The 56,192-nt window shown below is 72.0% G+C and carries 50 protein-coding genes and 3 pseudogenes (1 of these 53 only partly in view); 22 read left to right on the plus strand and 31 right to left on the minus strand.

The genetic code is table 11. From position 1 onward, the window contains the following. The 9 genes from ACFZDI_RS34630 to ACFZDI_RS34670 form a co-directional block, all read right to left on the minus strand. Positions 1-375: the start of an SRPBCC family protein gene (locus tag ACFZDI_RS34630; RefSeq protein ID WP_391256267.1), read on the minus strand. The gene continues 777 nt to the left of window position 1, outside the view; 375 of the gene's 1,152 nt are visible here — the first part of the coding sequence; it begins with the start codon at positions 373-375; its stop codon lies beyond the left edge, outside the window. Next, positions 372-1,031, minus strand: coding sequence for a DNA primase (locus ACFZDI_RS34635; protein ID WP_391256270.1), 660 nt, complete (start codon positions 1,029-1,031; stop codon positions 372-374). Before ACFZDI_RS34635 ends, ACFZDI_RS34630 begins: the two co-directional genes overlap by 4 nt. Next, entirely contained in the window at positions 1,028-1,291 is a 264-nt protein-coding gene (locus tag ACFZDI_RS34640; RefSeq protein WP_391256273.1) for a gas vesicle protein GvpG, read from the minus strand. Before ACFZDI_RS34640 ends, ACFZDI_RS34635 begins: the two co-directional genes overlap by 4 nt. A gap of 4 nt (positions 1,292-1,295) precedes the next feature. Further along, the gene (locus tag ACFZDI_RS34645) at positions 1,296-2,069 is read right to left on the minus strand and encodes a GvpL/GvpF family gas vesicle protein (protein ID WP_234850330.1); all 774 of its coding nucleotides are present in this window, start codon (positions 2,067-2,069) and stop codon (positions 1,296-1,298) included. Beyond that, a complete protein-coding gene (locus tag ACFZDI_RS34650; protein ID WP_234850331.1) occupies positions 2,066-2,491 on the minus strand; it encodes a gas vesicle structural protein GvpA in 426 nt (141 codons plus the stop codon). The genes ACFZDI_RS34645 and ACFZDI_RS34650 overlap by 4 nt, the downstream gene beginning before the upstream one ends. Before the next feature lie 46 nt (positions 2,492-2,537). Continuing rightward, positions 2,538-2,906 (minus strand): gas vesicle protein GvpO, encoded by a 369-nt coding sequence (locus ACFZDI_RS34655; RefSeq protein ID WP_391256277.1) that lies wholly within the window; start codon positions 2,904-2,906, stop codon positions 2,538-2,540. Between the two features lie 92 nt (positions 2,907-2,998). Beyond that, positions 2,999-3,958 carry a non-homologous end-joining DNA ligase gene (gene ligD, locus ACFZDI_RS34660; RefSeq protein WP_391256279.1) on the minus strand — a complete coding sequence of 320 codons (960 nt, stop codon included), beginning with the start codon at positions 3,956-3,958 and terminating at the stop codon, positions 2,999-3,001. Next, a complete protein-coding gene (locus ACFZDI_RS34665) occupies positions 3,955-5,802 on the minus strand; it encodes a transketolase (RefSeq protein ID WP_391256281.1) in 1,848 nt (615 codons plus the stop codon). The genes ligD and ACFZDI_RS34665 overlap by 4 nt, the downstream gene beginning before the upstream one ends. Continuing rightward, positions 5,799-7,781 (minus strand): FAD-dependent oxidoreductase, encoded by a 1,983-nt coding sequence (locus tag ACFZDI_RS34670; RefSeq protein WP_391256284.1) that lies wholly within the window; start codon positions 7,779-7,781, stop codon positions 5,799-5,801. Before ACFZDI_RS34670 ends, ACFZDI_RS34665 begins: the two co-directional genes overlap by 4 nt. A gap of 170 nt (positions 7,782-7,951) precedes the next feature. On the opposite strand from ACFZDI_RS34670, the gene ACFZDI_RS34675 reads away from it, so the two are divergent. Continuing rightward, the gene (locus tag ACFZDI_RS34675; protein WP_234846324.1) at positions 7,952-8,914 is read left to right on the plus strand and encodes a TIGR03557 family F420-dependent LLM class oxidoreductase; all 963 of its coding nucleotides are present in this window, start codon (positions 7,952-7,954) and stop codon (positions 8,912-8,914) included. A gap of 101 nt (positions 8,915-9,015) precedes the next feature. Here the strand turns inward: ACFZDI_RS34675 and ACFZDI_RS34680 are convergent, their stop codons facing one another. The 4 genes from ACFZDI_RS34680 to ACFZDI_RS34695 all read right to left on the minus strand — a co-directional run bounded on the left by ACFZDI_RS34680 (position 9,016) and on the right by ACFZDI_RS34695 (position 11,900). Further along, positions 9,016-9,351 (minus strand): hypothetical protein, encoded by a 336-nt coding sequence (locus tag ACFZDI_RS34680; protein WP_391256289.1) that lies wholly within the window; start codon positions 9,349-9,351, stop codon positions 9,016-9,018. Between the two features lie 552 nt (positions 9,352-9,903). Beyond that, on the minus strand, positions 9,904-10,224 hold the full coding sequence (locus tag ACFZDI_RS34685; protein WP_391256292.1) for a WhiB family transcriptional regulator: 321 nt from the start codon (positions 10,222-10,224) through the stop codon (positions 9,904-9,906). Positions 10,225-10,385: 161 nt separating this feature from the next. Continuing rightward, a complete protein-coding gene (locus tag ACFZDI_RS34690) occupies positions 10,386-11,414 on the minus strand; it encodes an SDR family oxidoreductase (RefSeq protein ID WP_391256294.1) in 1,029 nt (342 codons plus the stop codon). A gap of 6 nt (positions 11,415-11,420) precedes the next feature. Beyond that, positions 11,421-11,900, minus strand: coding sequence for a phage holin family protein (locus ACFZDI_RS34695; RefSeq protein WP_391256297.1), 480 nt, complete (start codon positions 11,898-11,900; stop codon positions 11,421-11,423). Positions 11,901-11,948: 48 nt separating this feature from the next. Between ACFZDI_RS34695 and ACFZDI_RS34700 the strand changes: the two genes are divergently transcribed. Continuing rightward, positions 11,949-12,296 (plus strand): VOC family protein, encoded by a 348-nt coding sequence (locus ACFZDI_RS34700; protein WP_391256300.1) that lies wholly within the window; start codon positions 11,949-11,951, stop codon positions 12,294-12,296. A gap of 13 nt (positions 12,297-12,309) precedes the next feature. Here ACFZDI_RS34700 and ACFZDI_RS34705 read toward each other — a convergent pair whose 3' ends face one another. The 11 genes and pseudogenes from ACFZDI_RS34705 to ACFZDI_RS34755 all read right to left on the minus strand — a co-directional run. Beyond that, positions 12,310-12,870, minus strand: coding sequence for a GNAT family N-acetyltransferase (locus ACFZDI_RS34705; RefSeq protein ID WP_391256303.1), 561 nt, complete (start codon positions 12,868-12,870; stop codon positions 12,310-12,312). A 44-nt stretch (positions 12,871-12,914) separates the two neighbouring features. Beyond that, a complete protein-coding gene (locus ACFZDI_RS34710; RefSeq protein ID WP_391256304.1) occupies positions 12,915-13,127 on the minus strand; it encodes a hypothetical protein in 213 nt (70 codons plus the stop codon). Between the two features lie 126 nt (positions 13,128-13,253). Beyond that, positions 13,254-14,186, minus strand: coding sequence for an LD-carboxypeptidase (locus tag ACFZDI_RS34715; protein WP_391256307.1), 933 nt, complete (start codon positions 14,184-14,186; stop codon positions 13,254-13,256). After that, entirely contained in the window at positions 14,183-16,147 is a 1,965-nt protein-coding gene (locus ACFZDI_RS34720) for a prolyl oligopeptidase family serine peptidase (protein WP_391256310.1), read from the minus strand. Before ACFZDI_RS34720 ends, ACFZDI_RS34715 begins: the two co-directional genes overlap by 4 nt. A gap of 4 nt (positions 16,148-16,151) precedes the next feature. Further along, a complete protein-coding gene (locus ACFZDI_RS34725) occupies positions 16,152-17,465 on the minus strand; it encodes a M20/M25/M40 family metallo-hydrolase (RefSeq protein WP_391256313.1) in 1,314 nt (437 codons plus the stop codon). Next, the gene (locus tag ACFZDI_RS34730) at positions 17,458-18,291 is read right to left on the minus strand and encodes a M55 family metallopeptidase (RefSeq protein WP_391256316.1); all 834 of its coding nucleotides are present in this window, start codon (positions 18,289-18,291) and stop codon (positions 17,458-17,460) included. The genes ACFZDI_RS34725 and ACFZDI_RS34730 overlap by 8 nt, the downstream gene beginning before the upstream one ends. Before the next feature lie 74 nt (positions 18,292-18,365). After that, the gene (locus tag ACFZDI_RS34735; protein ID WP_391256318.1) at positions 18,366-18,626 is read right to left on the minus strand and encodes a hypothetical protein; all 261 of its coding nucleotides are present in this window, start codon (positions 18,624-18,626) and stop codon (positions 18,366-18,368) included. Between the two features lie 174 nt (positions 18,627-18,800). Continuing rightward, positions 18,801-19,526, minus strand: a complete 726-nt coding sequence (locus tag ACFZDI_RS34740) for a class I SAM-dependent methyltransferase (protein ID WP_234846312.1) — start codon at positions 19,524-19,526, stop codon at positions 18,801-18,803. A 124-nt stretch (positions 19,527-19,650) separates the two neighbouring features. Further along, the gene (locus ACFZDI_RS34745; protein WP_391256321.1) at positions 19,651-22,104 is read right to left on the minus strand and encodes a SpoIIE family protein phosphatase; all 2,454 of its coding nucleotides are present in this window, start codon (positions 22,102-22,104) and stop codon (positions 19,651-19,653) included. A 163-nt stretch (positions 22,105-22,267) separates the two neighbouring features. Further along, positions 22,268-24,067: pseudogene (locus ACFZDI_RS34750) on the minus strand (MFS transporter); the annotation flags it as partial. 2 nt (positions 24,068-24,069) lie between these two features. Beyond that, positions 24,070-24,186 (minus strand): annotated as a pseudogene (locus ACFZDI_RS34755) (SRPBCC family protein); the annotation flags it as partial. Between the two features lie 170 nt (positions 24,187-24,356). On the opposite strand from ACFZDI_RS34755, the gene ACFZDI_RS34760 reads away from it, so the two are divergent. The 3 genes from ACFZDI_RS34760 to ACFZDI_RS34770 all read left to right on the plus strand — a co-directional run bounded on the left by ACFZDI_RS34760 (position 24,357) and on the right by ACFZDI_RS34770 (position 27,808). Continuing rightward, positions 24,357-25,397, plus strand: a complete 1,041-nt coding sequence (locus ACFZDI_RS34760; protein WP_234846308.1) for an Rv2578c family radical SAM protein — start codon at positions 24,357-24,359, stop codon at positions 25,395-25,397. A 171-nt stretch (positions 25,398-25,568) separates the two neighbouring features. Further along, positions 25,569-27,152, plus strand: coding sequence for an alpha/beta fold hydrolase (locus ACFZDI_RS34765; protein ID WP_391256325.1), 1,584 nt, complete (start codon positions 25,569-25,571; stop codon positions 27,150-27,152). 131 nt (positions 27,153-27,283) lie between these two features. Continuing rightward, a complete protein-coding gene (locus ACFZDI_RS34770) occupies positions 27,284-27,808 on the plus strand; it encodes a GNAT family N-acetyltransferase (protein ID WP_391256328.1) in 525 nt (174 codons plus the stop codon). A 2-nt stretch (positions 27,809-27,810) separates the two neighbouring features. On the opposite strand, the gene ACFZDI_RS34775 is transcribed toward ACFZDI_RS34770, so the two are convergent. Then, the gene (locus tag ACFZDI_RS34775) at positions 27,811-28,386 is read right to left on the minus strand and encodes an adenylosuccinate lyase (protein ID WP_234846305.1); all 576 of its coding nucleotides are present in this window, start codon (positions 28,384-28,386) and stop codon (positions 27,811-27,813) included. A 394-nt stretch (positions 28,387-28,780) separates the two neighbouring features. Between ACFZDI_RS34775 and ACFZDI_RS34780 the strand changes: the two genes are divergently transcribed. From ACFZDI_RS34780 to pssA, 9 genes are all read left to right on the plus strand, one after another. Next, on the plus strand, positions 28,781-30,586 hold the full coding sequence (locus ACFZDI_RS34780; protein WP_234846304.1) for a 3-hydroxyacyl-CoA dehydrogenase family protein: 1,806 nt from the start codon (positions 28,781-28,783) through the stop codon (positions 30,584-30,586). 142 nt (positions 30,587-30,728) lie between these two features. Next, positions 30,729-31,556, plus strand: a complete 828-nt coding sequence (locus ACFZDI_RS34785; protein ID WP_391256332.1) for a TetR family transcriptional regulator — start codon at positions 30,729-30,731, stop codon at positions 31,554-31,556. 381 nt (positions 31,557-31,937) lie between these two features. Beyond that, positions 31,938-33,281 carry a crotonyl-CoA carboxylase/reductase gene (gene ccrA, locus ACFZDI_RS34790; protein WP_391256336.1) on the plus strand — a complete coding sequence of 448 codons (1,344 nt, stop codon included), beginning with the start codon at positions 31,938-31,940 and terminating at the stop codon, positions 33,279-33,281. 10 nt (positions 33,282-33,291) lie between these two features. Further along, positions 33,292-35,340: a protein meaA gene (locus tag ACFZDI_RS34795; protein ID WP_234846301.1), complete on the plus strand. Its 2,049-nt coding sequence runs from the start codon at positions 33,292-33,294 to the stop codon at positions 35,338-35,340. Then, a complete protein-coding gene (locus tag ACFZDI_RS34800; protein ID WP_234846300.1) occupies positions 35,337-36,299 on the plus strand; it encodes a CoA ester lyase in 963 nt (320 codons plus the stop codon). Before ACFZDI_RS34795 ends, ACFZDI_RS34800 begins: the two co-directional genes overlap by 4 nt. Positions 36,300-36,304: 5 nt before the next feature. Next, positions 36,305-36,817: a MaoC family dehydratase gene (locus tag ACFZDI_RS34805; RefSeq protein ID WP_016431745.1), complete on the plus strand. Its 513-nt coding sequence runs from the start codon at positions 36,305-36,307 to the stop codon at positions 36,815-36,817. A gap of 2 nt (positions 36,818-36,819) precedes the next feature. Further along, on the plus strand, positions 36,820-38,025 hold the full coding sequence (locus tag ACFZDI_RS34810) for an acyl-CoA dehydrogenase family protein (RefSeq protein ID WP_103783615.1): 1,206 nt from the start codon (positions 36,820-36,822) through the stop codon (positions 38,023-38,025). Between the two features lie 170 nt (positions 38,026-38,195). After that, positions 38,196-38,852 carry a phosphatidylserine decarboxylase gene (locus ACFZDI_RS34815; RefSeq protein WP_003994082.1) on the plus strand — a complete coding sequence of 219 codons (657 nt, stop codon included), beginning with the start codon at positions 38,196-38,198 and terminating at the stop codon, positions 38,850-38,852. A gap of 58 nt (positions 38,853-38,910) precedes the next feature. Beyond that, positions 38,911-39,693, plus strand: a complete 783-nt coding sequence (pssA, locus tag ACFZDI_RS34820; protein WP_097223278.1) for a CDP-diacylglycerol--serine O-phosphatidyltransferase — start codon at positions 38,911-38,913, stop codon at positions 39,691-39,693. A 96-nt stretch (positions 39,694-39,789) separates the two neighbouring features. Here pssA and ACFZDI_RS34825 read toward each other — a convergent pair whose 3' ends face one another. Continuing rightward, positions 39,790-40,908, minus strand: coding sequence for a glycerate kinase (locus ACFZDI_RS34825; protein WP_391256421.1), 1,119 nt, complete (start codon positions 40,906-40,908; stop codon positions 39,790-39,792). A gap of 257 nt (positions 40,909-41,165) precedes the next feature. On the opposite strand from ACFZDI_RS34825, the gene ACFZDI_RS34830 reads away from it, so the two are divergent. The 4 genes from ACFZDI_RS34830 (at position 41,166) to ACFZDI_RS34845 (ending at position 44,323) form a co-directional block, all read left to right on the plus strand. Continuing rightward, entirely contained in the window at positions 41,166-42,239 is a 1,074-nt protein-coding gene (locus tag ACFZDI_RS34830) for an ADP-ribosylglycohydrolase family protein (RefSeq protein WP_361110464.1), read from the plus strand. A gap of 291 nt (positions 42,240-42,530) precedes the next feature. Continuing rightward, positions 42,531-42,986 carry a hypothetical protein gene (locus ACFZDI_RS34835; protein ID WP_391256344.1) on the plus strand — a complete coding sequence of 152 codons (456 nt, stop codon included), beginning with the start codon at positions 42,531-42,533 and terminating at the stop codon, positions 42,984-42,986. Positions 42,987-43,014: 28 nt separating this feature from the next. Then, on the plus strand, positions 43,015-43,509 hold the full coding sequence (locus ACFZDI_RS34840; RefSeq protein ID WP_391256345.1) for an NUDIX domain-containing protein: 495 nt from the start codon (positions 43,015-43,017) through the stop codon (positions 43,507-43,509). An 82-nt stretch (positions 43,510-43,591) separates the two neighbouring features. Further along, on the plus strand, positions 43,592-44,323 hold the full coding sequence (locus ACFZDI_RS34845) for a Sir2 family NAD-dependent protein deacetylase (protein ID WP_234846296.1): 732 nt from the start codon (positions 43,592-43,594) through the stop codon (positions 44,321-44,323). Between the two features lie 15 nt (positions 44,324-44,338). Here the strand turns inward: ACFZDI_RS34845 and ACFZDI_RS34850 are convergent, their stop codons facing one another. Continuing rightward, on the minus strand, positions 44,339-44,821 hold the full coding sequence (locus tag ACFZDI_RS34850) for a methylated-DNA--[protein]-cysteine S-methyltransferase (RefSeq protein WP_391256348.1): 483 nt from the start codon (positions 44,819-44,821) through the stop codon (positions 44,339-44,341). Positions 44,822-44,830: 9 nt separating this feature from the next. Continuing rightward, positions 44,831-46,300, minus strand: a complete 1,470-nt coding sequence (locus ACFZDI_RS34855) for an AlkA N-terminal domain-containing protein (RefSeq protein WP_391256424.1) — start codon at positions 46,298-46,300, stop codon at positions 44,831-44,833. A gap of 143 nt (positions 46,301-46,443) precedes the next feature. Between ACFZDI_RS34855 and ACFZDI_RS34860 the strand changes: the two genes are divergently transcribed. Beyond that, positions 46,444-46,806, plus strand: a complete 363-nt coding sequence (locus ACFZDI_RS34860; RefSeq protein WP_234846294.1) for a metalloregulator ArsR/SmtB family transcription factor — start codon at positions 46,444-46,446, stop codon at positions 46,804-46,806. A gap of 27 nt (positions 46,807-46,833) precedes the next feature. Here ACFZDI_RS34860 and ACFZDI_RS34865 read toward each other — a convergent pair whose 3' ends face one another. Both ACFZDI_RS34865 and ACFZDI_RS34870 read right to left on the minus strand, forming a co-directional pair. Further along, positions 46,834-50,727, minus strand: coding sequence for a glycoside hydrolase family 2 TIM barrel-domain containing protein (locus ACFZDI_RS34865; protein WP_391256351.1), 3,894 nt, complete (start codon positions 50,725-50,727; stop codon positions 46,834-46,836). Positions 50,728-51,051: 324 nt separating this feature from the next. Continuing rightward, positions 51,052-51,183 (minus strand): annotated as a pseudogene (locus ACFZDI_RS34870) (alpha/beta hydrolase); the annotation flags it as partial. A 250-nt stretch (positions 51,184-51,433) separates the two neighbouring features. On the opposite strand from ACFZDI_RS34870, the gene ACFZDI_RS34875 reads away from it, so the two are divergent. After that, the gene (locus ACFZDI_RS34875) at positions 51,434-53,479 is read left to right on the plus strand and encodes a SpoIIE family protein phosphatase (RefSeq protein WP_391256354.1); all 2,046 of its coding nucleotides are present in this window, start codon (positions 51,434-51,436) and stop codon (positions 53,477-53,479) included. Positions 53,480-53,491: 12 nt separating this feature from the next. On the opposite strand, the gene ACFZDI_RS34880 is transcribed toward ACFZDI_RS34875, so the two are convergent. Then, the gene (locus ACFZDI_RS34880) at positions 53,492-53,908 is read right to left on the minus strand and encodes a hypothetical protein (protein WP_391256357.1); all 417 of its coding nucleotides are present in this window, start codon (positions 53,906-53,908) and stop codon (positions 53,492-53,494) included. 306 nt (positions 53,909-54,214) lie between these two features. Between ACFZDI_RS34880 and ACFZDI_RS34885 the strand changes: the two genes are divergently transcribed. Together ACFZDI_RS34885 and ACFZDI_RS34890 are read left to right on the plus strand one after the other, a co-directional pair. Continuing rightward, on the plus strand, positions 54,215-54,778 hold the full coding sequence (locus ACFZDI_RS34885) for a potassium channel family protein (protein WP_234846290.1): 564 nt from the start codon (positions 54,215-54,217) through the stop codon (positions 54,776-54,778). A gap of 3 nt (positions 54,779-54,781) precedes the next feature. Continuing rightward, positions 54,782-56,191 (plus strand): DUF2252 family protein, encoded by a 1,410-nt coding sequence (locus tag ACFZDI_RS34890; RefSeq protein WP_391256360.1) that lies wholly within the window; start codon positions 54,782-54,784, stop codon positions 56,189-56,191. Position 56,192 lies beyond the last annotated feature (1 nt).

The following is a 56,192-nucleotide window of genomic DNA, read 5'->3' on the forward strand; positions in this document are numbered from 1 at the left end:
CGAACGGCCCTTGCCCTTTTTGCCCTTGCCGCCGCCCAGGCTCTTGAAGGCGCCGGTGACCTTGTCCTTGAGGCGCGAGCCGCCCAGCTCGACCGCCGAGCGCAGCGGACCCTTGCCCTCGGCTATCTTGCGACCGCCGTCGAGGGCGAGCTTGGCGAAGCCGGGGCTGTTGCCCTCGGCAATGTCGTTCAGCTTGCCGGTGGTCTCGCCGAGCTTGCGGCCGACCCCGGTCAGCATGCGGGTGGCCTGGGCGGCGAGGTACTCCTGCAACTCGGCCTTGAGCCGGTCTGCGGCCTCGCTGTGGGCCAGGTCGGTGAGCGGATTCTTTGCCGCTCCGTTGGCGGCGGACTTCGCCGAGCCGAGTGTCTCGCTCATCCCTCACCGCCTCCCTTCGGCATCCGGGAGCGGGCGCTGCCGCCCCTGCTTCCGGAGGTCGCCTTCTTGGCGGCCGTGGTCTTCTTCGCCGCAGTCTTCTTAGCGGGCGCCTTTTTCGCCGCGGCCTTCTTGGCAGGGGCCTTCTTGGCCGCCTTCGTCGCCGTCTTCTTCGCGGACGGCCTACTGGCCGGGGCCTTCTTCGCCTCCGGCTCCTGGTCCTCGTCCTCGTCCTGCTGCGGCCCGGAGTCCTCGGACTCGTCGTCCCGGGGCTCGTCGTCCTCCGGTCCCTCGTCCTCGTACTCGTCGTCCGCCTCGTCGTCGTCCCGGCCGCCGGGCACCGCGCCCGTCAGCTGGTCGCGCATCTGGGCGGTGCGGCCGTGCAGCCGGTCGGACAGGGCGTCCAGCTGCCGCTCGACCATGGCGCCGGAGGCCGCCTTGCCCACGCCGCGCAGGTCCTCACGCAACTGGTCCCCGATCTCCTTGAACTGCGGGTTGTTCCGCAGCTGCTGCTGGAGAAGCTCCGCGACCATGCGCGGACTGAGGTTCAGCTTCTTCCCGGCGACCAGGCCTCCGACGGCGACCGCCATCTTGAGCTTTTTGGTGCGTCCCAGTAGATATCCGGCCCCCACCGCGAGGCCCAGTCCCATTCGGTTCATTGTGTCGTCCCGTTGCTTGTTCCCGCGCTCCTGCGCGAAGCGATCTCCAGCCGGTCGAGGAGTTCGTCCTCGAGGCGGTCGAACTCTTCTTCCGTGATCTCTCCGGCCTCCAGCTGTTCTTCCAGCCGGCCCAGTTCGGCCCGTACCGTGGCGGGGTCGTAGTAGATCCGCTCGGCTTCCTGGACAACCTGCTTGATGGCCCAGGCGCTGCCGCGCGCCGGTGCGAACGGCAGCAGCAGCACCTCAGAGATCAGGCCCACGTCGTCACCCCGCTCCGGTGTCCGTGCCACTCACCGCGGTGCCCGCGGGCTCGGCGGGGCCGGGCTCGACGAAGCTGTACGGCGGCAGCGGTCCGTTGACCCGCACCTCCAGGTGCGGCATGTCCTTGCGGAGCTGCTCGACCGCGGCCAGGAAGGCGTCGGCCGACTCCCGGTCCACCAGGAACGACACATTCGCCAGCCAGCCGGTCGACTCGGGGCCCGTGCTCACGTCGTCGGCGGCCGGCTCCAGCGCGCGCTGCACGGCGGCGCCGTCGTCGGCCTCCTTGGCCTTGACCGCGGCCGCGACCATCTCGCCGAGCCGGATCTTGTCGTCGTAACTACCGCCGCCCGCCTGCCGGTTGGCCTCCGCGAGCCCGCGAATGTCGGGGCTCTCGGCCATCACCTGGTGCAGGACGGCCTCTTCGACGTGGTTGGCCTTGACGTTGTACTCGACCCGGTTGTCCAGGGCCTGCAGCCGCTCCTTGTAGTGCTCGGCGCGCTCGGCGAGCACCGCCGTGATCGAGTTGTCGTCCGGGGCGACGCTGCCGAACCGCATGGGCAGCACGCACCCGGCCGCGCCGGCCTCGCTGAGCACGTTCTGGTGGGCGAGCAGGTCCTTGCGCTTGGGCCGCAGCCCTTCGGGCGCGTCACTGACGACGGCCGCCAGGTCACCCTCCCGCAGAATGCGCACCTCGCGGGGCGGGTCGCCGACGCCGCCCATGCCCTCCGGCAGGGACGGGTGGGAACTCGCCGCGATGCCGTAGACGTAAGTGCTCACTCCTGCTCCTCCTTACGGCGGGACGACGTGCTCTTGCGGGCTCGCGGACGCGACTCGGTCTCGCCCTCGCTCCGGGCCTGCTTGAAGGCGTCGGAGATGGTCTCGGCGGCGCCGGACAGCGCCCCCTTGGACTTGCCGCGGGCACCGGACTCGGTCATCTCCCCGACGAGGTCGGGCAGGCCCGGGTCCTTGCGCGGCCCGGCCTCCAGATCGAGCCGGTTGCACGCCTCGGCGAAGCGCAGGTAGGTGTCGACGCTTGCGACGACGACGCGGACGTCGATCTTGAGGATCTCGATGCCGACCAGGGAGACACGGACGAATGCGTCGATGACGAGCCCCCTGTCCAGGACAAGCTCAAGCACGTCGTAGAGACCGCTGCTGCCGCCTCCGCCGCCGGACTGCTGTGCCGGTACGACAGTCATGCCGGATGTTCCTCCTCGTGTGTGGGTGCGGGTCCGCTCAGGGGGCCTAGCGGCCGCCTCTGCGCGCGTCGGACCGACCGCGTTCGTAGCGGCGGACGCGCCGGTAGCCCGTGAGCTGCCCCTCTGCGTCGAGCTCCACCTGGTAGCTCGCCATCAGGCTCATCGTGTCGGGCACGCGCTCGAGTTCGAGGACCTCGACCTCCAGCGCCCAGCCCTCCTCCGTCTGCTCGAAGGACGACACGGACTCGGCCTCCATGCCGGTGAGCTCCGCGAGCTGGCCGCGCGCCTGGCGCAGCACATCCATGGGACTCGGTCGGCTCTGGCTCTTCTGGTTGTCGTTCGTTCTGCTCGAATTCCGTGAGCCCTGGGGCTTCTGTGAACCCTGTGACTCATCAGTGTTTTTTGTGTTCGACATGGCCACCTCCCCCTCCGTGTGGCCGCAAGCGTGTTCGCCAAACCTCTCCGGACGCATGCATCTACCACCTGACCGGCCCCGGACGGGTTGCGTCAGCCGCCCAGGGCGTTCAGCCGCCGCCGGGCCGGTCCCAGCGCCCGGCCGCGGCCCGGCACGCCCGACCAGGGGTTCGTCCGGGCCTGCTCGACGGCGTCGGCGATGGTCCAGCGGCGGGCGTGCAGCTCCGGATCGTCCAGCTGCTCCCAGGTGATGGGGGTGGCCACCGGGGCGCCCGGCCGGGGCCGGACCGTATAGGGCACGACGGCCGTCTGGGCGTAGGCGTTGCGCTGGATGTCGAGGTAGAGCCGCTCACCGCGCTCCTTCTTGCGCGCCGCCGTGGTCAGCCGGTCGGGGTGCGCGCGGGCGAGGGTGTCGGCGACGTCCCGGGCGAACGCGCGCACGTCGTCGAAGTCGTGCCGTCCGTTCAGCGGCACGATCACGTGCAGCCCGCGCGAGCCGGTGGTCATCAGGGCCGAGGGCAGCTCCAGCTCGTCGAGCAGCTCCCCGAGCAGCCGGGCGGCCTCGCGCACGGCCTCGAAGTCGTCCCTGGGGGTCCCCCCACCCCCGTCAGGCACTGGGGAAGGGTCGAGGTCGAAGACCAGCCGGTCGGGGTGGTCCACGGCGTCGGCGCGGGACAGCCAGCGGTGCAGGGTGATGCTCGCCTGATCGACCAGATACAGCAGGGTGGCCGTGTCGTCACAGACGGAGTGGCGGACGGTACCGCCCTCCTTGGCCACCTCGACCCGGGGGATCCAGTCCGGGTAGTGGTCCGGGGTGTTCTTCTGCATGAACGTCGGGCCGTCGATACCGTCCGGGCGGCGCTCCAGCATCAGCGGGCGGCCGCGCAGGTGCGGCAGCATGAAGGGCGCGACGGCCCGGTGGTAGTCCACCAGGTCGCCCTTGGTGTACTCCTTGGCGTCGCCGCCGCCCGGGAAGAGCACCTTGTCCGGCCGGTGCACCTCCACCGTGCGGCGGCCCGCCCGCACCGTGCGCGTGCCGTCGGCGCCGCTCACCGCACGACCGCCTCCTCGACCAGCAGCCGTCCGGCCGCCGCGATGGAATCCGCGTCGATGCCCGAGGCGCGCAGCTGCTCCTCGGGGGACGCCGAACCCGGCATGGTCCGCACGCCGAGCCGGACCAGGCGCGGCACGGGCCGCCCGTCGGTGAAGGCGTCGAGGACCGCGTCCCCGATGCCGCCCTCGGGATGGTGGTCCTCGACGGTCACCAGGCAGCCGGTCTCCTCGGCGGCCCGGCGCAGGGTGGCCCGGTCGACGGGCTTCACGGAGTACAGGTCGATGACCCGCACGGCGATGGCCTCCTGCTGCAGGGCCTCGGCGGCCGCCAGCGCCTCGTGCACGGTGACGCCCGCCGCGACGAGGGTCAGCCGGTCCTGCCCGGAGGAGCGCAGCACCTTGCTGCCGCCGACCGGGAACTCCTCATCCGGGCCGTAGATCACCGGGCTCTCGCCGCGCGAGGTGCGCAGGTAGCGGACGCCCTCCAGGCCGGCCATCGCGCCGACGAGCCGGGCGGTCTGGTTGGCGTCGCACGGGTACAGCACGGTCGAACCGTGCACCGCCCGCATCATCGCCAGGTCTTCCAGGCCCATCTGGCTGGGGCCGTCCTGGCCGATGGCGACACCCGCGTGGGAGCCGACGAGGTTGATGCCGGAGCCGCTGACGGACGCCATCCGGATGAAGTCGTACGCCCGGGTCAGGAACGCCGCGAACGTGGCGGCGTACGGCACCCAGCCGCGGGAGGCGAGCCCGACGGCGGAGGCCACCAGCTGCTGTTCGGCGATGTAGCACTCGAAGTAGCGGTCGGGGTGTTCCTTGGCGAAGAACTCGGCGCGGGTGGAATCGCCGACCTCGCCGTCCAGGGCCACGATGTCGCCGCGGCCGGTGCCGAGGGCGGCGAGCGCCTCACCGAAGGCGTTGCGGGTGGCGACCTCCTCGCCCTTGTCCCACCTCGGGAGTTCGAAGTCACCGGTGTGCACGGAGTGCAGCACGCGGGCGGCGAGCGGTTCCTGCACCCGGACGCGGATGTCGCGCGGGCCGCCGAGTTCGCTGATCGCGTCCTCGGCCTCCGGGAGCGGCTTGCCGTGCAGGCCCTCGCGGTCCTGGACGCCCTCCACGCCCTTGCCCTTGAGGGTGCGGGCGAGGACGGCGGTGGGCTGGCCCTTGGTGGAGGCGGCCTCGGCATAGGCGCGGTCGACGGCGTCCACGTCGTGGCCGTCGACCTCGATGGTGTGCCAGTCGAAGGCCTGGAAACGCCGGGCGTAGGCGTCCAGGTCGTGGCCGTGCCGCGTGGGGCCGCGCTGGCCGAGCCGGTTGACGTCGACGATCACGGTGAGGTTGTCCAGGTGCTCGTACCCGGCGTGCTCGGCGGCCTCCCACACGGATCCCTCGGCCAGTTCGCTGTCACCGCACAGCACCCAGGTGCGGTAGCCGGTGCGGTCGAGCCGCTTGCCGGCCAGTGCGATGCCGACCCCGACGGGCAGGCCCTGCCCGAGCGATCCGGTGGCCGTCTCGACCCAGGGCAGACGCTGCGGGGTGGGGTGCCCTTCGAGGCGGCTGCCCAGCTTGCGGAAGGTGAGCAGTTCCTCGTCGTCGATGGCGCCGGCCGCCTTGTACGCGGAGTACAGCAGCGGGGAGGCGTGGCCCTTGGAGAGGACGAAGCGGTCGTTGCCGGGGTGGGCGGGGCGGTCGAAGTCGTAGCGGAGGTGGTGCGCGAGGAGGACGGCCATCAGGTCGGCCGCGGACATCGAGGACGTCGGGTGCCCGGAGCCCGCCGCGGCGGCGGCGCGGACACTGTCCACCCGCAGCTGCTTTCCGAGGTCGGTGAGTTCACCGGTGTTCATGAGTCTCCTTTCGTGGAGTCGTCGGGGTCGTCCGGGACCTCCGGGACGTCGGTTCGCTTGACGGGGCCGGGCGCGGGGTGGGGTGCCGGTGGCGGCTGCCCGAGGCCGGGCTGGTTCTTCGCGGGCTCACCGCCCGGCTGGTTCTTCGCGGGCTCACCGCCCGGCTGGTTCTTCGCGGGCTCACCGCCCGGCTGGTTCCTGGCGGGCTCACCGCCCGGCTGGTTCCTGGCGGGCTCACCGCCCGGCTGGTTCTTCGCGGACTCACCGCCCGGCTGGTTCCTGGCGGGCTCACCGCCCGGCTGGTTCCTGGCGGGCTCACCGCCCGGCTGGTTCTTCGCGGGCTCGTCGGCGGCCCGTGCGCCCTCCGCGGCCGGGCGGCCCTTCGCCGTCTCGGGCTCGGTGAGCGGCCGTGCGTACTCGGGTGCCGGGCCGTCCGCGGTCGGGCGGCCCTTGGCCGTCTCGGACTCGGAGCGCGGCTGGGCGCGCTCTCGCGCGGCCCCGGATCCGGGTCGCACCTGCGTCGTCCCGGATCCGGGCTGCCCCTTCGCGGGCTCATCGGAGGGCTCATCGCGGGGCCGGTACCGGCCCGGTCCGTCGCCCCGGTCGTCCGTGTCGGCCGCGAGCGCCGCCCCCGGCCCGGACCGGGCGCCCGCCTCCTGCCGTTGCCCGGGCCCGCCCGGCACCCGGGCCACCTCGGGCGACGACGTGTCCAGCGGCACCGACCAGGACCGTACGAGCCCCAATTGCACGGCCTGGCGCGGCAGTACGGCGTCCAGCAGCCAGTCGGCCGCGACCCGGACACGGTTGCCGGGCATCGCGGCGAGGTGGTAGCCCCGTGCCACCGCACCCGCCGGTACGCCGGACAGGGGCATGCCGAGCGGATTGGCGGCGGCCTTCGCCCCGCCCAGGTCGACGACGAAGCCGAGGTCGCGGTGGCGGTAGGGCTTTCGCGCACCGCCGAGGCCGAGCGACGCGGCGACGTTCTCCGCCGCGACCTTGCCGTGCCGCCAGGCGTGCTGCGCGGTCATCGGCGTGTAGCTCCCAGGGTTCTCCAGGTCGGGTACCGCGGCCACGTCACCGCACGCGAACAACTCCGGCCGCCCCGGCACCTGGAGGTGCGGGTCGACGAGCAGCCGCCCCTTCTCCATGGGCAGCCCGAGGGATTCGACCAGCGGGTCGGGCCGTACGCCCACGCACCACACCAGCGTCCGGGTCTCGACGAACTCGCCGTCGGTCAGCAGGACCCCGTCGTGCGTGGCCTCCTGCACGGAGGTTCCCATCCGCACGTCCACGCCCCGCTGCCGCAGCACCCGGTCGGCGGTCGCGGAGAGCCTCTCGTCCATCTCGGGCAGCACGCGGGGCGCCACGTCCAGCAGCATCCAGCGCGGTCGCATGCCCTGCCGCAGCGGGTGCCTGCGCACCTGCGCGTCGGTGAACACCTGGCCGTGCGCGGCGACCTCGGTGCCGGTGTACCCCGCTCCGACCACGACGAAGGTGCAGCGCGCGGCGCACGTCTTCGGGTCGTCGGAGGAAGCCGCGAGCTCCACCTGCCGGGTGACGTGGTCGCGCAGGTACAGCGCCTCGGGCAGTCCCCGGAAGCCGTGCGCGTGCTCGGCGACGCCGGGGATGGGGAGCAGCTTGTTGACGCTGCCCGCGGCGAGCACCAGCCGGTCGTACGCGAGGGTGCCGCCCTCCCCCTCGGGGCCGGTGTAGTGCAGCGTGCGGTCGTCGAGGTCGATGCGCTCGGCCTCGCCCAGCACCAGCCGTACGTCCGGCAGCGTGTCCGACAGGGAGACCGTGACCCGGCGCGGTTCCAGCACGCCGGCGGCGACCTGGGGCAGCAGGGGCAGGTACAGGAAGTAGTCGGTCGGGTTGAGCAGGGTGATGTGGGCCCGGCCCCGGGTGATCCGGGACAGGGTGCGGGCCGTGCGGTACCCGGCGAAGCCGGCTCCGACGACCAGGATGCGGGGTCGACTCACGGTCGCTCGCCTCCGGCGCTGTCGCGTAGCTCGGGAGCCTTCCGCGTCCCCCTGGCCAGGGCACCCAAACGTCGGCGGGGGCCCGCCCTCGCGGGCTGCGCCGGTTTCCGGCCCCCGGCACGGGTACCCGGCGCGGGACACGGACCGCCGACGTCGCGGAGGCACTCTCCATGGCCGAGTACGGATACTTCCTCTCGTGCGAGCAGTACGGGCCCGCCGAGCTTGTCGAGCAGGCGCGGATGGCCGAACAGGCCGGGTTCCAGGCGCTGTGGATCTCCGACCACTACCACCCCTGGAACGACGAGCAGGGCCAGAGCCCCTTCGTGTGGTCGGTGATCGGCGCGCTGTCCGAGGCGGTGTCCCTGCCGATCCAGACGGCGGTGACCTGCCCGACCGTGCGCATGCACCCGGCGGTGGTGGCACACGCCGCGGCGACCAGCGCGGTGATGACGAACAACCGCTTCCGGCTCGGTGTCGGCTCCGGTGAGGCGCTGAACGAGCACATCCTGGGCGACCACTGGCCCCCGGCGCACGTCCGGCTGGACATGTTGGAGGAGGCCATCCAGGTGATGCGGCGGCTGTTCACCGGTGAGGAGGTCAACCACCACGGGCCGCACTACACGGTCGAGAACGCCCGCCTGTACACCGTCCCGGACGAGCCGATCCCGATCGACATCTCCGGCTTCGGTCCCGCCGCGACCCAGCTCGCGTCCCGCGTCGGCGACGGCTACATCTCGGTCATGCCGGACGAGGCGATGGTGGAGCAGTACCGCAAGGGCGGAGGCGGCGGAAAGCCGGTCAGCGGCGGCACGAAGGTCTGCTACGGCACGGACAAGGAGGAGGCCGTCCGGACCGTCCACCGGCTCTGGGCGAACGAGCAGCTGCCGGGCGAACTGGGTCAGGTGCTGCCCTCCCCCAAGCACTTCGAGCAGGCGCAGCAGCTGGTCACCGAGGACATGGTGCGGGAGAACCGGGTGTGCGGCGACGACGTGGAGGAGCACGTGGCGGAACTGAAGCAGTTCGCCGACGCCGGCTACGACCGGATCTACGTGAACCAGATCGGCCCGGACCTGCGCGGCTTCTTCGACTTCTACCGCACCAAGGTGCTGCCGCAGCTCCAGCAGGCCGTCTGACCCGACGTGGTGGATGGAGCACCAGGCCCGGCCACGCCATGGAACTCATGCCGTACGGCGGCTGGACCTCATGACCGATTGCACCGCGGCCCGCAATGGTTTCAGGGGGTGAAGACCTGCTCGAGACGGTCGATGGCACCGTCCGCACCCAGGTGGTAGCGGAAGACCAGGCCGCTGTCCGGGTGCGCTTCCAGCCACTCGAGAAACTCCTGCACGCCGATGGGCTGATTCTCGGTGCTTGCCACGATGGGGTCGGTGACCGTGATGTACGCGGCCTGGTCCATGGGCAGGTAGGTCTCCTTGCCGACCGTCTCGAACGGTGCTCCGTCGGAATCCGGGCTGCCGCAACCCCAGTTGCCGTGTCGGATGATCAGACTCAGGGACCCGCCTTCGGGTGTGTAGCGGTACACGGCGATCTCGTCGGGCGAGATCGGCATCTTGTGATCGCAGCCGTCGTCCGCACCATCGGCGCCCGCGGAAGCCGTCGGACCGGAGGCCGACGCGGCGGGCGTCCCCGCCGGTACCGGGGGTGGGGACACCTTGTTGTCCGCCGAAGGTGAGACCTTGTGTGCGGGCAACGCCCGGGGGGAGGCGATTCCGTCAGTGTCCCGCTCGCCCTTGGCCGGCGAGGAAGTGGCGGCCGGCGTCGCTGTGCCGCCCGAGCTCCGGGCGTCCGAAGAGCAGCCAGTGAGCGCCACGAGCCCGGCCACGCAAGCGCCCAGGGTGAGCGTCCGGAACGCGATCGGTCTGTGGCGACGTTTGATCATCACGATATGTCCCCCGTTGTGGTGGCAGCGGTCACTACCGCCGCGTCCGCATGAGAGACCATATTCAGCCACGGTTGCCTGATTGCATTGAGCTCTGCGCCGTCTGTTGCGAATCGGTGACCGTATGCGGCTCCTGCGGATACTCAGCGGTCTCATCGCCACGGCCCTGAGGGAAGCGTGGTGACGATCGATCTGTCGCCTCACGTCACGCGGAGCATTGTCCTACGATGCCGATCGTCTGCCGATACCACCGCGCTTTTCACGACTGATGGCGCGCCGCTGCCGCGCTGTGGTCGCGCCCCAGATACCGGCGTCCTCCCCCTGCTCGATGGCCCAGGAGCGGCAGGCGAGCAGGACTCGGCACCGGCGGCACACCGCGCGGGCCCGGGCGACCTGGGCATCGGTCTCCCGCTCCACCAGCGGGAAGAAGAGCTCCGGATCCTCGCCCAGGCAGGCGGCATCCCGTAGCCATCCGCGAGCGGTGACCATCTCGGCGATCTCGGCGCCGACGGTGCGGTGGGGGATCTTGCGGTCATCGGGCATGGCGCACCTCCGCATGTGCCGGCTGAGCCGGCGGGTGACTGCGGCATGACGCTGCCGCAGGCCCGGCAGAGGTCGCGAAACCATGCTAAAGGGACCATGCCGTCCCGGAAAGCCGCGGTTCCCGGTCTTTCGCGGAAGGGTTCCTGAGCCCTCCCCACCGATCAGCCGCTGGAAGCCCGGCCGGCCAGCTTGCGTATGGTCAGGGCGGCGGCCGCCGTGGTGAGGGCCGCGCCCATCCAGCCCCGGTTGCGGGACAGCCACTGCTGTGGGCTGACGCCCGTGGACTCGTCGTCGAAGCGCCCGTGCGCGCCGAAGTCCCGCCCGTGCGGCCCGTCCGCCGGGGACCACAGGTTGGCGGGACCCTCGGGCGGGCCGTCCTCCTGCTGCGCGTCGACGTTGGTGCGGGCCAGATAGCGGTCGAGCAGCCCGGGCACCACCGCGTTGGCGAGGAGCGTGGCGGCGGTGGAGCCGCCCACCCAGTACTCCCGGCGCCGGGCGTGCGTCGAGGCGTGCACGACGGCCCGGGCCGCGACCTCCGGCTGGTACACGGGCGCCACGGGCCGGGCCCGTCCCTGCATCCGGTTCAGCACCCAGTCGAACTGCGGGGTGTTGAGGCCCGGCAGCTGCACCATCGTGGTCCGTACGCCGCTGCGCGCGTGCAACAGCTCGCAGCGCAGGGACTCGTTGAAGCCCTGGATCGCGTGCTTGGCCCCGCAGTACGCCGACTGCAGCGGGATGCCCCGGTAGGCCAGCGCCGAGCCGACCTGCACGATCGTGCCCCGGTCGCGCGGCAGCATGTGCCGCAGGGCGGCACGGGTGCCGAACACGTAGCCCAGGTAGGTCACTTCGGTCACCCGCCGGAACTCGTCCGGGGCGACGTCCGTGAACGGCGCGAAGACTCCGGTGAAGGCGTTGTTGACCCACACGTCGATGTGGCCGTAGGCGTCGACGACCTGCTGGGCGGCGTCGTCGACGGCCTTCGCGTCGGAGACGTCGACGGGGACGACGAGCGCCTCTCCTCCGGCGCGTTCCACGTCGTCCGCCGCGGCGGCGAGTCCCTCACGCCCGCGGGCGAGCAGGGCGACCCGGTCGCCGCGTGCGGCGAAGGCACGGACCGTGGCCCGCCCGACACCACCGCTGGCCCCGGTCACGACCACCACGCGACCGCGCCTGGTTCCTGCCGTGCGCACCCGGCATCACACCCCGCGGTGGGGTACGTCCGGGGCCCGCGTGGGCCGCGGGGGCACGGGGCCCGGCGCGGCCGTCCCGCCGGCCGGGGCCGGCGGCACCGGCGGATACGGCGCGCCGCCGACCGCGCCGGCCGCGGTCTGCCGGGCACCGTCGCCGCCCGGTGCCATGCCGGCCGCGTGCTCCGGGCCCGGCCGGTGCGGGCGGGCCATGCCGCGCAGCACATAGGCCAGGGCGCCCAGGATCACGGCGGTGATCAGCGCGGCGGCCCAGTCGGGCAGGCCGAGGGCGAGGGCCAGGCCCACGGCGAGGGCGAGGGCCGCGCCCGCGTACAGGGCGAGCGCGCCGGACGCGGCGTACAGGGCGGCCTTGCGGCGCTGCTTGCGCGTCTGCTCGCGCAGTTCGTCCCGTACGGTCTCGCGCGCCACCTGTGCCAGCTCGTCGACGAGGTGCTTGTCCAGATGCTCCAGGTGATCCAACGGCTTCATGCCCGGCCGGGTACCCTCGGCCCCCTGCGCGTAACTAGGCTCGGCGGCATGGAGATTCTGGGTGCCACACTGCGCGTCTGCGTCGACGACCTCGAGACCGCGATCCCCTTCTACGAGCGGCTGGCCGGCGGCAGAGCCCAGCGCTTCGAGCGGGGAGGTGTCCAGGTGGCGGCGATCGGCTGCTTCCTGCTGATGAGCGGTCCCCCGGCCGAGCTGGAGGTGCTGCGCAAGGTCGCGGCGACGATCGCGGTGACGGACGTCGAGGAGACGCACAAGGTACTGACCGGGCTCGGCGCCCACATCGTCGCGGGCCCCATCGCCTCGCCGGCGGGCCGCAATCTGATCGCCCTGCATCCGGACGGGTCGGTCTACGAGTACGTGGACCGCGGGGCGTAGGCGGCGCCGGGGCTCAGCGCCGCCCCGGCGCCGTGATCATCTCGGCGGTGATCGCCCAGCGTTCGTGGTCGCGCCAGGCCCCGTCGACGAAGAGCATCTTCGGCGAGAAGCCCTCCAGGCGGAACCCGCAGGCGCGGGCCAGGGCGATCGATGCGGCGTTCCCCGGCTGGACGTTGATCTCCAGCCGGTGCAGCCGCATCGGGCCGAAGGCGTACCGCACGACGAGGTCCAGCCCCTCGCGCATCAGCCCCCGGCCGGCGGCGTGCGCGAAGGCGCCGTAGCCCAGCGCCCCGGACTGGAAGCCGCCCTCGACGATGTTGTTGATGTTGATGAACCCGCCGATGGCCCCGTCGCCCTTCTCGCAGACCAGGAAGCCGGCCTTGGCGGAGTCCTCGATCAGGCGGCCCGCGTAGGCGGTGTACGCCTGTGCCGTGGTGGGCGGGAACAGCCACGGGTGATGCAGGTCCTTGCTCTCCCGGGCGCGGGCGGTGAATTCGTCGCCGTCCTCGTGGGAGAAGGGGCGGATGCCCACCCGGGGGCCCGCCGCGAGGTAGCGGGATGCGTGATGCGGCACCCCGCCACAGTAACCGCGTCGGCTGTGCGCCCCCAGTCGTGGCGTCAGGGGCCCGTGGCCGGCAGCCGCAGCACCCCGCTCACGCCCGGCCCGCCGATCACGGTCACCGGCTCGACGCCATGGTCGCCGAGGTACGCGTCGGCCGCGTCGGCGGAGTAAGGGCGACTCCGGGTGCGCTCGGCGTTCGGGGAGTCGGCCTTGCGCCGGCGACGTCGAGGGGTGGGGGCGCGCAGGACATCGTACTCCGCGAGGTCCACCGGTCGCGTCGCCCGCCGCGGCCCGGGTCGGTGATCCAGTCGCGGTGGTAGGCGAAGGCCTCCGCCAGTGCACCCAGGACCGTCAGAAACGTAGGTTTCTCGACGGCCCTGCACCAAGCGTGGGCCTCAGGCGAGGGCCGGTTCCTCCAAAGTCAACGTCCCTGCGTCGGCGTCCAGTTCGGCCGGCACCCCGAGGGGCATGGTCAGCGCGCCCGCGCCGTGTCCGAACCCGAACTCCTCCACGACCGGGACACCCAGGCCGCCGAGCCGGTCGGCCCAGACGGCGCGCACCGCCTCGTACGGGCCGCACCCCTCCCAGGACCCGAGGACGATCCCGGCGACCCCGTCGAGCCAGCCGGAGCGCAGCAGTTGGGTCAGGTAGCGGTCCAGGCGGTACGGGCTCTCGCCGACGTCCTCGATCAGCAGCAGTCCGCCCCGCGCCCGGGGATGGGCGTGCGGGGTGGCGAGGTCGCTCGCGAGCAGGCTCAGACAGCCGCCGAGCGTGACGCCCCGGGCGCGGCCCGGGACCAGTGCGGTGCCGCCCGGGGAGGCAGCCGTGAGGGTCCGTACGGACTCGGGCTCGAAGAGGGTGGCCCGCAGGTGCTCCTGGGCCCGGGCGTGCTTGAGGAAGTCGACGCCGGCGGCCGCGGGCCCGTACAGGGTGACCAGGCCCAGTCGGGTCGCGAACGCCTGGTGCAGGACGGTGACGTCGCTGAACCCGGCGAACACCTTCGGGCCCGCCGCCCGCATCGCCTCCCAGTCGAGCAGGTCGACCATGCGCTGGGCGCCGTACCCGCCCCGGGCGCACAGCACGGCCGCGACGGACGGATCGCACCAGGCGGCCTGGAGGTCGGCGGCGCGCTGCGCGTCCGTACCGGCCAGGTAGGGCAACTGCGGGTCGCGGGCGAGCACATGGGGCGCCGCCACGGGGTCGAGGTCCCAGCCGCGCAGGACGTCCAGTCCGGCCTGGAGACGCTCCTCGGGCACGGGCCCGCTCGGCGCGACGACGGCGACGCGGGCGCCGGGGGCGAGCCGGGGCGGCCGGACGAGCTGGTTCACCGGGTGAGCTCCAAGGTGGGGAGGCCGGGCGGGTCCAGGCGGAACACCTGGGCGTACAGGGAGAGTTCGGCCTCCAGGGCGCGCACCATGGTCTCCGCCTTGCGGAACCCGTGGCCCTCCCCCTCGAAGGCGAGGTAGGCGTGCGGCACCCGCCGGCCGTCCAGCCGGGCCAGGAACCGCTCGCCCTGGACGGGCGGGCAGATCACGTCGTCCAGGCCCTGGAGCAGCAGGAACGGCACGGTGAGGCGGTCGGCGTGGGCGGCGGGCGAGCGCTCCGCGTACCGGGCGGGCACCTCGTCGAGCGGCCCGATCAGGCTCTCCAGGTACCGCGACTCGAAGTCGTGGGTCTCCCCCGTGCCCCATCCCGCCAGGTCCAGGATGGGGTACTTGATGGTGCCGCAGGCGTAGACGTCGGTGGTGGTGAGCGAGGCCGCGGCGGTCCAGCCGCCCGCGCTGCCGCCCCGCACGGCGAGCCGGGACGGGTCGGCGGTGCCCTCGCCGGCGAGGGCCAGGGCCACGGCGGCGCAGTCCTCGACGTCCACCACGCCCCACTGCTCGCGCAGCCGCTCGCGGTACGGGCGGCCGTATCCCGTGGAGCCGCCGTAGTTCACTTCGGCGACGCCGATGCCGCGCGAGGTGAAGTAGGCGATCTCCAGATCGAGCACGAGCGGCGCGCGTCCGGTGGGCCCGCCGTGCGCCCAGACCACGTAGGGCGGCAGTTCGTCGCCGGGCGCGACGCAGCCGGGGTGGTGCGGCGGGTAGATGTGGGCGTGGATGTCGCGCCCGTCGGGGCCGGAGAAGGTGCGGATCTGCGGCTCGGGGTAGTACGCGGGGTCGACGGCGTCGTCGTGCTCGGCGCCGACGACCCCGGCCCGGCCGGTGCGGGCGTCCAGCTCGACGACCTCGTAGGCGCTGCGCGGGCTGGCCCCGACGGCGACGACCCGTTCGCCGTGGGCGGCGAGGGTGGGGGCGAACTCGGTCCACGGCCCGGCCGCGTCGACGACCTCGCCGGTCTCGGGGTCCAGTACGCCGAGGGCCGTGGCGCCCCGGCCGTGCACGACGGCGATCAGACCGCTGTCCAGCGGCGTGAACCATCTCGATCCCAGCTTCCACAGCGCGCCGCCGAACTCCTCCTCGCGCGGGCACAGCGGCTGCCCGTCGAGGTAGAGGTTCCACCAGCCGGTGCGGTCGCTCGCGTGCAGCAGCCGTCCGTCGCGGGTCCAGTCGGCCTGGGCGATCGACTCGCCGGGGCCGCCGGCCACGGCGCGGACGCCGCTCAGGATGCCGTCGGGTGTGACGTCGGCGAGGAGCAGTTCGGTGCCGTCCCAGGGCATGCGCGGATGGTCCCAGGCGAGCCAGGCGGCCCGGCGCCCGTCGGGCGACAGCTTCGGCCCGGTCACGAACCGGTGCCGCCCGTCGGTGAGTTCCCGTACGGCGTCCCGGTCCTCGGCGGCGGATCCGTCCAGCGGGACGGCGGCCAGGACGCGGCGCACGTCGGTGGGTCCGTCCCCGGTGAACTCCTCCAGCACGCACCACACTTCACCCCGTTCGGGCAGCGGCAGCGGCTCGGCCCAGCGCAGGCCCTCGCCCACCGGGGACTCGGGGGTGAGGGGACGGGGTACACCGCCGGGCTCGCAGCGGTACAGCCGCTGGTCGGCGAAGTTCACGAACACCACGAGCGGTCCGGTGTCGCCGTCGAGGGCGGCCCAGGGGTGCCCGCCGTACTCGATGACCCGGCTGCGCACGTTCCACGGCGCGGGCAGCAGCGACTCCTCCCGGCCGTCGGCGTGCCGCCGCACCAGGGTGCGCCGGCCGCCCTCGGCGGGGCGCGGCTCGGTCCACCACACCTCGTCGCCGACGAAGCCCACGTACTCCGGGTGCCCGTCGTGCGCGGCGGTCAGGGCCGCGTCGATGGGTGAGGGCCACTCCCCGTAGGCCAGCGTCCGCACCGTCTCCCCCACTCTCCTAGGCCGTCCGCAGGAACCGGTCGAGTACGCGGACACCGAAGTGCAGCGCCTCGACCGGTACCCGTTCGTCGACCCCGTGGAACATGGCCGCGTAGTCGTAGCCGTCCGGCAGCTTCAGCGGGGTGAAGCCGTAGCCGGTGATGCCGAGGCGGGAGAACTGCTTGGCGTCGGTGCCGCCGGACATGCAGAACGGCACCACGTGCCCCTCGGGCGCGAACTCCTCGATGGCGGCCCGCATCCCCGCGAACGTCGCCGAGTCCACCGGTGACTCCAGGGCGACCTCGCGGTGGTGGAACTCCCAGTCCACGTACGGCCCGGTGAGCCGGTCGAGGGTGGTGCGGAACTCCTCCTCGCCGCCGGGCATGTACCGGCCGTCCACGTGCGCGAGGGCCTCGCCGGGAATGACGTTGACCTTGTAACCGGCGTCCAGCATGGTCGGGTTGGTGCTGTTGCGCAGGGTCGGCTCGACGAGCTTCGCGGCCGGACCGAGCTTCTCCAGCAGCGCGTCCACGTCGGTGAGGTCGCTCTCGATGCCGTACAGCGCGGCGAGTTCGGTGAGGGCGGCGCGCACGGTCGCGGTCAGCCGGAGCGGCCACTCGTGCGCGCCGATCCGGGCGATCGCGCCCGCGAGACGGGTCACGGCGTTGTCCCGGTTGACCTTGGAGCCGTGTCCGGCGCGTCCGCGGGCGGTGAGCTTCAGCCAGGCCGTGCCGCGTTCCCCGGCCGCGATCGGGTAGATCTGCCGTCCGTTGCCGTCGTGGAAGGTGAAGGCGCCCGACTCGCTGATGCCCTCGGTGCAGCCCTCGAACAGGCCGGGGTGCCGGTCGGCGAGGAACCCGGAGCCGTCCTCGGCACTGGCCTCCTCGTCGGCGGTGAACGCGACGACGATGTCCCGGCGGGGCCGCACGCCCTGCCGGGCCCAGCCGCGCACGACGGCCAGGATCATCGCGTCCATGTTCTTCATGTCGACGGCGCCGCGCCCCCAGACGACCCCGTCAAGGATCTCCCCGGAGAACGGGTGCACGCTCCAGTCGGCGGCCGCCGCGGGCACGACGTCCAGGTGGCCGTGGAGCAGCAGGGCACCGGCCGAGGGGTCGCTGCCCTCGATGCGGGCGACGACGTTGGTCCGCCCCTCGGTGCGCTCCAGAAGGGTCGGTTCGATCCCCGCGTCGGCGAGCCGGGCGGCGGCGTACTCGGCGGCGGGGCGTTCCCGGCAGTCGCCTCCGCCCCGGTTGGTGGTGTCGATCCGGATGAGGTCGGACGTGTACGTCACGACCTCGTCCAGCGCCTGCTCGTCCACCTGCTCAGCCATACTGCTCCTCCACCGCGGCCGAGACGATCGTGGTGACCGCCTTGAAGGCGCGGATGCCCTCGTACATGGTCCCGCTCGTGTACGCCACCTTGCGCTCCCCGATCCGGTCCACACCCGGGACGACGGTGGCGGCCAGCGCCAGGTGCTCGGCGTCGAACTCCACGGCCACGGTGAACGGGCCGCCCAGGACGGGTTCGTGACGCACCGCCAGCGCGGCGGCCTCCTTGGCCGCGGCCCGGATGTCGGCGGCCGTCCTCGCGGGCGTCCGGCACACCGCCGCGTAGCGCGACACATGGTCCTTGACCGCGACCTTCAGCGCCTCGGGCGCGTACCCGAGCGCGTCCTCGCAGGCGACGTCGTCCCCGGTGACCAGCACGACCGGCACACCGTACTCGGCGACGACATGGGCGTTGAGCAGCCCCTCGCTCGCCCGTACGTCGTTGAGCCACACGCCCGTGATGGAGTTGGCGAGGTAGGTGTGCGCGAGGACGCCCTCCATGCCGGCGCCCGCGTGGTAGCCGACGAACGCGATGCCGTCGACGTCGCCGTGCTGCACGCCCTCCACCATGGACAGGGTCTTGTGCCGGCCGGTGAGCAGCTGGGCGCGGTCGTCGAGCTGCTCCAGCAGCAGGTTGCGCATCGACCAGTGCGCCTCGTTGATGATCACATCGTCGGCACCGCCGTCGTGGAACCCCAGCACGGCGGCGTTGACGTCGGAGGTGAACAGGGAACGGCAGCGCTCCCACTGCGAGGCGCCCGGCACGACGTCGTCGGGCCAGGTGACGCCGGTGGCGCCCTCCATGTCGGCGCTGATGAGGATTCTCATGACGAGCTGTCCCGGGCGGAGATGTTCATGGTTCGTCACGTTACGCGCTGCGGGCGCAACGGGCTACGAACCTCTCACCAACGGATCGGCCGGTCTGCGAGGAACGCGGTGAGGCGGTCGGCCAGGAGGCGGTGGTCACGGGCCGAGTAGTGCCAGTGGCAGCCGGTGAAGTCCAGGCCGGTGGTGTCGAGGGCCCAGAGGCGGCCGCGGCGGTCGCCCGCGCTGCTGCGTTCGCGGACGACCTGTTCGACATGGCCGGCGAAGGGGCCGGTACGGACGGCGAGGAGGGTGGTACCCCGTAGCGCTGCCGCAGTTTCGCGAGGAAGCCGCTGCAAGCAGCGCCGACGCCGCCGACGCAGCCGGCATCCCCATCCAGGGCATCGGCATGGCTGTCCTCCGTGGGACGCGGCAGGTGCACGGACCGGGGACGGGTGACCGTACACCGACAATCCGTCGCCACCAGACCGCCCACCGGACCGCGCCCCGGGCCGGCTCGCCCGCCGCCGGTCTCAGGCCGTGCGCCCCGCCACCAGCCAGGTGGACGGCAGCTCGATGCGGGTGCCGTCGGGGCGGTACTCCGTGGTCCGCAAGGGCAGGCGACCGCTCGCCAGCACCGTCAGACCGGCCGAGCCCAGATACTCGGGCACGGCCTCGTCCGACACCTCCCCGGGGGCGATGCCGTGCCGGAAGACCGGTGCGAGCTTGGGCGGCGGACCGTCGGGGCCGCCGGCCAGGCCCGCCAGTACCTGTTTGGCGGCGCCCGACAGCTCGACCAGGCAGGCGCGGCCCCGGTCGCCGACCAGAGTGGCGATCCCGTCGACGAGGGACTGCCGGTCGTCGGGCTCGCACTGGTGCAGGACGCCCCGCAGATAGACGTTGGCGTCGCCGAGCTCCGCGTGCAGCGCCTGCGTCTCCTCCTTCGCGGCGGCGTCCAGCAGCCGGTAGGCGGCCTGCCCCGCCGGGTCGGCCCGCCGGGCGTGGTCGAGGGCCGCGGCGGACAGGTCGACGCCCAGGACGTGCGGGAAGCGGTCGGCGAGGTAGCGAGTCTGCGTGCCGTTGCCGCAGCCGAGATCCACCAACGGCAACGCGGGATCGGCCAGATACGGCTCGAACAGGGCGAGGTGCGGGCCCACCGTCAGGACCGGTTCCGCGTCCCAGAAGACCGCCCCGGGCTCGTCGGACGCCTCACGCCAGAACCCCTCCCAGGCTTCCCGGTACCTGCTCGTCACGCTCATGGCCCACTCCCCGGGGGTGCGAACGAATCCCGCCACACGACGGGCGAGTACGGTGTACCGCGCCCGGGCCGCGACGACAAGAACGCGGTCGCGCGGCGCCCCCGCGTGCCCGGCCGGTGGCGAATCAGCGCCGTGGCAGCGTCAGTTCGAACCAGACCGTCTTGCCGGTCCGGGTCCGGCTGGTCCCCCACTCGCGGGCCAGCGTACTGACCACGCGCAGACCGCGCCCGGCCTCGTCGAGCGGGCCCGCCTGGAGCAGCGTCGGCAACTCGTGGTCGTCGTCGTCCACTTCGCACAGCAGGGTGTCGCCCCGGACCAGCCGCAGTACGACGGGGCGGGCGTGCGCGTGCCGTACGGCGTTGGTCACGAGTTCCCCGGCCATCAGCTCGGCCGGCGCGACGAGCCTGGCGAGGCCCCAGTCGTGCAGTTGCTCGCGGACCACGGCGCGGGCCCGGCCGACCTCGGCCGGGTCGAGGGCCAGGCGCCATTCGGCCACGTCGTCCGGCTCGATGCCGTTGAGGCGTGCCATCAGCAGGGCGACGTCGTCCTTGCGGCCACCGCGCGTGTTGAGCGCCCGGATGATGGTGTCGCAGGCGTCGTCCATGGACGCGGCCGGGTGCGCGGCCGACTCGCAGAGCGTCGCGAGGCCCACCCCGATGTCCTCGCCGCGCACCTCGACCAGCCCGTCGGTGCACATGACCAGCCGGTCGCCGGGTTCGACGCGGACGCGTACGGCCTGGAAGGGCACGCCCCCGACACCGATGGGGGCGCCGGTGGGCAGGTCCAGCAGTTCGCTGCGGCCGTCGTCGGCCCGGACCAGGACGGGTGGGATGTGCCCGGCATTGGCGAGGTGGAGTTCGCTCGCGATCGGGTCGTACACGGCGTACAGGCAGGTCGCCAGATAGCTGTCGCCGAGGCGCTGGGCGAGGTCGTCGAGGTTGCGCAGCAGCTGGGCGGGCGGCAGGTCGAGCCCGGCCATGGTCTGCACGGCCGTCCGCAACTGGCCCATCATGGCAGCCGAGTTCAGGCCGTGGCCCATGACGTCGCCGACGACGAACGCCGTGCGTCCGCCGTGCAGTTTCACCGCGTCGAACCAGTCGCCGCCGACCCGCCCGAGCAGCGTGCCCGGCAGATAGCGGGTGGCGATGTCGCAGCCGGCCATGCGGGACGGGATGTGCGGCAGCATGCTGTCCTGGAGCGTCTCGGCGACGTTCTCCTGGAAGGTGTACATGCGGGCGTTGTCGAGCACGAGGCCCGCGCGGGCGGCGAGTTCGGCGCCGGTGACGCGGTCCATGTCGTTGAAGACGGGACGCTCGGGGTGCCGAAGCAGGATCATGAAGCCGAGGACGACGTTGCGCGCCTTGAGGGGCACGACCAGCATCGAGCGGCCGGTGATGAGCGGCCGGATGTCGCGCTTTTCGAACTGCGCGGCGATGGCGTGCCCCATCTCCTCGCTGATGCGGGGCACGAGCACGGGTTCACCGCTGGTCATGCACTGGAAGAACGGCGTGTGCGCCGGGAACGGCATGGCCTCTCCGACGGGGACGACGTCGTCCCAGCGGCCCGGTTCGTCGGTGTGCTCCAGGGCGACCCGGTGCCACATCGTGGTGGTGTCGGGCACGCCGTCCTCGAACCCCTCGCCGGCGACGACCTGTTCGCGCAGATAGGTCCCGGCGACGTCGGTGAAGCGGGGCACGACGGCCCGGCTGACCTCGGTGATCGTGCGGGACAGGTCGAGGGAGGTGCCGATGCGTCCGCTGACCTCGTTGAGGAACTCCAGGCGTTCACGGACGGCGGCGTACTCGAGGTCCTCGCCCTCGTCCCGCAGGTCCTCGGGCACGGGTCGGCCGGCGGCCAGGGCCTGCGCGGCCCGCTCGCGGCGCGCCCTGCGCTCGGCGCGCCGGGCCACGCCCCAGTCGGGGGTGACGGGCACCCGGTCGTTCTGGCTGAACTCCAGGATCGGATAGCCGAGTTCGAGGACCTGCGTGACGATCCGGGCGCTCTCGCCGACACTCATGCTCGGCAGGATCTCAGGGAGCCGGCGGGCGAGGTCCTCCGCTCCGGGGAAGTCGGTGTGCAGCGCGAAGCCGGGGGCGATCCGCTCGAACGGCCCGTCGCCCGCGCGCAGTCCGTCCGCGTCGGCCGCCAGCACCAGCAGCCGCTCGGGCCCGGGGCCCACCAGCGGATAGGCCCACCACAGGACGTCGACCCGGCCGTCTCCGGACGCGGTGAGCCGGGCGCGGCCCGCCGCCGGGTAGGAGAGCCCGCCGTCGAGGGAGGCCTCCAGGTCCGGGCCGGGCCCCTCGGAGGCGGCGCAGGCGCCGGTGTCCTGCTCGCCGAAGGCGGCGAACGCGCCGGAGCGCGGCTCCTCGGGCAGCGCTCCGGAGACGGGGAGCAGGTCGAGGGCGGTGCGGCCGATCGCCTCTTCCCTGGAGAGGCCGAACAGGCGCCGTGCGCCGCGGCTCCAGTGGGAGACGAGGCCGTCGCGGTCGACCACGACGACGGCCAGCGGGACGCGGCCGGGCTCGGCGGGTGGCGTCCCCGTGCCCTGCTCAGCCTTGTCGGTGCCACGGTCCATGGCCCAGGCCCTCTCTCCCCACGGACGCAAGATCTGTCCCGGCGTCACCACCGTACGGCGAGGGAAGGCGGCGATGTGAGGCAACGCGGGAATTGCCCGCCGCGGGGTGCACCGGCGTGCGACCCCGCGCGCCGGTGCTGTCCGGTGCTCGGCCGGTGCCCGTTCAGTCCTCGTGGCTCAGCTGGAGATCCCGCTCGGTGCGGCCTCCTCCGGCGACCTGGAGCACGGTCGCGACCGGTGGATAGCCGGCGGCGATGACGGTGTACTCGCCGGAGGACAGGTCGACGAAGCGGAACGTGCCGTCGGCCCCGGTGGTGAGGGTGTCGACCACGTTGCCCGCCACGTCGAGCAGTGTCACGCGCGCGTCCTCCACGGGCCGGCCGCCGCCCGCCCGCACCGTGCCGCGCAGCACGGCGCCGCCGGCCAGCTCGATGTCCCGGCGGGTCTCGCGGGCGGCCTGGACGGTGACGGGAAGCGCGGCGGGGCGGAAGGCGGGCGCGCTGGCGGCGAGGGTGTACTCGCCGGCGACGAGCTCGGGGATGACGTAGCCGCCCTCGCGGCCGCTGCGGGTGGTGGCGACGACCTCGCCGTGCACGTTGGTGAGCGTGACGGTGGCGTCCCGTACGGGTGTGCCGTCGGCGGTGACGACGGTGCCGACCAGGTTCCCGGCACCGCCGAGGACGATGTCGAGCTCGACGGGACGTTCGCCGACGGTCACCGTGACCGCCTGCGGCTGGTGGCCGCCGGCCGCGGCGATCAGCACGTACGAGCCCGGGCCCGGGGTGGCCAGGGCGTAGCGCCCGTCCTCGCCGCTCGCGACGCGCCCGGTCTGCTGCCCGGTGACGTCGATGAGCGTGAGCGCCGCCCGGGGCACGACGGTTCCGTCGTGGTGCTGCACCGAGCCGCACACGGGCACCCCGGCGGCGTACGCGGTCCGGGCCTGCGGGACGGAGGCGTTCCCCGGCGCCGTGTCCGGGTCGGTGACGGAGACGTTGTGGGACACCAGGGGTTTCTCCTTGAGGAAGAGGGCGAGGACCAGTCCGAGGACGAGCACCGGCACCAGGTAGAGGAAGATCCGCGGCATGGCGTCGGCGTACGCCCGGATGTAGTCGTCGCGCAGGGCCGGGGGCAGTGCGTGCACGAGCTGCGGGGTGAGGGACTCGGGGTCCGGGAGCCCGGTGCCCCCGCGCGCGGGGAGGCTGTCGTGGAGGGCGTCGGTGAGGCGGTCCGCGAAGAGGGTGCCGAAGACGGCTGCTCCGACGCTGCCGCCGATCTGGCGGAAGTAGTTGTTGGCGCTGGTGGCGGTGCCGAGGTCGGCGGGGCGCACGGAGTTCTGCACGGCGAGGATCAGCACCGGCATCACCATGCCGATGCCGGCGCCGAGGACGGCCGTCCAGACGCTGTAGTGCAGCCGCGGCGTGCCGGCTTCCAGCCGCGACAGCAGCCACATGCCGACGGCGGAGAGGGCGCCGCCGAGGACCGGGTAGGCCTTGTAGCGGCCGGTGTGGCTGATGAGCCGGCCGACGACGATCGAGGCGCCGACGATGCCGGCCATCATCGGCAGCATGAGCAGGCCGGACTCGGTGGCGGTCGCCCCGTCGACCATCTGCAGATACGTCGGCAGGTAGCTGGCGGCGCCGAACAGGCCCACACCGGTCACCAGGCCGACCAGGGCGGTGACGTTGAAGACGGAGTCCTTGAACAACCGCAGGGGGATGAGGGGTTCGACGGCGAAGCGCTCGGTGACGAGGAAGAGGACGGTCGCCGCCAGCGCTCCGGCCGCGAGACCGAGGATCACACGCGAGTCCCAGGCGTGCTCGGTGCCTCCCCAACTGGTCAGCAGCACCAGGCAGGTGGAGGCGGCGGTCATCAGCAGCGCGCCGAGGACGTCCAGCCGGGCCCGCCTGGCCGGCTTGGGAAGCTTCAGCGTGACGGTGACGACGGCCAGGGTGACCAGGCCGAAGCGCTGAACTGCTCGGGCAGCAGCTTCGCGCGCGTGCCGCTGTAGTCGGCGAGGGCGTCGAACACCGTCTCCGCGTCCGCCGCGACGATCCGCTCCGTAGTGGCCTCGACCTGCGCCATCGCTTTCCTCCAGGACCTGGTTGCTCGGGGGTCGGGGCAAGCCAACCACCCCGCTGCCCGGCCCCCCAAATCGGGGTGGCGCAACCCGGTCGAACACGTTCGGAAAACACCCTCGCACGATCAAGGGAACATGTGTTCTATTCTGTGGTCAGTGCTACCGAGGAGGCGTCATGCGCTGGGAGAACCTCACATCGGACTCCGAACACAGCCGGGCCGATGCCGCGCTGTTCGGCGCGGACGCGGTCACGACCCGCACGTTCGACACTCCGGAGTTCCGCGGGATCACCTTCCACGAGATCCGGGCACGCTCGATCATCAACCGGGTGCCGGCGGTGTCGCGGATGTCGTTCCAGTGGACGGTCAACCCCTATCGGGGCTGCTCGCACGCGTGCGTGTACTGCTTCGCGCGCAAGACGCACAGCTACCTGGACCTCGACACGGGTCTCGGCTTCGACAGCCAGATCGTGGTCAAGATCAACGCGCCGGAGCTGCTGCGCCGGCAGCTGGGCTCGCGCCGCTGGCAGGGCGAGCACATCGCGATGGGCACGAACGTCGACTGCTACCAGCGCGCCGAGGGCCGCTACCGCCTGATGCCGGGCATCATCGCGGCGCTGCGCGACCACGCGAACCCCTTCTCCATCCTCACCAAGGGCACGCTCATCCTGCGCGACCTGGAGCTGATCAAGCAGGCGGCGCGGGTGACCGACGTCGGCATCTCAGTCTCGGTCGGCTTCACCGAGCAGGAACTCTGGCGCACCGTGGAGCCGGGCACGCCCGCGCCCGAACGGCGTCTGGAGGTCGTGCGCACCTTCGGCGACCACGGCATCGGCTGCGGAGTGCTGATGGCGCCGGTGATCCCGTTCCTGAGCGACAGCCCCGCCCAACTCCGCGCCACCGTACGGGCGATCGCAGCCTCCGGCGCCACGTCGGTGACGCCGCTGGTCCTGCACTTGCGGCCCGGCGCCCGCGAGTGGTTCATGGCGTGGCTGGGGCAGCACCACCCGCACCTGGTGGCCCGCTACGAGCGGTTGTACGCGGCGGGCTCGTACGCCCCGAAGTGGTACCAGCGGCGGATCACCCGTCAGGTGCACGAACTGGCCGAGGAGTACGGCATCGGACCCACGCGCGCGGGGACGTCGCGGCGGATCAGCCCTCCCGAGCCGGCGCCGGAGCCGCCGGTCGCGGGTCCGACCCAGCTCTCGCTCCTCTAGGCCTCCAGCAGGATCGGCCACCTGCCCCCGCTACGAGCATTCGAGGGCATCCGAAGACCCGATCGGGTCATGAGCTGTACGCAATGAGTTCTTCCGGGACCGCATTCCGGGACGATGCCGCGAGGACGGCGCCCCCAGCGGTCCGACATCCCGCCGTCCCGGGAGGACTCCATGAGAAAACGGGCAGCCGCGCTGTGCGGCGCCGCCGTCGTCCTGGCCGGCACCTTCACGGCCGTTCCCACGGAGGCGAGCGCATCCGGCACCGCGACCACCCCTCGGTACGCCGAGCTCTCCTGGAAGAGCTGCGCCACCGAGGACCACCCGACGCTCCAGTGCGCGTCGCTGAACGTACCGCTCGACCACCGCAGACCGGAGGGCGAGAAGATCACCCTCGCGCTGTCCCGCGTCCCGCACACCGCCCGGACCTACCAGGGCCCGCTCCTGGTCAACCCCGGCGGCCCGGGCGGCAGCGGGCTGACGCTCGCCGGGTTCGTCGCGTCGTCGCTGCCCGCGAAGGTCGCGGCCCAGTACGACGTCATCGGCTTCGACCCGCGCGGCGTCGGCGCCAGCAAGCCCGCACTGGACTGCCGGCCGGGCCATTTCGAGCCGGTCCGCCCGGACTCACTGCCGACGACACCCGCGATCGAGCGGGCCAACCTCGACCGCGCCAAGTCCTTCGCCGCCGCCTGCCGCAAGAAGTACGCGCATCTCCTGCCGTACATCCACACCACCGGCGCCGCGCGCGACCTGGACGCGATCCGGCAGGCCCTGGGCGCCCAGCGGATCAGCTACTTCGGCTACTCGTACGGCACCTACCTGGGGGCGGTCTACGCCAAGCTGTTCCCGAAGCGGGTCCGGCGCATGGTGCTGGACTCCGTGGTCGACCCGACCGACGTCTGGTACGAGGCCAACCTCAACCAGGACGTGGCCTTCAACGACCGCCACCGCGCCTTCCTGGCCTGGGTCGCCGGGAACGACTCGACGTACCGGCTCGGCACCGATCCGGAGCAGGTGGAGGCCAGGTGGTACGCGATGCGCGCGGCCCTGGCCGAGAAGCCGGCGGGCGGCACGGTGGGCGCCTCCGAGCTGGAGGACACCTTCGTCCCGGGCGGCTACTACAACGGCTACTGGCCCATCCTCGCCGAGGCGTTCGCGGCGTACGTGAACGACAAGGACCCCGAGCCGCTCGTCGAGGCGTACGACGACTTCGGGGCGGTCGACGCCTCCGGCGACAACGGCTACAGCGTCTACACGTCCGTGCAGTGCCGGGACGCCGGGTGGCCGCGCGACTGGCGGCGGTGGCGCGAGGACAACTGGGCGGTGTACGAGAAGGCGCCGTTCATGACCTGGAACAACGCCTGGTACAACGCACCGTGCGCGTTCTGGCCGACCGGCTCGCTGCGCCCGCTGAACGTGGCGAACGGGAAGCTGCCGCCGGTGCTGCTGTTCCAGGCGACCGGCGACGCGGCCACCCCGTACGAGGGCGGTGTCACCGTGCACCGTCTGCTGGCGGGCTCCAGCCTGGTCGTGGAGGAGGGCGGCGGCAACCACGGTGTCACGCTGAGCGGCAACGCCTGTCTGGACGGGCACCTGGCGGCGTACCTGGCCGACGGCACCGTGCCGCGCGGGCACGGCGAGGCGGACGCGGTGTGCGAGGCGCTGCCCGACCCGAAACCCGCGGCGGCGGCCGCGAGAGCCAGGTCGGCCTCCTCGAACGGCTCGACGCTGCACGGCCTGCTCGGCTTCCGGCACTGAGCGGCTGACGACCCGTCGGGGGCGGTGCCGTCGGCGCCGTGGTCCACCATGGGGCCCATGAGTGAAACGACGAGGAGCCCCGCCCCCGACGGCATTGCCGCAACCGCGCCGCACCGCCTCCCGTTCGCGCCATGAGCCTGCGGATACGGGAGATGACGCTCGCCGACTGCGACCGCGTCGCACGGATCCGCGTCGGCGGCTGGCGCAGCGCCTACCGGGGCCTGATCCCGCAGTCCTATCTGGACGGGCTCAGCGTCGAGGCGGACGCCGAGCGTCGTCGCACGCACCTGGCGCAGAGCGACGGCAGCGTGGTGAACCTGGTGGCCGAGGACGCCGGCGGCGGGCTCGTCGGCTGGGCGTGCCACGGTCCGTACCGGGACGGGGAAGTCCGCACCGGGGACGCCGAGTTGTACGCCCTCTACGTGCACCCGGATCAGGTGGGGCGGGGCGTGGGGCGGGCCCTGCTCACGGAGTCCGTGGCCCGGTGCTCCGCCGCGGGCCACGGCCGTCTCCTGCTGTGGGTGCTCAAGGAGAACGACCGGGCCCGCCGCTTCTACGAGCGGGCCGGGTTCCGGGCGGACGGCGCCGAGGAGCCGTTCGAGGTGGACGGGGTCGCTGTCCCCGAGGTGCGGTACGCCAGGTCGCTCCCCGGCTGATCTCACCTCTGCTTCGGGATCCGCCCCAGTGCCCGCACCGCCGCCTCGGCCAGCGCCGGGTGCGCGAGGGCCTCGTTGAGCACGGGCCCGGCCCGGACGTCGCCCAGTGTGCCGAGCCCGTCCACGCAGGCGAGGGCCACGCGGCGGTACGGGTCGTGCGGGCGCAGCCGCCGCCGGAGTGTGGTGATCAGCGCGGGCACCGCCTCGGGCGCGCGCAGTTCGACCAGGAGCCGTACCGGGTGCAGGGCGTAGGCGACGCGCAGTTCGTTGGTGGCGAGGGCGGCGGCCGCGCGGGCGGTGCGCGGGTCGCCGAGCCGGGCCAGGGCGTGGGCGGCGGAGGCGCAGCGCGGGGGGTCGCGGTGGTTGAGCAGCAGCACCAGCGCCTCGAACGCCCGCCGGTCCTGCGCCAGTCCCAGCCGGAACGCGGCCAGCTCCCGCGCCCACAGGGGCTGCCCGGGTTCGGTCAGCACCGCCGCCAGGGCGTCGGGGTCGTCGGTCACCGCGAGCCGCTCGAACGCGGGCGAGGCCCCCGACTCCCGCCGTAAGCGCTCCGTGAGTGATCGCAACTCTTCGTCCATGAATCAGAGGTTAGGGGCGTGAGGAGCCGGGCGGGACGTACATCACAAAGACGAGGGCTGGCGCGCTCGTTACCCGCCAGTTAAGCTCAGACGAGCGAGTTACCCACTCGCATTCCTCGCGGCGGTCTGGTGACGCGGCTGTCGCGGGAGCAGTCGGTTCGGTGCCTCAGGTACCGCAGTACGGCTCGGCCCCGGGACAGGGCCGGTCGGATCCGCCGTTCACCCCGGGCGTGTGCACGCCCGCGGCGCGGCACCGGGCGTGTGCGCTTAGCAGCCCGGTCAACACCCGCACTTCACCACGCACCCGGTGCGCCCGTGGTCCGGCCCCTGCCGGGCCGCCTCCGGCGCACCCGGAGCGCGTTCCCCGTCGTCACCCTCATCCTGGAGTCCCGCGATGGCCACTCCCCTTTCCGACCCGTCCCTGTCCCCGCTGCGGACCGTCGCCGTCGTCGGCCTCGGCACGATGGGCACCGGCATCGCCGAGGTCCTCGCCCAGGCCGGCCGCACGGTCGTCGGCATCGACATCAGCGAGGCCCAGGCCGCGAAGTGCGTCGCCGCGCTGGAGGCCTCCACCGCCCGCGGCGTCGAACGCGGGCGGCTGACCGAGCAGGAGCGCGCCGGGATCCTCGGCCGCGTCAGCACCTCCGCCGACCTGCGTTCCGCGGCCGACGCCGACCTGGTCATCGAGGTGGCCCCGGAGTCGTACGAGATCAAGCAGCAGATCTTCCGGGAGCTCGACGGGATCGTGCGCCCGGAGACGATCCTTGCGACCGGCACCAACGCCCTGTCCGTGACCCGGCTGGCCGCGGACTCCTCCCGCCCCGAGCGGGTGCTGGGCCTGCACTTCTTCAACCCCGCACCGGCCATGAAGCTCGTCGAGGTCGTCTCCTCGGTGCTGACCGCGCCGGCGGCCGTCACGGCGGTCACCGATCTGGCGCTCGACCTGGGCAAGGAGCCCGTCGCGGTCGGCGACCGGCCCGGCTTCGTCGCGGACGGTCTGCTGTTCGGCTACCTCAACCAGGCGGCCGCGATGTACGAGGCGAAGTACGCCTCCCGCGAGGACATCGACGCCGCGATGCGGCTGGGCTGCGGGCTGCCCATGGGTCCGCTGGCCCTGCTCGACCTGATCGGCGTCGACACCGCGCGCACGGTCCTGGAGGCCATGTACGCCGCCTCCCGTGACCGGCTGCACGCCCCGGCCCCGATCCTCAAGCAGCTCAGCGAGGCGGGTCTGACGGGCCGCAAGGCGGGGCGCGGCTTCTACACGTACGAGGCGCCGGGCAGCGCGGTCGTCGTGCGGGACGCGCTGACCCCGCTGGAGGGCGGCGACCTGGTCCCCGGGCGGGAGGTCCGCTCGGTCGGTGTCGCCGGTTCGGGCACCATGGCCTCCGGTATCGCCGAGGTCTTCGCCAAGGCCGGGTACGAGGTGGTCCTCGCCGCCCGCACCGCGGAGAAGGCGCAGACCGCGAAGGCCCGGATCGGCAAGTCGCTGTCCCGCTCGGTGGACAAGGGCCGGATGACCGCCGAGGCGGCCGCCGAGACCCTGGACCGCATCACGGCCACGGGCACCTACGAGGACTTCGCCGGTGTCGACCTGGCCGTGGAGGCGGTCGCGGAGGACCTGGAGGTCAAGCGGCAGCTGTTCGCGGCGCTGGACAAGGTCTGCAAGCCCGGCGCGATCCTGGCCACCACGACCTCCTCACTGCCGGTCGTCGCCTGCGCCCGGGCCACCTCGCGCCCGCAGGACGTGATCGGGATGCACTTCTTCAACCCGGCACCGGCCATGAAGCTGGTCGAGGTCGTCCGCACGGTCCTGACCGCCGACGACGTGCACGCCACGGTCCGCGAGGTGTGCGCCCGGATCAGGAAGCACCCGGTCGACTGCGGTGACCGGGCCGGCTTCATCGTGAACGCGCTGCTCTTCCCGTACCTGAACAACGCGATCAAGATGGTCGAGGAGCACTATGCCTCGCTCGACGACATCGACGCGGCGATGAAGCTGGGCGGCGGCTACCCGATGGGCCCCTTCGAGCTGCTGGACGTGGTCGGGCTGGACGTCTCGCTCGCCATCGAGAAGGTCCTGCACCGCGAGTTCCGCGACCCGGGGCTCGCCCCGGCGCCGTTGCTGGAGCACCTGGTGGCCGCGGGCTGCCTCGGCCGCAAGACCGGCCGTGGCTTCCGCGAATATGCCAAGCGCTGAGCGTCCCGGCGACTGGTTCCGGTCCGGCGCGGAGTGGGGCGGCCTGCTCGGCCCGGACCGGTTCCACCCGGCCGGCCGGTCCGCCCCTCCCCCGCCCACGGGCACCGGGGAAGAACCGGGCCATGCGCGGCGAGCTGCGCACATGCAGTACGTTCAGGGCATGCCCCAGCCCGCCAAGTCCTCACGTACACCCGCTACGACCGACGCGCCGGAGAGTGCCGCCGGCTCGCGCGCAGCCGCCCAGCGGCTCAAGATGCGCCGGGAACTGGCGGCCGCAGCGATGGAGCTGTTCGCGAGCAAGGGGTACGAGGCGACCACCGTCGACGAGATCGCGGCCCAGGCCGGCGTCGCCCGCCGCACGTTCTTCCGCCACTTCCGCTCCAAGGAAGAGGCGATCTTCCCCGACCACGACGACACCCTGATCCGCGCCGAGGCGGTGCTCAACGCCGCGCCCGCGCACGAGCATCCGCTCGACACGGTGTGCCGCGGCATCAAGGAAGTCATGCGGATGTACGCGGCCCGGCCGGAGATCTCGGTCGCCCGCTACAAGCTGACGCGTGAGGTGCCCACGCTGCGCGAGGCGGAGATCGCGTCGGTGGCCCGCTACGAGCGCCTCTTCACTCGCTATCTCCTCGGCCACTTCGACGAGCGGGCGCACGCCGACGACGCCAACGACGATCCGCTGCTGGCGGAGGTCGCCGCGTCCGCGGTCGTCACGGCCCACAACCACGTGCTGCGGCGCTGGCTGCGTGCGGGCGGCCAGGGCGACGTGGAGGCGCAGCTGGACCACGCCTTCGCGATCGTGCGCAAGACGTTCGGCACGGGCATCGGCGCCGGGCGCTCCACGGAACCGCAGCCGGCCGTGGCCACCGCCTCGGCGCAGGGCGAGGTACTGGTGACCGTCGCCCGCACCGACGCCCCGCTGGACGAGGTCATGCGGACCATCGAGCAGGCGCTCAAGGAGCGCTGAGCCTCCCCGGCACTGTGACGACGGCCACCCTTCGGGGTGGCCGTTTTGGCATGTCAGAGGCCGTTTTGCAGGCCCTTGCCGAGCCCGTTCGATCGATCATCGCTCATTTGTTACGTAAAGATTTCATCTGAGGCCAAGTTCTGGCACTCAGTGCCTTGCGGGGTGACACGCGGTGTCATACGTTGAAGGAGTCCGGACGACGTCCCGGCAGGCCGAACCCGCCTGCACGCCCGGACGCCTGCGTCACAGGCAACCTCCCGCGCCACCAAGCGCTGCCGATCAGCACCACCGCCGAACCGACGGCACACCCTCAACCCTCAGCAGCACCGACGAACCCATCGGCGCCCCTCCCTCAGGGCGCTCACCGCCGGAGGCAACACCGTGACCGTTAAGGACATCCTGGCCGCGATCCAGTCGCCCGACTCCACGTCGGAGGACTTCGCCGCCCTCCCGCTCCCCGAGTCGTACCGCGCGATCACCGTGCACAAGGACGAGACGGAGATGTTCGCGGGCATGACGACCCGCGAGAAGGACCCGCGCAAGTCGATCCACCTGGACGAGGTGCCGCTGCCCGAGCTCGGCCCGGGCGAGGCCCTGGTGGCCGTCATGGCCTCGTCGGTGAACTACAACTCGGTGTGGACCTCGATCTTCGAGCCCCTGTCCACCTTCGGGTTCCTGGAGCGCTACGGCCGCACCAGCGAGCTGGCCAAGCGCCACGACCTGCCGTACCACATCATCGGCTCCGACCTCGCGGGCGTCGTGCTGCGCACCGGCCCGGGCGTCAACGCCTGGCGGCCCGGCGACGAGGTCGTCGCGCACTGCCTGTCCGTCGAGCTGGAGTCCAGCGACGGCCACAACGACACGATGCTCGACCCCGAGCAGCGCATCTGGGGCTTCGAGACCAACTTCGGCGGCCTCGCCGAGATCGCCCTGGTCAAGTCCAACCAGCTGATGCCGAAGCCCGACCACCTGTCGTGGGAGGAGGCCGCCGCCCCCGGTCTGGTCAACTCCACCGCCTACCGGCAGCTGGTCTCCCGCAACGGCGCCGGCATGAAGCAGGGCGACAACGTCCTGATCTGGGGTGCGAGCGGCGGACTCGGCTCCTACGCCACCCAGTTCGCGCTGGCCGGCGGCGCCAACCCGATCTGTGTCGTCTCCAGCGACCAGAAGGCGGACATCTGCCGCGCGATGGGCGCCGAGGCGATCATCGACCGCAACGCCGAGGGCTACAAGTTCTGGAAGGACGAAAACACCCAGGACCCCAAGGAGTGGAAGCGCTTCGGCAAGCGCATCCGCGAACTCACCGGCGGCGAGGACATCGACATCGTCTTCGAGCACCCCGGCCGTGAGACCTTCGGCGCGAGCGTCTTCGTCACGCGCAAGGGCGGCACCATCACCACCTGCGCCTCGACCTCGGGCTACATGCACGAGTACGACAACCGCTACCTGTGGATGTCGCTGAAGCGGATCATCGGTTCGCACTTCGCCAACTACCGCGAGGCCTGGGAGGCCAACCGGCTCATCGCGAAGGGCAAGATCCACCCCACCCTGTCGAAGGTGTACTCCCTGGAGGACACCGGCCAGGCCGCGTTCGACGTGCACCGCAACCTCCACCAGGGCAAGGTCGGCGTGCTCTGCATGTCCCCCGAGGAGGGCCTGGGCGTGCGCGACCAGGAGAAGCGCGCCCGGCACATCGACGCCATCAACCGCTTCCGGAACATCTGAGGAGCGCTGAATGACTGAGCGTCAGCCCGCCGAAGGCAAGCGGGAGAAGGACCGGCCGTGGCTCATGCGCACCTACGCCGGTCACTCCACGGCCGAGGCGTCCAACGAGCTGTACCGGCGCAACCTCGCCAAGGGCCAGACAGGTCTGTCGGTGGCGTTCGACCTGCCGACGCAGACCGGCTACGACTCCGACCACGTCCTCGCCCGCGGCGAGGTCGGCCGGGTCGGCGTGCCGATCGCGCACGTCGGTGACATGCGCCGGCTGTTCCAGGACATCCCCCTGGAACAGATGAACACCTCGATGACGATCAACGCCACCGCCATGTGGCTGCTGGCGCTCTACCAGGTCGTCGCCGAGGAGCAGGGCGCGGACATCACCAAGCTCCAGGGCACGACCCAGAACGACATCGTCAAGGAGTACCTGTCCCGCGGGACGCACGTCTTCCCGCCGGGGCCGAGCCTGCGCCTGACGACGGACATGATCGCGTACACGGTCTCCCACATCCCGAAGTGGAACCCGATCAACATCTGCAGCTACCACCTGCAGGAGGCGGGCGCCACGCCGGTCCAGGAGATCGCGTACGCGATGTCCACCGCGATCGCCGTCCTGGACGCCGTGCGCGACTCCGGCCAGGTGCCGCAGGAGCGCATGGGCGATGTCGTGGCACGCATCTCGTTCTTCGTGAACGCAGGCGTCCGCTTCATCGAGGAGATGTGCAAGATGCGGGCGTTCGGCCGCATCTGGGACCGCATCACCCGCGAGCGGTACGGCATCGAGAACCCCAAGCAGCGCCGCTTCCGCTACGGCGTCCAGGTCAACTCCCTGGGCTTGACGGAGGCGCAGCCGGAGAACAACGTCCAGCGGATCGTCCTGGAGATGCTGGCCGTCACGCTCTCCAAGGACGCCCGCGCGCGTGCCGTGCAGCTGCCCGCCTGGAACGAGGCCCTGGGTCTGCCCCGCCCCTGGGACCAGCAGTGGTCGCTGCGCATCCAGCAGGTGCTGGCGTACGAGAGCGACCTGCTGGAGTACGAGGACATCTTCGAGGGCTCGAAGGTGATCGAGGCGAAGGTGGAGCAGCTGGTCGAGGCCGCGTTCGCCGAGATCGAGCGCATCCAGGAGATGGGCGGCGCGATGGCGGCCGTCGAGTCCGGCTACCTCAAGTCGCAGCTGGTCGCCTCGCACGCCGAGCGCAGGGGCCGGATCGAGTCCGGCCAGGAGAAGATCATCGGTGTCAACGCCTTCGAGGGCACCGAGCCGAACCCGCTGACCGCCGACCTGGACACCGCGATCCAGACGGTGGACCCGGCGGTCGAGGCCCGGGTCGTCGCCGCGCTCGAGCAGTGGCGCGACAGCCGCTACCAGCCGCCCTTCAACCACCCGCGGCCCTGCAAGGCCCTGGAGCGGCTGAAGGAGGCCGCACGCGGCGACGAGAACCTCATGGAGGCCACCCTGGAGTGCGCCCGCGCCGGCGTGACGACCGGCGAGTGGGCCGGGGCGCTGCGCGAGGTGTTCGGCGAGTTCCGGGCGCCCACGGGTGTCTCCTCCGCGCCGGTGGCCGTGCCCGTCGAGGAGGGCAGCGCGCTCGACCTGGTCCGCCGCAAGGTGGATCTGACGGCCAAGGACCTGGGCGTGGGCAAGCTGCGCTTCCTGGTGGGCAAGCCGGGCCTGGACGGTCACTCCAACGGCGCCGAGCAGATCGCGGTCCGCGCGCGCGACGCCGGCTTCGAGGTGGTCTACCAGGGCATCCGGCTGACGCCCGAGCAGATCGTGGACGCGGCCCTCGCCGAGGACGTGCACGCGGTGGGCCTGTCCATCCTGTCCGGCTCCCACGCCCAGCTGGTGCCGGACGTCCTCGAACGGCTGCGTGTGGCCGGTGCCACAGATATACCCGTGATCGCCGGTGGCATCATCCCGAATGGTGACGCCGAGCAGCTCAGGGAAGCCGGAGTGGCCGCGGTCTTCACCCCGAAGGACTTCGACATCACCGGAATCATCGGCCGCATCGTCGACGAGATCCGGAAAGCGAACAAGCTCGACCCCCTGGAGGTCCCCGCATGACCACGGTCAACCGCCTTCGCCCCCGGCGTTCCTGCCTGGCGGTACCGGGCTCGAACCCGCGCTTCCTGGAGAAGGCCCAGGGACTCCCCGCGGACCAGGTCTTCCTCGACCTGGAGGACGCGTGCGCCCCGCTCGCCAAGCCCGAGGCGCGGCACACCATCGTCAAGTTCCTCAACGAGGGCGACTGGACCGGCAAGACGCGCGTGGTGCGGGTCAACGACTGGACGACCGAGTGGACCTACCGCGACGTCGTCACGGTCGTGGAGGGCGCCGGCCAGAACCTCGACTGCATCATGCTGCCGAAGGTCCAGGACGCGCAGCAGATCGTCGCCCTCGACCTGCTCCTGACGCAGATCGAGAAGACGATGGGCTTCGAGGTCGGCAAGATCGGCATCGAGGCGCAGATCGAGAACGCGCAGGGCCTGAACAACGTCAACGAGATCGCGACGGCGTCCCAGCGCGTCGAGACCATCATCTTCGGCCCGGCCGACTTCATGGCGTCCATCAACATGAAGTCGCTGGTCGTGGGCGAGCAGCCGCCCGGCTACCCGGCGGACGCCTACCACTACATCCTGATGAAGATCCTGATGGCCGCCCGCGCCAACAACCTCCAGGCGATCGACGGCCCCTACCTGCAGATCCGCAACATCGACGGATACCGTGAGGTCGCCCAGCGCGCCGCCGCGCTCGGCTTCGACGGCAAGTGGGTGCTGCACCCGGGCCAGGTCGAGGCGTCCAACGAGATCTTCTCGCCGTCGCAGGAGGACTACGACCACGCCGAGCTGATCCTGGACGCGTACGACTACTACACGTCCGAGGCCGGCGGCAAGAAGGGCTCGGCGATGCTCGGCGACGAGATGATCGACGAGGCCAGCCGCAAGATGGCCCTGGTCATCTCCGGCAAGGGCCGCGCCGCCGGTATGCAGCGCACCAGCAAGTTCGAGATTCCGGAGGGCTGAGCGCGATGCAGTTCGGGCGCACCTACGAGGAGTTCGAGGTCGGGGCGACGTACAAGCACTGGCCGGGCAAGACGGTCACGGAGTACGACGACCACCTGTTCTGTCTCCTCACCATGAACCACCACCCGCTCCACATGGACACGAACTATGCGGAGAAGACGACGGACTTCGGCAAGAACGTCGTCGTCGGGAACTACATCTACTCGCTGCTGCTCGGCATGTCCGTGCCGGACATCTCCGGAAAGGCCATCGCCAACCTGGAGATCGAGTCGCTCAAGCACGTGGCGCCGACCTTCCACGGCGACACCATCTACGGCCAGACGACCGTGCTCGACAAGTGGCCGTCGAAGTCGAAGAACGACCGCGGCATCGTGCACGTCGAGACCAAGGGCTACAAGCAGGACGGCACGCTGGTCTGTGTGTTCCGCCGCAAGGTGATGGTGCCGACCGAGACGTACATCAAGGAGCGCGGCGGCGAGCAGCCCGGCCGCCCCGAGCTCAAGGAGCAGGAGAAGTAGCCATGGCGCGACTCGCCCAGACCGCCGGTCTGACGGACGTCCAGCAGGAGATCCTGTCCACTGTCCGGGACTTCGTGGACAAGGAGATCATTCCGGTCGCGACCGAGCTGGAGCACCGCGACGAGTACCCCCAGCAGATCGTCGACGGGCTGAAGGAGTTGGGCCTGTTCGGCCTGATGATCCCCGAGGAGTACGGGGGCCTGGGCGAGTCGCTCCTGACCTACGCGCTGTGCGTGGAGGAGATCGCCCGCGGGTGGATGTCGGTGTCCGGCATCATCAACACCCACTTCATCGTGGCGTACATGCTCAAGCAGCACGGCACGCAGGAGCAGAAGGACCACTTCCTGCCGAGGATGGCGGCCGGCGACATCCGGGGCGCCTTCTCGATGTCGGAGCCGGGCCTCGGTTCGGATGTGTCGGCGATCACGTCGAAGGCGGTGAAGGACGGCGACGAGTACGTCCTGAACGGCCAGAAGATGTGGCTGACGAACGGCGGAACGTCGTCCCTGGTGGCCGTTCTGGTCAGAAGTGACGAAGGTCACCCCGAGGGCACGGCGCCCCACAAGTCGATGACCACCTTCCTGGTCGAGAAGGAGCCCGGCTTCGGCGAGGTGCGGCCGGGCCTCACGATCCCCGGCAAGATCGACAAGATGGGGTACAAGGGGGTCGACACCACCGAACTCATCATGGATGGCCTGCGGATTCCTGCGGATCGCGTGCTCGGCGGGGTCACCGGCCGTGGTTTCTATCAGATGATGGACGGGGTCGAGGTCGGCCGGGTGAACGTGGCGGCGCGTGGCTGTGGCGTCGCTCAGCGTGCGTTCGAACTGGGTGTCCAGTACGCGCAGCAGCGTCACACCTTCGGCAAGCCGATCGCCCAGCACCAGGCGATCCAGTTCAAGCTGGCCGAGATGGCTACCAAGGTCGAGGCCGCCCATGCGATGATGGTGAACGCAGCTCGCAAAAAGGACTCCGGGGAGCGAAACGACCTCGAAGCAGGGATGGCGAAGTACCTCGCCTCCGAATACTGCAAGGAGGTCGTCGAAGACGCCTTCCGGATCCACGGCGGCTACGGCTTCTCCAAGGAGTACGAGATCGAGCGCCTCTACCGCGAGGCCCCGATGCTGCTCATCGGTGAAGGTACCGCCGAGATCCAGAAAATGATCATCGGCAGGCGGCTGCTCGAAGAGTATCGGTTCCAGGGCTAGATGTCCGGATACGGGGTGTTTTCTTGGAGAAGAAGATCACACCCCGTCAGCACTCTTCTGCCGCCGACTCGGCTGCCTGGCTTACCCAGTTACGGCCCCGAGCCGCTACGATCGCCGGAAAGCCGCCGTCCCCCGTCAGAGTGCGGCATCATCCGCTACGAAGGTCATCCATGCCCCACAGCCAAACCTCTGCACCTCGCGACAGCCGGGCCGGCGTACGCCTCGCGCGCGGAGCATCGCCGTGGCTCCTTCCGACCGTCGCCACCGCAGCACTCAGCCTCGCCCGCGCGCGCCGCTCCGGCGCCGCCAAGGCCGTGGCCGTTCCCGCCACCGCGCTGGCGGCGGGGATGCTGTGGTTCTTCCGCGACCCCGAGCGCGAGATCACCCAGGGCCGGGTCATCTCGCCCGCCGACGGTGTGGTGCAGAGCATCATGCCGTGGAAGGACGGCCGCACGCGCGTCGCGATCTTCATGAGCCCGCTCAACGTCCACGTCAACCGCGCGCCGCTGGCCGGCACGGTGACGTCGGTCGAGCACATCCCCGGTGGCTTCGTTCCCGCCTTCAACAAGGAGAGCGAGAACAACGAGCGTGTCGTGTGGCACTTCGACACCGAGCTCGGCGACATCGAGATGATCCAGATCGCCGGCGCGGTCGCCCGCCGCATCGTCCCCTACGTGCCGCAGGGCACCAAGGTCGAGCAGGGCGAGCGGATCGGCCTGATCCGCTTCGGCTCGCGCGTGGACCTCTACCTGCCCGAGGGCGTGGAGGTCGCGGTCGAGGTCGGTCAGAAGACGGTGGCGGGGGTGACTCGCATTGACCGTGATTGATCCTGATACCAAGGCCGGCTGGGTCCCGGAGGCCGACGAGGTCGACGAAGAAGAGGAGATGCCTCTCTCTCTTCGCCTGTCGATAGCGGACACGCTGACGCTCGGCAACGCGACCTGCGGCTTCATGGCGGTGTACTTCACCACCACCGGCATCCTGATCCCGGACCTCATGGGCAGCCAGGAGTCCGGCATGGCGCGCAACAGCGCGGCCACGGCGGTCATCCTGATGCTGTGCGCGGCGGTCTTCGACCTGTTCGACGGCCTGGTGGCGCGCAAGCTGCGCTCCTCCCCCATGGGCGCCGAGCTGGACAACCTGTCCGACCTGATCAGCTTCGGCCTGGCGCCGGCGTACTTCGTCCTCGTCTACGGCATGGTGGCCGAGGGCGCGTACCAGCGGGTCGCGGCGGTCGGGGCGATCGTGGTGCTGCTGGCGGTGGTGCTGCGGCTTGCCCGGTTCTCGTGTGTCACGGTCAAGGACGGCACCTTCCAGGGCATGCCGTCACCGTTCGGCGCACTGACGGTCGTGTCCATCGTGCTGCTGGAGCTGCCCTTCGTGGCGACCCTGCTGGCGATCCTGGGGACGGCGTGGCTGATGGTGAGCCGCGTGGAGTACCCGAAGCCGCGGGGCCGGCTCGCCGTGGCGATGCTGTCATGGATCGTGCTGGGCATGGGTCTGATGGCCGCCTGGGCGTTCGACGCGCCGAGCGGCCAGCTGCTGCTCCAGACGGGTTGCGCGCTCCAGCTGGTCATGGGCGCGGTGATCCCGCTGTTCGCGACGGCTCGCCGGGTGAACAACTTCCGCGGCAACCGCCGGGAGGCGCGGGCGGCGCAGCTGCCGTAGCGACCGTACAGCCATGAAGAAGGCCCCGAGCTGAGAGCTCGGGGCCTTCTTCATGGCCGGCGCGACGGGGTGCCCCGGCGTGACGGCGACCGCCTGTCAGGTCAGGAAGTCCCGCGCGATCCGCTCCGCCACCCGCTCCAGGATCGGGCCGGCCTCCGCGATGCACTGCGCGACGTCCGGTTCGGCGTCCGTCAGCGGGTAGGCCCGGCGGAAACCGGCGCGGCCCAGTGTCTGGGGCGGCAGCGCCAGACGGCCGCAGACCGCCACGACGTCCTTGTCCGCGGCACGGGCCGCCGCGGCCACACCTGCCGGGGCCTTGCCGTGCAGGGTCTGTTCGTCGAGGGAGCCCTCGCCGGTGATGACCAGATCGGCGCGCTCCAGGGCGGGCGCGAAGCCCAGGACGTCGAGCATCACCTCGATGCCGGGACGGAACCGGGCCCCCAGCAGGAGGGCGCCGTAGCCGATGCCCCCCGCGGCGCCCGCACCCGGCGACGCCGCGTACTCGGCGGCCTTCGCGCCGGCCGGGCCCCGGAGCACCTCCGCGAAGTGCCCGAGGGCGGCGTCGAGGGTCGCCACGTCCTCGGGTGAGGCGCCCTTCTGCGGACCGTAGACCGCGGGCGCGCCCTTCGGGCCGGTCAGCGGGTTGTCGACGTCGCTCGCGAGGACCAGTTCGACCTCGGCAAGGCGCGGGTCGAGCCCGGACAGGTCGGCGGTCGCCAGCTCGGCGAGTCCGCCGCCGCCCGGGGGCACCGGCTTCCCGTCGGCGTCCAGGAACCGGGCGCCCAGCGCGGACAGCATCCCGGCGCCGCCGTCGGTGGTGGCGCTGCCGCCGACCCCGAAGACGATCGTGCGGGCACCTGCGTCCAGCGCGGCCTTCAGCAGCTCGCCGGAGCCGTACGTGGACGCCGTGAGCGGGGCGAAGACCCCGGCGGGCAGCCGCTGCAGCCCGCTCGCCTCGGCCATCTCCACGACGGCGGTGCCCTCCCGCAGTGCGAAGGAGGCCGTCACCTCGTCGCCGAGGGGTCCGGCGACCCGTAGCTCCCGGCGCTCGAATCCCGCCGCCACGGCCGCGGCCACGGTCCCGTCGCCGCCGTCGGCCACGGGCAGCGCCTCGACCTCGAGGTCCGGCAGGACATGGCGCAACCCGGCCGTCACCCGCTCGGCGACCTCCACGGCCGTCAGCGAGCCCTTGAACTTGTCCGCGGCGACGAGCACCCGCTGTGCCTTCCGGGTGCCGCTCACTGCAGCGTCCGCCACTTGCACTCCCCTTGCTCTCCGGGCCCTCACAGACGTCAGGGCCAGTCGCGCCGCTGCGACCTTAACCGCAGGAGCCGTCCGCCGTCAGCCCGTGCCCATCTCATGGACCAGGGGCTTCGCCCTCAGGGGCGCGGGGAACTGCGCGACCGGCCACGCCGAAGCCGCGGCCCCGCACGCACCGCGGCCCCCACGCGCGAAACGGGTAGACCTTCACCATGACCCCCGCGCACTCCGACACAGACCTCGGCAACCGCATCCTCGGCGGCTGGACCGGCCGCATCGCGGGAAACATGCTCGGCAAGCCGGTCGAACAGGGCGAGGTGTGGACCCGCGACCGCATCGACCGCTACCTCAGGCAGGCCGCGGCCCTGCCGCTCACCGACTACCTGCCCGAGCCGATCAGCGAGCACGACGGGTTCGCGCTGCGCCCCGAGTGGCGCCAGTGCGTCCGCGGCCGCATCCACGGCAGCTGCCGTGACGACGACGTCGACTACGCGATCCTCGGCCTCGATCTGCTGGAGACCCACGGCTTCGGCTTCACCACCGAGCAGGTCGGCGACCTGTGGCTGCTGCGGCTGCCGTACCTGCAGACGTTCACCGCCGAGCGGGCCGCCTACCGCAACCTCGCCGGCGGGCTGAAGCCTCCGCTGACGGCGACGTACGACAACCCGTACCAGGAGTGGATCGGCGCCCTCATCCGGGCCGACGTCTTCGGCTGGACCTGTCCGGGCGCTCCGCGCCGCGCCGCCCTGCTCGCCCGGCGGGACGCGGTGCTGTCGCACACCGGCAACGGGGTCTACGGGGCGATGTGGGCGGCGGCGCTGATCGCGGCGGCGTTCACCGCGCCCACCGTGCGGCACGCCGTCGACGAGGCCCTGGCGGTGATCCCGGCGAGCAGCCGGCTCGCCCGGGCGGTGCGCCGGGTGGTCGCTCTGCACGACACCCGGATGTCCTGGGAGGACACGCTCACCACACTCGCCGAGGAGACCGTCGGCATGGGCTGGATCCACACCGTCCCGAACGCCGCCGTGCTCACCGCCGGCCTGCTCTACGGGGACGGCGACTTCACCCGGACCATCACCCTGACCGTGCGCGGCGGTCTGGACACCGACTCCAACGGCGCGACCGCGGGATCGGTGGCCGGCGTGTTCGGCGGGGCCGCGGCCATCCCGGACCAGTGGAAGGCACCGCTTGAGGACACGGTCCGCAGCGCGGTGTTCGGCTTCGACGGGGTGCGGATCAGCGAGCTGGCGGAACGGACGCTGCGGCTGGCGGAGCCGGAGGCCTGACCGGGTCGAACCGGCCATTCCCGGGCACGTGCGGCGGCCGGCCCGGTCTTCCGCTTCAAGCCCGGGCCTCAAGACCGCTCGGTATCGCCCACTGCCTCGGAGCTCAGCAGGCCGTTCCGCTTGAAACGCTTCCATCCGGCTGATTCCGGCCACTCGCCCGCGAGCCGCCGATATCGATCAAACCCGATCGTAAAGTGATCCAGCCATCGGGTCATCTGATCGTTTACAGTCAGTCGACCCGCGCCCCCGCACCCTCGCGCCCCCGCGCCTGACAGAAAGCGTCTGCTTGTCATGTCCCGCCTCAGGACTGCTGTCCGCGCCGCCGCCTCCGTGTCCGTTCTGACCGCCGCCGTCCTCACCGCCCCCCAGGCCGTCGCCGCCGAGCAGCCCGGGCCCGCCGCAGCGGCGGCCAACGTGTGCGGCACCGGATACACCCTGCGCAAGGCTGTCCCGCTGCCCCTCGGCACCGACCCCCGCGAGCGTCTGGCCACCCTCTTCGCCTACGAGAACGGCGGCAAGGGCTGCGTCATCCTCGACAACAACGTCGGCCGGTCCCGGTACATGCTCGTACAGGTCTGCAAGGTCGGCGGCACCTCGTGCGACAAGAACTCGGGCAACTTCAGCGAGTACGCCGGCCCGGTGTACGTCTCCGGCTTCGCCTGCGCCCCGGTGACCGCCAAGATGGGCACTTCCTCCAGCAGCCTCTCCGTCAACTACAAGTCCGACTACGTCTTCCCCTGCGGCTGAGCCCGCGTCCGGTGGTTACCCTGCACCGATGACCACCTCTCCTGATTACGCCGCCTACATCGCCTCTCTGCCCCGTGTCCTGGCCGGCGCCGCCGTGCTCTTCCGGGACGGTGAGGGACGCGTGCTGCTCGTCGAGCCCAACTACCGGGAGGGCTGGGCGCTGCCCGGCGGCACCGTCGAGTCCGACGACGGCGAGACCCCGCGGCAGGGCGCACGGCGCGAGACTGCCGAGGAGATCGGCCTCGACCGGGATCTCGGCCGGCTGCTGGCCGTGGACTGGGTGCACGGCAGGGGCCGTCCGCCGCTGGTGGCCTACCTGTACGACGGCGGGGTGCTGAGCGAGGACGAGTTGAAGGCGATCCGCCTCCAGGAGGAGGAGCTGCTGTCCTGGCGGCTGGTCCGGCGCGAGGAGCTGACCGACCATCTGCCGGGCGCCCTCGGCGGGCGGGTCCTGGCCGCCCTCGACGTCCTGGCGGACGGCTCGGGGACGGCGGAGCTGGAGGACGGCCGGCGGGTGCACTGAGGCCTCCGGCCGCTCACCCCCCCCCGGCGTCCGTCCGATATCCGCTCGCAGCCGCCCTGCGGCCCCGCATACCCTCGGCGACATGGCCAAACCCCTCGTCGCCCTGCTCACCGGTGCCGGCATCAGCACGGATTCCGGCATCCCGGACTACCGCGGGCCGAACGGGCTGTGGCGTCGGGATCCCGACGCCGAGAAGCTCGTCACGTACGAGTACTACATGGGCGACACGGAGATCCGCCGCCGGTCCTGGCTGATGCGGCGCGAGAGCGGGGCGCTGCGGGCCGAGCCCAACGCCGCGCACCGGGCGGTGGCGGAACTGGAACGGTCCGGGGTGCCGGTGCGGGTGATCACGCAGAACGTGGACGGGCTGCACCAGCTCGCCGGGATGCCCGCCCGCAAGGTGCTCGAACTGCACGGGTCGGCCCGCAGTGTCGTCTGCACCGGCTGCCACGCGCGAGGCCCGATGACGGACGCGCTCGCCCGGGTCGACGCCGGTGAGGCCGATCCGCCGTGCCGGGAGTGCGGCGGGATCCTGAAGCCGGCGACGGTGATGTTCGGCGAGCGGCTCGACCCCGTCGTCCTAGGTGAGGCGGCCGCCATCAGCAAGGCGTGCCAGGTCTTCGTCGCCGTGGGCACGAGCCTTCAGGTCCAGCCCGCCGCCGGCCTCGCCGGTGTCGCCGCCGACCACGGCGCCCGCCTCGTCATCGTCAACGCCGAGCCGACCCCCTACGACGACCGTGCCGACGAGATTGTCCGCGATCCCATCGGCACGGCCCTGCCGGAGCTGCTGCGTCGCCTCGGGGACACCGCCTGAAGCCTCGGATCTCCGCTAGAACAGCGCCGCCCCGCGTTCGAAGTCCAGCAGGCGCTGCTTGCGGTCCAGGCCGCCGCCGTACCCCGTCAGGCTGCCGTTCGCGCCGATGACGCGGTGGCAGGGGACGATGATTCCGATGGGGTTGCGGCCGTTGGCGAGGCCGACCGCGCGGGAGGCGGCGGGGGTGCCGAGGGCGTCGGCCAGCCGGCCGTAGGTGCGGGTCTCGCCGTAGGGGATGCGGCGCAGTTCGTCCCAGACGCGGCGCTGGAACGGGGTGCCGTTCAGGCGCAGGGGGACGGTGAACTCCTTGAGCTCGCCCGCGAAGTACGCCTTCAGCTGCTCCTCGGCCTCCGCGAAGAGGGTGTCGTCGCGGGTGCCGAAGGACTCCTCCGGCGGGCGGTGCCGTTGGTCCGTCATGTACAGGCCGCACAGGACACCGTCGTCGGCGACGAGGGTGAGGGGGCCGTACGGGCTGCCGGTCACGGTGTGCTGCTTCATCCAAGGTCCCTATACCGGAAGGAAGTTGATGGGGTGGCTGTCGGTCGCCCAGAGGTACTGGACCGCGTAGGCCCGCCAGGGCCGCCAGGCCGCCGCGCGGGCCGTGAGGGCGGCGGGGGTCGACGGCAGGCCCAGTTCGCGGGCGGCGCGGCGGATGCCGAGGTCGGTGGGGAGGAAGGCGTCGGGGTCACCGAGGGCGCGCATGGCGATGACGTCCACCGTCCAGGGGCCGAAGCCGGGCAGGGCGAGGAGTTCGGCGCGGGTGCGCGGCCAGTCGCTCTCGACGCCGAGGCGGAGGTCGCCGTCGGCGAGCCGGCGGACCAGAGTGGTGAAGGTCGTGCGGCGGGTGCGGGGCATCGCCAGCGTATCGGGGTCGAGCGCGGCGAGGGATTCGGGGGCGGGGAAGAGGTGGGTGAGTCCGCCCTCGGGGTCCTCGACGGGTTCGCCGTGGGCGGTGACCAGGCGGGCGGCGTGGGTGCGGGCGGCGGCGGTGGAGACCTGCTGCCCGAGCACGGCCCGGACGGCGAACTCGGCCTCGTCGACCGTGCGGGGTACGCGCCGTCCGGGCGCCTTGTCGACGAGGGGCGCGAGGGCCGGGTCGGAGCGGAGCTGGTCGTCGATCGCGACGGGGTCGGCGTCCAGGTCGAGCAGACGGCGGCAGCGGCTGATGGCGACGGTCAGATCGCGCGGGTCGCTGAGGGTGAGGCGGCAGGCGATGTGGTCCGGGTTCGGGGTGAGGGCCACGATGCCGTGGCCGTAGGGCAGGCGCAGGGTGCGGCGGTAGGAGCCGTCGCGCCACTCCTCCACGCCGGGTACGGCCGTCGCGGCCAGGTGGCCGAAGAGGTTGTCCGGGTTGAGCGGGGTGCGGAACGGCAGCCGCAGGGACAGGGCGCCGGGGGTGCTCGCGCCCTGCCGCTTCGGGGCGCGGGCGCGCAGCTCGCTCGGCGCAAGGGCGAAGACCTCGCGGACCGTGTCGTTGAAGGTGCGGATCGAGGCGAAGCCGGCGGCGAAGGCGATCTGCGCCATGGGCAGGGCCGTCGTCTCGATGAGCAGCCGGGCCGTCTGGGCGCGCTGGGCGCGGGCGAGCGCGAGGGGCCCCGCGCCCAGCTCGGCGAGGAGCTGGCGTTCGACCTGCCGGGTGCTGTAGCCGAGGCGGCCGGCCAGGCCGGGTACGCCCTCACGGTCCACGACTCCGTCGGCGATCAGCCGCATGGCGCGGGCGACGAGGTCTGCGCGCTGGTTCCATTCCGGGGAGCCGGGGCTGGTGTCGGGCCGGCAGCGCTTGCAGGCCCGGAACCCGGCCTGCTGACAGGCCGCCGCGCTGGGGTGGAAGACCATGTTCTCCGGCTTGGGCGGCACCACCGGGCAACTGGGACGGCAGTAGATGCCGGTGGTCAGGACGGCCGTGAAGAACCAGCCGTCGAACCGCGCGTCCTTCGACTGCACGGCGCGCACGCAGCGCTCGGTGTCGGTGTGCATCCCCATCTGCATGCGTCCAGCATCCGGCACCGGGCGGCGCGGGGCTGGCGAGAATCCGACATCGACGTGGCGGCGCGGAACCGCCCCACCGGGAAAGATGAAGATTCATTCATGTGTTCGTGCGGGGCCGGTACGATGACGTCATGGGTCATGGAGCCGTCACCCCCGCGCAGGGGACCGCCGAGCGCGTACGCCTGGACGCGGACAACGTCGCGAAGGTCGCCACCACGCTCCAGGCCCTGTCCACGCCCTCCCGGCTGATGATCCTTGCGCGGTTGCGCGAAGGGCCGCTGCCGGCCACTGAGTTGGCCGCCGAGGTGGGCATGGAGCAGTCGGCCTGTTCGCACCAGTTGCGGCTGCTGCGCAATCTGGGCCTGGTCGTGGGCGAGCGGCGGGGCCGTTCGGTGGTCTACGCGCTGCACGACCACCATGTCGCGGAGCTGCTCGACCAGGCCGTGTACCACGTGGAGCATCTGCGGCTCGGCATCAGCGACGCCGCCGACTGAGGGCGGCGCCGCTGTCCCACCCCGGCGCTATTCGGTGGCTGTCGGCCGGCGCGAGGCCCCCATCGCCTCGCTCACGCGCGTCAGCGGACGCAGCCGGTAGGAGTACGCGTAGTCGCGGTTCGCGAGCAGCTTGAACTCGTCGTGCGTGTGCGCGCCCCAGCTGTTGTCGCCGCCCACACCCATCTGGCGGTGGTTGATCCGCAGCACCACCGCGTCCCGGGGCGTGAGCTGGTAGTCGTGGCGCGCCCCGACCGAGAGGTCCTCGGGCGTGAAGTGCGAGGCGTTGAGCTCCACCAGCGGCTCACCGCTCACGAGCAGGCCGCGCCCCCGGCCGTCGGTCAGCGCGGCCCAGCGGACGTCGGTCTTGTTGCCGTTCTCCTGGGGGCGCAGGTAGGAGGTCCACTGCCCGGAGACGGTGCCGGAGTACAGGCCGACGTCGGTGGCGTTGTTGCGGTCCCACATGTTCTCCTCGGGACCCCGGCCGTAGTAGTGCAGCCGGTCCAGGCCCCGCGGCAGGAACAGCAGCGTGCCGACCTCCGGGATGTAGGGCAGGCTCGCCGCGCCCGGGTGCAGGGTGTTGTCGACCTTGATCTCGCCGTTGCCGAAGACCGTGTAGGTCGTGCTGTACGTGGACTCCGTGCCGGTGGGCAGCGTTCCGGTGACGATGACCTCGACGGCCCGGTCGTCCAGGGGCCGCACCCGTACGTCGGACACCTTCCGCTGGGCTCCGGCGTCGCGCCAGATCTGGTTGCGGGTGTGCTGGCCGTTGCCGCGGTCGTTGTCGGTGGGGGCCCGCCAGAAGTTCGGGACGGGTCCGGAGGTGAGGAGACGGGTGCCGCCGGCCTCGTAGGAGGTGATGGCTCCGGTGCCCTTGTCGACGGTGACGGCGAAGCCCTTGCCCTGGACGGTGAGGGTCTTGTCCCCGTCGGTGTGGCTCAGGGCGGGGACGCTCCGCAGGGGCGCGTGCTTCACGGCCGGACTGCCCGCGTCGAGGGCGAGTTGCTGCTTGGCCACCTCGAAGCCGGCCTTCGCCCACGGGGTGGCCTCCCTGGTGGTGAAGGAGAGCTGGAGGAAGTACTCCGCGCCGGGTCCGGGCCTGGCCGGGAGCCGCACCGGGACCTTGATGTCCTTGCTGCTCAGCGGCGCCACGTTCAGCTGGTCCCGGGTCAGCCGGCCGCGCTGGACGACCTCGCCGTCGGCGACGAGAGCCCAACGGCCGTCGAACACGCGGAGGTTGGTGAACAAATACTCGTTGGTTAGGGTGACGGCGCCGGGACCGCCGGAGGCCGACGTGGCATTGACGGCCTGGTAGATCTGCTTGACCTCGGCGGCATTGCCGGTGAGGCCGCGGTCGGCGGTGACGATGCCGTCGCCGGAGAAGGCGCCGTCGTTGGGGTTGTCGCCCCAGTCACCGCCGTAGGCGTAGAACGTCCGGTCGCGCGGGCGCTTCTCGGTGAGGCCGGCCGTGGCCGCGTCGAACCAGAAGCGCACGCCCTCGTCGTCGGGCTTGCGGGCGTCCGAGACCAGTTCGGCGGAGCTCAGCGCCCGGGCATACACGCGGGCCCGGCGGATGGTGCCGCTGAACTCCCGGGTCGGGTTGTCGACGTCGGTGGCGAGCGACAGGGACGCGGTGTTGTTCGCGGGGCGCCGGGTGGTGGTCCTGGTGCCGCGGACCTGGCCGTCGACGTGGAGGGTGAGCGTGCCCGCGTCCGCGTCGAAGACTCCGGCGACGTGGTGCTCCTCGCCGGTCCAGCCGTCGGGCAGCGCCCAGCTCGCGGTGACCCACTGGCCACCGCCGTGGATGAAGAACTCCAGGGTCTTGTCCGTCTGCTTGAGGGCGTACTGGGTGTCGCCCTTGGCGATGATCGGCTGGTGGAAGCCGGCCACGCGCGGGGTGACCCAGGCCTCCAGCGTGAGGGAGCCCGTGAGGTCCAGGCCGGTGTCGCGGGGGAAGACGGTGCCCCCCAGGACGCCCTTCTCCCGGTCGAAGGCGCCCGCGGGTGCGACGATCTCGCCGCGCAGCGCGCCCGGGCCGGACTCGGTCAGCAGCGTGCGCGACGGGGTGGGCCAGCGCAGGGCCTGGTCGACGAAGTCCCAGATCCAGCCGCCCTGGAGGACGTCGTGACGGCGGACGATGTCCCAGTACTTCTTGAAGTTGCCGCTGGAGTTCCCCATCGCGTGGGAGTACTCGATCATCACGTAGGGCCGGGTGTCGTTCGTGTCCTTGGCGCGCTGCTCGACCCGCTGCGGGCTGTCGTACATCTCGGAGCGGATGTCGCTGATGCCCGGGCGGTCGTCGCCCTCGTACTGGATGACGCGGCTGGGGTCGTAGGAGCGGATCCAGTCGTGCATGGCGGTGAAGGTCGTGCCGCCGCCGGCCTCGTTGCCGAGCGACCAGATGACCACCGAGGCATGGTTCTTGTCCCGGTGGACCATGTTCTGTGCGCGGACCACGCACGCCTCGGTCCACTCGGGGTGGCCGCTGCCGGGGAACTCGTCGCGGATGCCGTGGGTCTCCAGGTTGGTCTCGTCGACGAGGTACAGGCCGTACTCGTCGGCGAGTTCGAGCCACAGCGGCTGGTTGGGGTAGTGCGAGGTGCGGACGCTGTTGATGTTGAGGCGCTTGATGATCCGGATGTCCTCGACCATCTGCGCGCGGGTGAGCGCCGAGCCGGTGACGGGGTGCATCTCGTGCCGGTTGGTGCCGCGGAAGGAGACCGGCTCGCCGTTGATGCGCATCAGGCCGTCCTTCAGCGCGAACTCGCGGAAGCCGACCCGGTGCGAGAGGGTCTCGACCACCTTGCCGGCCGGGTCGCGCAGGCGGAGCACGGCGGTGTAGAGGTTCGGGTGCTCGGCCGACCACAGTCCGGGCGAGGGGACGGCCCGGGACGCCTCGGCGGTCGCCTCCTCGCCGCCGGGCACGTCGACGGACCCGTTCAGGGGGCGGGACCAGACGGCGTGGCCGCGCGCGTCGTAGAGCTGGGTCTCGACGGTGTAGCGCCCCGCGCCCTCGCCGCCGTAGTCGCGGACGTGCGCGGCGACCTTGAGCTCGGCGGAGGTGTAGTCGTCGGCCAGCGGGGTGTCCAGGCGGAAGTCGCGCAGGTGCACGCTGGGTGTGGAGAACAGGTGGACCGAGCGGAAGATGCCGCTCAGCCGGATCATGTCCTGGTCCTCCAGCCACTCCGCGTCGGAGTAGCGGTACACCTCGACGGCGATCTGGTTGGTGCCCGGCTTGAGGTGCGCGGTGATGTCGTACTCGGCGGAGGTGTAGGAGTCCTCGTGGTAGCCGACCAGTTCCCCGTTGATCCACACGTAGTGGGCGGATTTGACGCCCTCGAAGTGCAGGAAGGTGCGCCGGCCCTGCCAGTGGCGGGGCACGGTGAACGTGCGGCGGTACTGGCCGACGGGGTTGTACCGGGTCGGGGCGGCGGGCGGCTGGGCGTCCTCGCCGCCGCCGTTGGGGCCCCACCAGGGGTAGGTGATGTTGACGTAGATCGGGACGTCGTAACCGTGCAGCTGCCAGGCCGCGGGCACGGGAATGGTGTCCCAGCCGGAGTCGTCGACGTCGGTGCCGTGGAAGTCCTTGTCCCGGTCGTCGGGGCGGTCCGCGTAGGCGAACTTCCAGGTGCCGTCGAGGCTCAGCCGGTAGGGCGAGCGCTCGCGGTCGCCCTTCAGGGCCTGTCCGAGGTCCGCGTAGGGCATCAGGGTGGTGTGCGGCGGCTCGGTCCCCACCCGGTACACGTTCAGGCCGTCGTTCCACTCCGGGGGGCCGCCGGCCGCCGGGCGCCGGCCGGCCGCGTGCGACGCGGTGGGCGATGCCGAGAGGGCGAGCGCGCCGAGCACGGCGGCGCCCCCTTCCAGCAGACGACGGCGGCTGACGACGGGCCGTTCGGCGGGGTACGGGTGCGGGGGGTGCGGCATGAGCGTGGCCTTCCTCGGTTCGACAGGTGCGGTGCTGCACGGACTGAGGGCACGTCAGATGCGATTCTCAACTGGGCACCCGGGTGGGGGTTTCTGTTGGGTCGCGTGGCAACTGACGGTGAGGGGGCAACTGCTGAGCAGGCACACCCTAGGACCCGCACACAAGCGAAGCAATGACCGCGTCGGACTTTGTGCGGTCCTGATGGTTCAGGCCATGAGGAAGGCGAGCAGCTCACTCGTCAGCGGGGCGGGCGGCCCCCCGCGGACGCCGACGGGCAGGTCGATCGTCGGGGAGAGCGGCTGGATCTCGTCGGTGTGGCGCTGGTCGACCAGGGCGAGCTTCCGGTGGCGGGCACCGTGCAGCAGGCGGGCACGCAGGGCCCCACCGAAGTCGTGCGCGATCACCCACGGCTCCCGCAGGCCCCGGTGCGCCGGCAGCTCGGTGCGGATCCGGCCCGGGCTCACGACCGGCTCTCCGCCGGGCTCGCCGAGCCGGTCTCAGCGCGCCGTCCCCGACGGGGTGGCCAGGCTCTCCCGCAGCCCCAGGTCCGCCACGACGCCGCTCCCTCCCAGTGCGGTGGTGACCCGCGCCTTTTTGTCATTTCGACGCGACAGTGCCGCTGCTCCGACCGTAATGTGACCTCAACGGACAGCCCGCACAACGGATCATGGCGGTACCTTTGCCGCGCCGGAAGGAGCGGCCCGCATGAACGGCTACGCGACCTCGGACCGCGACGCCGTCACGGCCGCGCCCGGCGGGCTGCTGGACCTGCTGAAGGTCGCGGCCGTGGTCCTGGACGCGGGCGGGCACATCGCGCTGTGGAGCCCCGAGATCGAGCAGCTGCTCGGCTGGACCGCCGAGGAGGCCCTGCGGCAGCGGGCCGACACCCTCTTGGTCGCCCCCGAGAACCGCCCTCGGGGCAGGGAGCTGTTCGCCCAGGTCAGCACGGGCGCCCGGTGGGCCGGTGTCTTCCCGCTGCGGCACCGCGACGGCACGGAGCGGGCCGTGGAGTTCCGTACGATGCGCCTGCTCGACCCGGAGGGGCAGCCGCACCTGCTGGGACTGGCCACGGACGCGACGACCGTACGGCAGGTGGAGCGCGACCTCGCGCTCTCCCACAGCCTCGTCAACCAGACCCCGCTCGGCATCGCCGTCTTCGACAACGACCTGCGCTGGGTCGGGGTCAACCCCGCGCTGGAGCGGATCAACGGCATGCCCGAGGAGGCCGTGCTGGGGCGCCGGGTCGGGGAGGTGCTGCCGGACCTGGACGTGGCGGCCATCGAGGCCCGGATGCGGCACGTCCTGGAGACCGGCAGGCCCCTGATCGACCAGCAGACCGTCGGGCGTACGGCGGCGGACACCTCGGAGCGCGCCTACTCGGAGTCGTACCACCGCATCGAGGGCACCGACGGCCGGGTCCTCGGGCTCGCGATGGCCGTGCTGGACGTCACCGAGCGCCAGCAGGCCGCGGCCGAGGTCGCGCAGGCACGCCAGCACCTGTCGGTGATCGCCGACGCGGGGATGAAAATCGGCACCACGCTGGACCTCCAGCAGACCGCCCGGGAGCTGGCCGACGTGGTCGTGCCGCATCTGGCGGACCTGGCCGCCGTGGACGTCCTGGAGTCGGTCGTGTCCCGGGGCACCATCACACCCGTGTCGGGCGGCGCCCCGGCCGAGTTCCGGGCGCTGGCCGTGGCGGCCGGCTACCCCACCGACGCCATTCACGCCGCCGACCCGGTGGGCGAGCTCGCCACGTACGGCTCGTCGCGGGTCATCACGCAGTGCGTGCGCAGCGCCCGTCCGGTCCTGATCGAGCGGGTCGACAGCCGGATGCTGCGGCGCCTCGCCCGGGACGCGCGGGCCGCCCAGGCCCTGCACGAGGCCGGGGCCCACTCGTACCTGGCGCTGCCGCTGATGGCCCGGGGCAAGGTGCTGGGCACGCTCTCGCTGTACCGCACGGTCAACGAGCGCCCCTTCGACGACCGGGACCAGGTGCTCGCCTCGGAACTGGCCGCGCGCGCCGCGATCTGCATCGACAACGCCCGCCTCTACGGCCGTGAACGCGGCACCGCCCTGACCCTGCAGCGCAGCTTGCTGCCGAGCACGCCCGCCGAGCGGGAGGGGCTGGACATCGCCGCCCGGTACCGCCCGGCCCTCAGCGAGGTCGGCGGCGACTGGTACGACGTGCTGCCGCTGGGCCCGGGACGCACCGGGCTGGTCGTCGGGGACGTCATGGGCAAGGGCGTCCAGGCCGCGGCGATCATGGGGCAGCTGAGCACGGCGACACGGGCGCTGGCCCGGCTGGACCTGCCGCCCGCCGAGCTGCTGCGGCACCTCGACGACATCGCCGGCTCGCTCGGGGACGCGATCGCCACGTGCGTGTACGCGGTGTGCGACCTGGGGCGCGGCACCTGCGAGCTGTCCAGCGCCGGGCATCTGCCGCCGGTGCTCGCCGGGGCGGACGGCAGCGCGGAGCTCGTGGACGTGCCGGGGGGTGTGCCGCTCGGGGTCGGCGGCGTGGAGTTCGGGACGGTGGTGGTGGACCTCGCCCCGGGGTCCCTGCTCGCCCTGTACACGGACGGTCTGGTCGAGAACCGCGGGGAGCCGATCGACACCGGCCTCGGCACGCTGACCCGGCTGCTCCAGCACGCGGGGCCCAGCCTGCAGCGCGCGAGCGACAGTCTGCTCAGCGCGCTGAGTCCCGAGCCGGACGACGACGTGGCCCTGCTGCTGGTCCGCACGCGGGCCTGAGCCGGGAGGAGCTCACGCGTCCTTCCCGCGTGGCGTGCACAGCGCCCAGATGACGAACGCGGACATCGCGATCATGATCACGGACCAGACCGGGTAGGCCGGCAGGGACAGGAAGTTGGCAATGATGACGAGTCCGGCGATGCCCACGCCGATGACGCGCGCCCAGCCCGATCCCTGGAACAGGCCCATGCTGACCAGCACGGTGGCCACGCCCAGGGCGAGATGGGTCCAGCCCCAGCCGGTGAGGTCGAACTCGAAGATGTAGTTGCGGGTCGAAACGAAGACCTCGTCCTCGGCGATGGCCGCGATGCCGCGCAGCACTGCGAGGATCCCGGCGATCATGAGCATGATCGCCGCGAAGGCCGTCATGCCGGTGGCCCAGCCGTGCTTCGCCGTGGTGCGCCCGTGCGTGGGGTGTGTGGCGGTCATCCTGTTCCTCGATTCTGCTGGGTCCGGCGCGGTCGGCGACCGGAGGTTCAGGGTGCCGGGGCCGGTGAGCCCGGCGTTGCGGAGCCGTTTTTCGCCGGTCCCTCCCGCCACCCGGCGAAGGGGCACGGTCCGCCGTCCCGGTGCACCGCGCAGCCGTCCCCGTCGACCCCAGCCTGCCCGGGGCCCGTCCGGGCCGCCTCACCCGTGGCGGGTGATCCCTGTGCGGCGGCGGCGCGCTGAGGTGGTGGGACAGGCCTCGTGGGGCGCCCCGGTGCCGGAGGCAGGACCCAGACCGAGAGTCGCGCGATGGACGAACCAGCGGAACGGCCCTACCGGCGACGGCGTGCGGCGGCCCTGGCCCTCCTACGGGCCGTGCTGGTCGCAGCCGGGCTCGTCACGGTCTACTACGTGCTGCCCCTGGACGGACGGAGCACGACCCGCGATTCGGTGACGCTGGCCTTCGGTCTGCTGGTGGTGATCGTCGTGTTCTGGTGGCAGGTGCGTGCCATCGTGACCTCCCCCCACCCCCGGCTGAAGGCCATCGAAGCCCTGGCCGCGACGCTGGCGCTCTTCCTGCTGCTCTTCGCGGGCACCTACTTCCTGCTGGAGCAGACCACGCCGGGCTCGTTCAGCGAGCCGCTGACCAAGACGGACTCCCTGTACTTCACGCTCACGACGTTCACCACCGTCGGATACGGCGACATCACGGCCCGTTCCCAGACCGGGCGGGTGCTGACGATGGTTCAGATGGTGGGCGGGCTGATGCTGGTGGGTGTGGCGGCACGGATCCTCGCCGGCGCCGTGGAGGCGGGACTGCGCCGGCAGGGCCGACTTCCCTCGGACGACTTCCCCGCGCGGCGGAAGGACTGAGCCATGACCGTACCGAGCCCCTTCACGACCTTCACGTCCCCGGCCGAGCGGGCGACCGCCGGCCGGGCGGCCCGGCGGCGGGTGCCTCGGTCGTCCCATGCCGGGTTCGAGGCGGGGCAGGACCGGTTCGACCCGGTCGACGTGCTGGAGCGCCAGTCGGCCACCCGCGTACCGGAGTTGGTGCCGATCCGCTACGCCCGCATGCTGGAGTCCCCGTTCCGCTTCTACCGCGGCGCGGCGGCGATCATGGCGGCGGACCTGGGGTCCGGCACGGACACCGGGCTGCGGGTGCAGCTGTGCGGGGACGCCCACCTGCTGAACTTCCGGCTGCTGGCGTCGCCCGAGCGCCATCTGGTCTTCGACATCAACGACTTCGACGAGACGCTGGCCGGACCGTTCGAGTGGGACGTCAAGCGGCTCGCGGCCAGCTTCGTCATCGCGGGCCGCGCCAACGGCTTCGGGACGGCCGAGCAGAACAGCGCGGTCGAGACGTGTGTGCGGGCCTACCGGCGGCGGATGCGGGAGTTCGCCGGGATGCGCAACCTGGACATCTGGTATGCCCAGGACGACACCGACCACATGCGGGAGCTGATGGCCGCGTCGATGTCCAAGGAGGCCCGGCGCCGCGCCGCGAAGGCCACGGCCAGTGCCAGGTCCCGCACCCAGATGCAGGCCTACGGCAAGCTCACCCGGGACACGGCGCAGGGGCGGCGGATCACACCGGACCCGCCGCTGATCACCCCGTTGCGGGACCTGGTGGACGACTCCTCGGAGCACGGGCGGGAGAAGGAGCTGCTGGCGGTCCTGGAGGGCTACACCCGGAGCCTGTCGTCCGAGCGCCGGCACCTGCTGCGCCGGTACCGCCTGGTGGACATCGCCCGCAAGGTGGTCGGGGTCGGCAGTGTCGGCACCCGCTGCTGGATCGTGCTGCTGCTCGGCCGGGACGACGACGATCCGCTGCTGCTCCAGGCCAAGGAGGCACAGGAGTCGGTGCTCGCGGCGCACACCGGCGGCGACCGCTACGACAACCAGGGACGCCGTGTGGTGGCGGGGCAGCGCCTGATCCAGACGACCAGCGACATCCTGCTGGGCTGGACGCACGCGGTGGGCCTGGACGGGCAGGAGCGGGACTTCTACGTGCGGCAGCTGCGGGACTGGAAGGGCATCGCCCAGCCGGAGACCATGGATCCCGGCCTGCTGCGGCTGTTCGGGCGGCTGTGCGGGGCGAGTCTGGCACGGGCCCACGCCCGCTCCGGCGACCCCATCGCCATCGCGGCCTACCTGGGCGGCGGCGACCGCTTCGACCGCGCTCTCACCGTGTTCGCCCAGGCGTACGCCGACCAGAACGAGCGGGACTTCCAGGCGCTGGGCGCGGCGGTCCGCTCGGGCCGTGTGCACGCGGCGGCGGAGTGAT

Origin of the sequence: Streptomyces sp. NPDC007907 (assembly GCF_042959365.1) — a bacterium.
Lineage (GTDB): Bacteria > Actinomycetota > Actinomycetes > Streptomycetales > Streptomycetaceae > Streptomyces > Streptomyces indiaensis.

Excerpts from the sequence above, each read along its gene's own strand:
- ACFZDI_RS34635 (WP_391256270.1), bottom strand. The coding sequence starts at position 1,031 with ATGAACCGAATGGGACTGGGCCTCGCGGTGGGGGCCGGATATCTACTG.
- ACFZDI_RS34650 (WP_234850331.1), bottom strand. The coding sequence starts at position 2,491 with ATGACTGTCGTACCGGCACAGCAGTCCGGCGGCGGAGGCGGCAGCAGC.
- ACFZDI_RS34655 (WP_391256277.1), bottom strand. The coding sequence starts at position 2,906 with ATGTCGAACACAAAAAACACTGATGAGTCACAGGGTTCACAGAAGCCC.
- ACFZDI_RS34665 (WP_391256281.1), bottom strand. The coding sequence starts at position 5,802 with ATGAACACCGGTGAACTCACCGACCTCGGAAAGCAGCTGCGGGTGGAC.
- ACFZDI_RS34675 (WP_234846324.1), top strand. The coding sequence starts at position 7,952 with ATGGCCGAGTACGGATACTTCCTCTCGTGCGAGCAGTACGGGCCCGCC.
- ACFZDI_RS34680 (WP_391256289.1), bottom strand. The coding sequence starts at position 9,351 with ATGCCGATCTCGCCCGACGAGATCGCCGTGTACCGCTACACACCCGAA.
- ACFZDI_RS34685 (WP_391256292.1), bottom strand. The coding sequence starts at position 10,224 with ATGCCCGATGACCGCAAGATCCCCCACCGCACCGTCGGCGCCGAGATC.
- ACFZDI_RS34695 (WP_391256297.1), bottom strand. The coding sequence starts at position 11,900 with ATGAAGCCGTTGGATCACCTGGAGCATCTGGACAAGCACCTCGTCGAC.
- ACFZDI_RS34700 (WP_391256300.1), top strand. The coding sequence starts at position 11,949 with ATGGAGATTCTGGGTGCCACACTGCGCGTCTGCGTCGACGACCTCGAG.
- ACFZDI_RS34725 (WP_391256313.1), bottom strand. The coding sequence starts at position 17,465 with ATGGCTGAGCAGGTGGACGAGCAGGCGCTGGACGAGGTCGTGACGTAC.
- ACFZDI_RS34730 (WP_391256316.1), bottom strand. The coding sequence starts at position 18,291 with ATGAGAATCCTCATCAGCGCCGACATGGAGGGCGCCACCGGCGTCACC.
- ACFZDI_RS34740 (WP_234846312.1), bottom strand. The coding sequence starts at position 19,526 with ATGAGCGTGACGAGCAGGTACCGGGAAGCCTGGGAGGGGTTCTGGCGT.
- ACFZDI_RS34745 (WP_391256321.1), bottom strand. The coding sequence starts at position 22,104 with ATGGACCGTGGCACCGACAAGGCTGAGCAGGGCACGGGGACGCCACCC.
- ACFZDI_RS34760 (WP_234846308.1), top strand. The coding sequence starts at position 24,357 with ATGCGCTGGGAGAACCTCACATCGGACTCCGAACACAGCCGGGCCGAT.
- ACFZDI_RS34765 (WP_391256325.1), top strand. The coding sequence starts at position 25,569 with ATGAGAAAACGGGCAGCCGCGCTGTGCGGCGCCGCCGTCGTCCTGGCC.
- ACFZDI_RS34770 (WP_391256328.1), top strand. The coding sequence starts at position 27,284 with ATGAGCCTGCGGATACGGGAGATGACGCTCGCCGACTGCGACCGCGTC.
- ACFZDI_RS34775 (WP_234846305.1), bottom strand. The coding sequence starts at position 28,386 with ATGGACGAAGAGTTGCGATCACTCACGGAGCGCTTACGGCGGGAGTCG.
- ACFZDI_RS34780 (WP_234846304.1), top strand. The coding sequence starts at position 28,781 with ATGGCCACTCCCCTTTCCGACCCGTCCCTGTCCCCGCTGCGGACCGTC.
- ACFZDI_RS34785 (WP_391256332.1), top strand. The coding sequence starts at position 30,729 with ATGCAGTACGTTCAGGGCATGCCCCAGCCCGCCAAGTCCTCACGTACA.
- ACFZDI_RS34795 (WP_234846301.1), top strand. The coding sequence starts at position 33,292 with ATGACTGAGCGTCAGCCCGCCGAAGGCAAGCGGGAGAAGGACCGGCCG.
- ACFZDI_RS34800 (WP_234846300.1), top strand. The coding sequence starts at position 35,337 with ATGACCACGGTCAACCGCCTTCGCCCCCGGCGTTCCTGCCTGGCGGTA.
- ACFZDI_RS34805 (WP_016431745.1), top strand. The coding sequence starts at position 36,305 with ATGCAGTTCGGGCGCACCTACGAGGAGTTCGAGGTCGGGGCGACGTAC.
- ACFZDI_RS34810 (WP_103783615.1), top strand. The coding sequence starts at position 36,820 with ATGGCGCGACTCGCCCAGACCGCCGGTCTGACGGACGTCCAGCAGGAG.
- ACFZDI_RS34815 (WP_003994082.1), top strand. The coding sequence starts at position 38,196 with ATGCCCCACAGCCAAACCTCTGCACCTCGCGACAGCCGGGCCGGCGTA.
- pssA (WP_097223278.1), top strand. The coding sequence starts at position 38,911 with ATGCCTCTCTCTCTTCGCCTGTCGATAGCGGACACGCTGACGCTCGGC.
- ACFZDI_RS34830 (WP_361110464.1), top strand. The coding sequence starts at position 41,166 with ATGACCCCCGCGCACTCCGACACAGACCTCGGCAACCGCATCCTCGGC.
- ACFZDI_RS34835 (WP_391256344.1), top strand. The coding sequence starts at position 42,531 with ATGTCCCGCCTCAGGACTGCTGTCCGCGCCGCCGCCTCCGTGTCCGTT.
- ACFZDI_RS34840 (WP_391256345.1), top strand. The coding sequence starts at position 43,015 with ATGACCACCTCTCCTGATTACGCCGCCTACATCGCCTCTCTGCCCCGT.
- ACFZDI_RS34845 (WP_234846296.1), top strand. The coding sequence starts at position 43,592 with ATGGCCAAACCCCTCGTCGCCCTGCTCACCGGTGCCGGCATCAGCACG.
- ACFZDI_RS34850 (WP_391256348.1), bottom strand. The coding sequence starts at position 44,821 with ATGAAGCAGCACACCGTGACCGGCAGCCCGTACGGCCCCCTCACCCTC.
- ACFZDI_RS34855 (WP_391256424.1), bottom strand. The coding sequence starts at position 46,300 with ATGCACACCGACACCGAGCGCTGCGTGCGCGCCGTGCAGTCGAAGGAC.
- ACFZDI_RS34860 (WP_234846294.1), top strand. The coding sequence starts at position 46,444 with ATGGGTCATGGAGCCGTCACCCCCGCGCAGGGGACCGCCGAGCGCGTA.
- ACFZDI_RS34865 (WP_391256351.1), bottom strand. The coding sequence starts at position 50,727 with ATGCCGCACCCCCCGCACCCGTACCCCGCCGAACGGCCCGTCGTCAGC.
- ACFZDI_RS34875 (WP_391256354.1), top strand. The coding sequence starts at position 51,434 with ATGAACGGCTACGCGACCTCGGACCGCGACGCCGTCACGGCCGCGCCC.
- ACFZDI_RS34880 (WP_391256357.1), bottom strand. The coding sequence starts at position 53,908 with ATGACCGCCACACACCCCACGCACGGGCGCACCACGGCGAAGCACGGC.
- ACFZDI_RS34885 (WP_234846290.1), top strand. The coding sequence starts at position 54,215 with ATGGACGAACCAGCGGAACGGCCCTACCGGCGACGGCGTGCGGCGGCC.
- ACFZDI_RS34890 (WP_391256360.1), top strand. The coding sequence starts at position 54,782 with ATGACCGTACCGAGCCCCTTCACGACCTTCACGTCCCCGGCCGAGCGG.